Origin of the sequence: Salicola sp. Rm-C-2C1-2, assembly GCF_040196175.1 — a bacterium.
Classification (GTDB): Bacteria; Pseudomonadota; Gammaproteobacteria; order Pseudomonadales; family Oleiphilaceae; genus Halospina.
In genome coordinates, this window is record NZ_JBEFNF010000001.1 from 511,516 (window position 1) to 565,042 (window position 53,527).

The 53,527-nt window shown below is 59.3% G+C and carries 59 protein-coding genes, 3 tRNA genes and 3 pseudogenes (2 of these 65 running past the window's edge); 44 read left to right on the forward strand and 21 right to left on the reverse strand.

All coding sequences use genetic code 11. From position 1 onward, the window contains the following. A protein-coding gene (locus AAF659_RS02330) for a hypothetical protein (protein ID WP_349750084.1) crosses the window boundary here: on the reverse strand, positions 1-121 show its start. It extends 452 nt beyond the left edge of the window; 121 of the gene's 573 nt are visible here — the first part of the coding sequence; it begins with the start codon at positions 119-121; its stop codon lies off the left edge, out of view. A gap of 2 nt (positions 122-123) precedes the next feature. Then, a complete protein-coding gene (locus AAF659_RS02335; protein ID WP_349750085.1) occupies positions 124-762 on the reverse strand; it encodes a YiiX/YebB-like N1pC/P60 family cysteine hydrolase in 639 nt (212 codons plus the stop codon). 159 nt (positions 763-921) lie between these two features. On the opposite strand from AAF659_RS02335, the pseudogene AAF659_RS15040 reads away from it, so the two are divergent. After that, a pseudogene (locus AAF659_RS15040) lies at positions 922-978 on the forward strand (DUF3565 domain-containing protein); the annotation flags it as partial. A gap of 47 nt (positions 979-1,025) precedes the next feature. Here the strand turns inward: AAF659_RS15040 and AAF659_RS02340 are convergent. Next, positions 1,026-1,598, reverse strand: coding sequence for a hypothetical protein (locus AAF659_RS02340; protein ID WP_349750086.1), 573 nt, complete (start codon positions 1,596-1,598; stop codon positions 1,026-1,028). Between the two features lie 3 nt (positions 1,599-1,601). Beyond that, positions 1,602-2,231 carry a YiiX/YebB-like N1pC/P60 family cysteine hydrolase gene (locus tag AAF659_RS02345; protein ID WP_349750087.1) on the reverse strand — a complete coding sequence of 210 codons (630 nt, stop codon included), beginning with the start codon at positions 2,229-2,231 and terminating at the stop codon, positions 1,602-1,604. A gap of 129 nt (positions 2,232-2,360) precedes the next feature. Here AAF659_RS02345 and AAF659_RS02350 point away from each other — a divergent pair, with 129 nt between their 5' ends. Next, entirely contained in the window at positions 2,361-2,564 is a 204-nt protein-coding gene (locus AAF659_RS02350) for a DUF3565 domain-containing protein (protein ID WP_349750088.1), read from the forward strand. Between the two features lie 12 nt (positions 2,565-2,576). Here the strand turns inward: AAF659_RS02350 and AAF659_RS02355 are convergent, their stop codons facing one another. The 3 genes from AAF659_RS02355 to AAF659_RS02365 all read right to left on the reverse strand — a co-directional run bounded on the left by AAF659_RS02355 (position 2,577) and on the right by AAF659_RS02365 (position 3,790). Beyond that, the gene (locus AAF659_RS02355; RefSeq protein ID WP_349750089.1) at positions 2,577-2,927 is read right to left on the reverse strand and encodes a HigA family addiction module antitoxin; all 351 of its coding nucleotides are present in this window, start codon (positions 2,925-2,927) and stop codon (positions 2,577-2,579) included. A 9-nt stretch (positions 2,928-2,936) separates the two neighbouring features. Next, a complete protein-coding gene (locus tag AAF659_RS02360) occupies positions 2,937-3,218 on the reverse strand; it encodes a type II toxin-antitoxin system RelE/ParE family toxin (protein WP_349750090.1) in 282 nt (93 codons plus the stop codon). 77 nt (positions 3,219-3,295) lie between these two features. After that, positions 3,296-3,790, reverse strand: a complete 495-nt coding sequence (locus AAF659_RS02365) for an Lrp/AsnC family transcriptional regulator (protein ID WP_349750091.1) — start codon at positions 3,788-3,790, stop codon at positions 3,296-3,298. Between the two features lie 462 nt (positions 3,791-4,252). On the opposite strand from AAF659_RS02365, the gene AAF659_RS02370 reads away from it, so the two are divergent. Continuing rightward, entirely contained in the window at positions 4,253-5,929 is a 1,677-nt protein-coding gene (locus tag AAF659_RS02370) for a 2-isopropylmalate synthase (protein WP_349750092.1), read from the forward strand. A 38-nt stretch (positions 5,930-5,967) separates the two neighbouring features. Here the strand turns inward: AAF659_RS02370 and lipA are convergent, their stop codons facing one another. Next, positions 5,968-7,008, reverse strand: a complete 1,041-nt coding sequence (gene lipA, locus AAF659_RS02375) for a lipoyl synthase (protein ID WP_349750093.1) — start codon at positions 7,006-7,008, stop codon at positions 5,968-5,970. Positions 7,009-7,199: 191 nt separating this feature from the next. Here lipA and cysQ point away from each other — a divergent pair, with 191 nt between their 5' ends. The 4 genes from cysQ (at position 7,200) to AAF659_RS02395 (ending at position 10,257) form a co-directional block, all read left to right on the forward strand. Continuing rightward, on the forward strand, positions 7,200-7,967 hold the full coding sequence (cysQ, locus tag AAF659_RS02380; protein WP_349750094.1) for a 3'(2'),5'-bisphosphate nucleotidase CysQ: 768 nt from the start codon (positions 7,200-7,202) through the stop codon (positions 7,965-7,967). Between the two features lie 95 nt (positions 7,968-8,062). After that, positions 8,063-9,445: a sodium-dependent transporter gene (locus AAF659_RS02385; RefSeq protein ID WP_349750095.1), complete on the forward strand. Its 1,383-nt coding sequence runs from the start codon at positions 8,063-8,065 to the stop codon at positions 9,443-9,445. A 9-nt stretch (positions 9,446-9,454) separates the two neighbouring features. After that, positions 9,455-9,721: a Smr/MutS family protein gene (locus AAF659_RS02390; RefSeq protein WP_349750096.1), complete on the forward strand. Its 267-nt coding sequence runs from the start codon at positions 9,455-9,457 to the stop codon at positions 9,719-9,721. Further along, complete coding sequence (locus tag AAF659_RS02395; RefSeq protein ID WP_349750097.1) at positions 9,718-10,257, forward strand: DUF192 domain-containing protein; 540 nt, start codon at positions 9,718-9,720, stop codon at positions 10,255-10,257. Before AAF659_RS02390 ends, AAF659_RS02395 begins: the two co-directional genes overlap by 4 nt. On the opposite strand, the gene AAF659_RS02400 is transcribed toward AAF659_RS02395, so the two are convergent. Beyond that, positions 10,251-10,982: a DsbA family protein gene (locus AAF659_RS02400; protein ID WP_349750098.1), complete on the reverse strand. Its 732-nt coding sequence runs from the start codon at positions 10,980-10,982 to the stop codon at positions 10,251-10,253. The genes AAF659_RS02395 and AAF659_RS02400 overlap by 7 nt on opposite strands. Positions 10,983-11,079: 97 nt before the next feature. On the opposite strand from AAF659_RS02400, the gene AAF659_RS02405 reads away from it, so the two are divergent. Together AAF659_RS02405 and AAF659_RS02410 are read left to right on the forward strand one after the other, a co-directional pair. Beyond that, on the forward strand, positions 11,080-11,478 hold the full coding sequence (locus tag AAF659_RS02405; RefSeq protein ID WP_349750099.1) for a thiol-disulfide oxidoreductase DCC family protein: 399 nt from the start codon (positions 11,080-11,082) through the stop codon (positions 11,476-11,478). Further along, positions 11,475-11,744: a ClpX C4-type zinc finger protein gene (locus tag AAF659_RS02410; protein WP_349750100.1), complete on the forward strand. Its 270-nt coding sequence runs from the start codon at positions 11,475-11,477 to the stop codon at positions 11,742-11,744. Before AAF659_RS02405 ends, AAF659_RS02410 begins: the two co-directional genes overlap by 4 nt. Positions 11,745-11,798: 54 nt before the next feature. On the opposite strand, the gene AAF659_RS02415 is transcribed toward AAF659_RS02410, so the two are convergent. From AAF659_RS02415 to xseA, 3 genes are all read right to left on the reverse strand, one after another. Next, on the reverse strand, positions 11,799-13,883 hold the full coding sequence (locus AAF659_RS02415; RefSeq protein ID WP_349750101.1) for a DUF8754 domain-containing protein: 2,085 nt from the start codon (positions 13,881-13,883) through the stop codon (positions 11,799-11,801). Between the two features lie 291 nt (positions 13,884-14,174). Next, positions 14,175-14,384 carry a cold shock domain-containing protein gene (locus AAF659_RS02420; protein ID WP_349750102.1) on the reverse strand — a complete coding sequence of 70 codons (210 nt, stop codon included), beginning with the start codon at positions 14,382-14,384 and terminating at the stop codon, positions 14,175-14,177. A 190-nt stretch (positions 14,385-14,574) separates the two neighbouring features. Beyond that, complete coding sequence (xseA, locus tag AAF659_RS02425) at positions 14,575-15,954, reverse strand: exodeoxyribonuclease VII large subunit (RefSeq protein ID WP_349750103.1); 1,380 nt, start codon at positions 15,952-15,954, stop codon at positions 14,575-14,577. 150 nt (positions 15,955-16,104) lie between these two features. Between xseA and guaB the strand changes: the two genes are divergently transcribed. The 5 genes from guaB to AAF659_RS02450 are packed head-to-tail and all read left to right on the forward strand — an operon-like array spanning position 16,105 to position 22,041. Beyond that, positions 16,105-17,568, forward strand: a complete 1,464-nt coding sequence (gene guaB / locus AAF659_RS02430; protein WP_349750104.1) for an IMP dehydrogenase — start codon at positions 16,105-16,107, stop codon at positions 17,566-17,568. Positions 17,569-17,591: 23 nt separating this feature from the next. Continuing rightward, positions 17,592-19,169, forward strand: coding sequence for a glutamine-hydrolyzing GMP synthase (guaA, locus tag AAF659_RS02435; protein WP_349750105.1), 1,578 nt, complete (start codon positions 17,592-17,594; stop codon positions 19,167-19,169). A gap of 12 nt (positions 19,170-19,181) precedes the next feature. Further along, complete coding sequence (gene tadA, locus AAF659_RS02440) at positions 19,182-19,685, forward strand: tRNA adenosine(34) deaminase TadA (RefSeq protein WP_349750106.1); 504 nt, start codon at positions 19,182-19,184, stop codon at positions 19,683-19,685. Continuing rightward, positions 19,682-20,686, forward strand: a complete 1,005-nt coding sequence (galE, locus tag AAF659_RS02445) for a UDP-glucose 4-epimerase GalE (protein ID WP_349750107.1) — start codon at positions 19,682-19,684, stop codon at positions 20,684-20,686. The genes tadA and galE overlap by 4 nt, the downstream gene beginning before the upstream one ends. A gap of 11 nt (positions 20,687-20,697) precedes the next feature. Continuing rightward, entirely contained in the window at positions 20,698-22,041 is a 1,344-nt protein-coding gene (locus tag AAF659_RS02450; RefSeq protein ID WP_349750108.1) for a UDP-glucose dehydrogenase family protein, read from the forward strand. A gap of 41 nt (positions 22,042-22,082) precedes the next feature. Here AAF659_RS02450 and fabR read toward each other — a convergent pair whose 3' ends face one another. Next, positions 22,083-22,694: an HTH-type transcriptional repressor FabR gene (gene fabR / locus AAF659_RS02455; RefSeq protein ID WP_349750109.1), complete on the reverse strand. Its 612-nt coding sequence runs from the start codon at positions 22,692-22,694 to the stop codon at positions 22,083-22,085. Between the two features lie 201 nt (positions 22,695-22,895). Here fabR and aspS point away from each other — a divergent pair, with 201 nt between their 5' ends. The 15 genes from aspS (at position 22,896) to nadA (ending at position 34,433) form a co-directional block, all read left to right on the forward strand. Further along, a complete protein-coding gene (aspS, locus tag AAF659_RS02460; protein ID WP_349750110.1) occupies positions 22,896-24,680 on the forward strand; it encodes an aspartate--tRNA ligase in 1,785 nt (594 codons plus the stop codon). Positions 24,681-24,692: 12 nt separating this feature from the next. Then, on the forward strand, positions 24,693-25,445 hold the full coding sequence (locus AAF659_RS02465; RefSeq protein ID WP_349750111.1) for a YebC/PmpR family DNA-binding transcriptional regulator: 753 nt from the start codon (positions 24,693-24,695) through the stop codon (positions 25,443-25,445). Further along, positions 25,442-25,957 carry a crossover junction endodeoxyribonuclease RuvC gene (gene ruvC, locus AAF659_RS02470; protein WP_349750112.1) on the forward strand — a complete coding sequence of 172 codons (516 nt, stop codon included), beginning with the start codon at positions 25,442-25,444 and terminating at the stop codon, positions 25,955-25,957. Before AAF659_RS02465 ends, ruvC begins: the two co-directional genes overlap by 4 nt. A gap of 12 nt (positions 25,958-25,969) precedes the next feature. Beyond that, the gene (ruvA, locus tag AAF659_RS02475) at positions 25,970-26,593 is read left to right on the forward strand and encodes a Holliday junction branch migration protein RuvA (RefSeq protein WP_349750113.1); all 624 of its coding nucleotides are present in this window, start codon (positions 25,970-25,972) and stop codon (positions 26,591-26,593) included. Positions 26,594-26,703: 110 nt separating this feature from the next. Beyond that, the gene (ruvB, locus tag AAF659_RS02480; RefSeq protein ID WP_349750114.1) at positions 26,704-27,723 is read left to right on the forward strand and encodes a Holliday junction branch migration DNA helicase RuvB; all 1,020 of its coding nucleotides are present in this window, start codon (positions 26,704-26,706) and stop codon (positions 27,721-27,723) included. Continuing rightward, entirely contained in the window at positions 27,720-28,145 is a 426-nt protein-coding gene (ybgC, locus tag AAF659_RS02485) for a tol-pal system-associated acyl-CoA thioesterase (protein ID WP_349750115.1), read from the forward strand. The genes ruvB and ybgC overlap by 4 nt, the downstream gene beginning before the upstream one ends. 9 nt (positions 28,146-28,154) lie before the next feature. Continuing rightward, the gene (tolQ, locus tag AAF659_RS02490; RefSeq protein WP_349750116.1) at positions 28,155-28,841 is read left to right on the forward strand and encodes a protein TolQ; all 687 of its coding nucleotides are present in this window, start codon (positions 28,155-28,157) and stop codon (positions 28,839-28,841) included. 18 nt (positions 28,842-28,859) lie between these two features. Beyond that, a complete protein-coding gene (gene tolR / locus AAF659_RS02495; RefSeq protein ID WP_502949181.1) occupies positions 28,860-29,297 on the forward strand; it encodes a protein TolR in 438 nt (145 codons plus the stop codon). 34 nt (positions 29,298-29,331) lie between these two features. Then, entirely contained in the window at positions 29,332-30,228 is an 897-nt protein-coding gene (tolA, locus tag AAF659_RS02500) for a cell envelope integrity protein TolA (RefSeq protein WP_349750117.1), read from the forward strand. Between the two features lie 6 nt (positions 30,229-30,234). Then, positions 30,235-31,548 (forward strand): Tol-Pal system beta propeller repeat protein TolB, encoded by a 1,314-nt coding sequence (gene tolB, locus AAF659_RS02505; RefSeq protein ID WP_349750118.1) that lies wholly within the window; start codon positions 30,235-30,237, stop codon positions 31,546-31,548. 79 nt (positions 31,549-31,627) lie between these two features. Further along, on the forward strand, positions 31,628-32,218 hold the full coding sequence (pal, locus tag AAF659_RS02510; protein ID WP_349750119.1) for a peptidoglycan-associated lipoprotein Pal: 591 nt from the start codon (positions 31,628-31,630) through the stop codon (positions 32,216-32,218). 4 nt (positions 32,219-32,222) lie between these two features. Beyond that, entirely contained in the window at positions 32,223-33,014 is a 792-nt protein-coding gene (gene ybgF, locus AAF659_RS02515; protein ID WP_349750120.1) for a tol-pal system protein YbgF, read from the forward strand. 51 nt (positions 33,015-33,065) lie between these two features. Next, a tRNA-Lys gene (locus AAF659_RS02520) sits at positions 33,066-33,141 on the forward strand. Positions 33,142-33,166: 25 nt separating this feature from the next. Beyond that, a tRNA-Lys gene (locus tag AAF659_RS02525) sits at positions 33,167-33,242 on the forward strand. A gap of 129 nt (positions 33,243-33,371) precedes the next feature. After that, positions 33,372-34,433, forward strand: coding sequence for a quinolinate synthase NadA (gene nadA / locus AAF659_RS02530; protein WP_349750121.1), 1,062 nt, complete (start codon positions 33,372-33,374; stop codon positions 34,431-34,433). A 5-nt stretch (positions 34,434-34,438) separates the two neighbouring features. Here the strand turns inward: nadA and AAF659_RS02535 are convergent, their stop codons facing one another. Then, complete coding sequence (locus AAF659_RS02535; protein WP_349750122.1) at positions 34,439-35,878, reverse strand: M48 family metalloprotease; 1,440 nt, start codon at positions 35,876-35,878, stop codon at positions 34,439-34,441. A 108-nt stretch (positions 35,879-35,986) separates the two neighbouring features. Between AAF659_RS02535 and AAF659_RS02540 the strand changes: the two genes are divergently transcribed. The 4 genes from AAF659_RS02540 (at position 35,987) to AAF659_RS02555 (ending at position 39,314) form a co-directional block, all read left to right on the forward strand. Then, positions 35,987-36,244 (forward strand): sulfurtransferase TusA family protein, encoded by a 258-nt coding sequence (locus tag AAF659_RS02540; RefSeq protein WP_349750123.1) that lies wholly within the window; start codon positions 35,987-35,989, stop codon positions 36,242-36,244. Then, entirely contained in the window at positions 36,244-37,314 is a 1,071-nt protein-coding gene (locus AAF659_RS02545) for an AI-2E family transporter (RefSeq protein WP_349750124.1), read from the forward strand. Before AAF659_RS02540 ends, AAF659_RS02545 begins: the two co-directional genes overlap by 1 nt. 72 nt (positions 37,315-37,386) lie before the next feature. Then, positions 37,387-38,262, forward strand: coding sequence for a 4-hydroxy-tetrahydrodipicolinate synthase (gene dapA / locus AAF659_RS02550; protein ID WP_349750125.1), 876 nt, complete (start codon positions 37,387-37,389; stop codon positions 38,260-38,262). Next, positions 38,253-39,314, forward strand: coding sequence for an NlpB/DapX family lipoprotein (locus AAF659_RS02555; protein ID WP_349750126.1), 1,062 nt, complete (start codon positions 38,253-38,255; stop codon positions 39,312-39,314). Before dapA ends, AAF659_RS02555 begins: the two co-directional genes overlap by 10 nt. Before the next feature lie 16 nt (positions 39,315-39,330). On the opposite strand, the gene AAF659_RS02560 is transcribed toward AAF659_RS02555, so the two are convergent. Further along, on the reverse strand, positions 39,331-40,623 hold the full coding sequence (locus AAF659_RS02560) for an MgtC/SapB family protein (protein WP_349750127.1): 1,293 nt from the start codon (positions 40,621-40,623) through the stop codon (positions 39,331-39,333). 147 nt (positions 40,624-40,770) lie between these two features. On the opposite strand from AAF659_RS02560, the gene purC reads away from it, so the two are divergent. Genes purC through AAF659_RS02575 form a run of 3 tightly spaced genes read left to right on the forward strand, consistent with a single transcriptional unit; the run spans position 40,771 to position 43,312 of the window. Beyond that, positions 40,771-41,490: a phosphoribosylaminoimidazolesuccinocarboxamide synthase gene (purC, locus tag AAF659_RS02565; protein ID WP_349750128.1), complete on the forward strand. Its 720-nt coding sequence runs from the start codon at positions 40,771-40,773 to the stop codon at positions 41,488-41,490. 58 nt (positions 41,491-41,548) lie between these two features. Continuing rightward, on the forward strand, positions 41,549-42,289 hold the full coding sequence (locus AAF659_RS02570) for a TIGR04219 family outer membrane beta-barrel protein (protein WP_349750129.1): 741 nt from the start codon (positions 41,549-41,551) through the stop codon (positions 42,287-42,289). A 15-nt stretch (positions 42,290-42,304) separates the two neighbouring features. Next, the gene (locus AAF659_RS02575; RefSeq protein ID WP_349750130.1) at positions 42,305-43,312 is read left to right on the forward strand and encodes an NAD-dependent epimerase; all 1,008 of its coding nucleotides are present in this window, start codon (positions 42,305-42,307) and stop codon (positions 43,310-43,312) included. A gap of 87 nt (positions 43,313-43,399) precedes the next feature. Here the strand turns inward: AAF659_RS02575 and AAF659_RS02580 are convergent. Further along, positions 43,400-43,476: transfer RNA gene (locus AAF659_RS02580), tRNA-Val, on the reverse strand. A gap of 158 nt (positions 43,477-43,634) precedes the next feature. On the opposite strand from AAF659_RS02580, the gene AAF659_RS02585 reads away from it, so the two are divergent. The 6 genes and pseudogenes from AAF659_RS02585 (at position 43,635) to AAF659_RS02605 (ending at position 47,757) form a co-directional block, all read left to right on the forward strand. Beyond that, positions 43,635-44,528, forward strand: a complete 894-nt coding sequence (locus AAF659_RS02585) for an SLC13 family permease (RefSeq protein WP_349750131.1) — start codon at positions 43,635-43,637, stop codon at positions 44,526-44,528. Positions 44,529-44,657: 129 nt separating this feature from the next. Then, positions 44,658-44,753: pseudogene (locus AAF659_RS15045) on the forward strand (hypothetical protein); the annotation flags it as partial. 46 nt (positions 44,754-44,799) lie between these two features. Continuing rightward, positions 44,800-45,420, forward strand: a complete 621-nt coding sequence (locus tag AAF659_RS02590; protein ID WP_349750132.1) for a BCCT family transporter — start codon at positions 44,800-44,802, stop codon at positions 45,418-45,420. A gap of 249 nt (positions 45,421-45,669) precedes the next feature. After that, entirely contained in the window at positions 45,670-46,578 is a 909-nt protein-coding gene (locus tag AAF659_RS02595) for a DMT family transporter (RefSeq protein ID WP_349750133.1), read from the forward strand. Positions 46,579-46,876: 298 nt separating this feature from the next. After that, positions 46,877-46,990, forward strand: a pseudogene (locus AAF659_RS02600) (YkvA family protein); the annotation flags it as partial. A gap of 89 nt (positions 46,991-47,079) precedes the next feature. Further along, positions 47,080-47,757 carry an SOS response-associated peptidase gene (locus AAF659_RS02605; RefSeq protein WP_349750134.1) on the forward strand — a complete coding sequence of 226 codons (678 nt, stop codon included), beginning with the start codon at positions 47,080-47,082 and terminating at the stop codon, positions 47,755-47,757. Positions 47,758-48,247: 490 nt separating this feature from the next. On the opposite strand, the gene AAF659_RS02610 is transcribed toward AAF659_RS02605, so the two are convergent. The 3 genes from AAF659_RS02610 to ubiG are packed head-to-tail and all read right to left on the reverse strand — an operon-like array spanning position 48,248 to position 49,496. Further along, positions 48,248-48,397, reverse strand: a complete 150-nt coding sequence (locus tag AAF659_RS02610; protein ID WP_349750758.1) for a hypothetical protein — start codon at positions 48,395-48,397, stop codon at positions 48,248-48,250. Next, the gene (locus AAF659_RS02615; protein ID WP_349750135.1) at positions 48,394-48,795 is read right to left on the reverse strand and encodes a DUF4149 domain-containing protein; all 402 of its coding nucleotides are present in this window, start codon (positions 48,793-48,795) and stop codon (positions 48,394-48,396) included. The genes AAF659_RS02610 and AAF659_RS02615 overlap by 4 nt, the downstream gene beginning before the upstream one ends. Beyond that, positions 48,792-49,496, reverse strand: a complete 705-nt coding sequence (ubiG, locus tag AAF659_RS02620) for a bifunctional 2-polyprenyl-6-hydroxyphenol methylase/3-demethylubiquinol 3-O-methyltransferase UbiG (protein WP_349750136.1) — start codon at positions 49,494-49,496, stop codon at positions 48,792-48,794. The genes AAF659_RS02615 and ubiG overlap by 4 nt, the downstream gene beginning before the upstream one ends. Before the next feature lie 548 nt (positions 49,497-50,044). Between ubiG and AAF659_RS02625 the strand changes: the two genes are divergently transcribed. Then, positions 50,045-51,718: an aminotransferase class III-fold pyridoxal phosphate-dependent enzyme gene (locus AAF659_RS02625; protein WP_349750137.1), complete on the forward strand. Its 1,674-nt coding sequence runs from the start codon at positions 50,045-50,047 to the stop codon at positions 51,716-51,718. Positions 51,719-51,747: 29 nt separating this feature from the next. Here AAF659_RS02625 and AAF659_RS02630 read toward each other — a convergent pair whose 3' ends face one another. Both AAF659_RS02630 and asd read right to left on the reverse strand, forming a co-directional pair. Then, entirely contained in the window at positions 51,748-52,392 is a 645-nt protein-coding gene (locus tag AAF659_RS02630) for a hypothetical protein (protein WP_349750138.1), read from the reverse strand. Positions 52,393-52,466: 74 nt separating this feature from the next. Then, positions 52,467-53,345 (reverse strand): archaetidylserine decarboxylase, encoded by an 879-nt coding sequence (gene asd, locus AAF659_RS02635; protein WP_349750139.1) that lies wholly within the window; start codon positions 53,343-53,345, stop codon positions 52,467-52,469. Between the two features lie 139 nt (positions 53,346-53,484). Here asd and AAF659_RS02640 point away from each other — a divergent pair, with 139 nt between their 5' ends. Beyond that, on the forward strand, positions 53,485-53,527 hold the 5' end (the start) of the coding sequence (locus AAF659_RS02640; RefSeq protein WP_349750140.1) for a methyltransferase. It continues 494 nt past the right edge of the window; 43 of the gene's 537 nt are visible here — the first part of the coding sequence; the start codon lies at positions 53,485-53,487; its stop codon lies beyond the right edge, outside the window.

Sequence of the window (53,527 nt, forward strand, 5' to 3'; positions counted from 1 at the left end):
TCGTGATCTGCCAAGGCCCTTTCAGCTTCTGATACTGCGGGTAGTGATTACTGGTATCGCAGCCGCTCAAAAGAACCATCATGGTCACGCTCACAAGCTTGATTGTGTTATGCCACATCATTGTTATCGCCCCAGGTCCAGTTGCCACATCAGGACCAGTTCCGTTGTTTTCAGGAAACGATTGGGCCCCAGCCGTTTGGGTGGACCATCCAGAAGCGGGATACCCGCCACGCGGAATGCCCTGAAGATCAGTTCACTGCAGAAGAAAGTCGCGTTGTGGCCATCCTCGGAAATGGTGGCGGAAATCTCGTCTGCCCCTATGATTGAAACCCCCAGCGTGGACCACTTCATCCACCCGGTCCGAGCGTTTGGTTGAAGGGCTGACCGGGCGGCGCCGGTGAAATCGTAGTGTTTGCCCGACTGACTTCCCGCCCAGGAAGCAGCCTTGTCCAGTTGATCCTGAGAGGCGGTACGATGGCGGAAAACAATGGCTTGTTTCGAGTCATGCAGCTTTTGTCTCAGAGGGTTTTTCTCTGTTTCTTGAAACGGATTGGCATCTATCGCCACTCCATTTCCCAGATAGAGAATCGCATGGCTGAACCGCCCATTGGTGGCCCAGCGGATCCCTTGAGAGGTAACGGCGTTACTGCTGGTGGCAATGATGTCGCCCCTGGCGAGTGCCGGGATCGACACTGCCAGATTCTGGCGGATCTGTTGGTCGGGGGTGGTGGGTTGAGGCTGAAAGCTGTTAAAGCTGTTCATGTTCATTGTCCTTATGAGATTCGACCGTCCTTATGACCGGAAAAAGGCTAATGGAATCCGAAAACCGGGATCAACGGGTAGCTTATCCGGTGATTGAAACGAGTAGGGGGTTCAGACGGGTACAGCTCTGCAGCAATTGGAGGCTGCTGGGTTGCGTAACTGGCGTGCAGCCATAACCAGCATGTGCGCCACGATCCGCCGTTCATCAACTGCCCCTGGAATGGGCTCGCGTCATCCATGAGCAGTGTCATCCTTTCTTTCGTTTACCACATCCACGAGACCGCATCCCACCACCAGGGGCAGCGCCCGCCGCAGACGTGGCCATCCGGATGGCTCGTGACCTTCCAGATGATGGTGTTAACCGTGAACGGCCTGTTGCTGCTCAGTTTGAGGGTGTGGAAGTTTTGCACGTTTTCCGGGTATTCGGGATCTTTCCAGTGCTCGGGCTCGTTGTAGAAGCCTACTCCGACGGGGTTATGGGGAGGCCGCATGTTGGTGGCGGATGAAAGCTCAAATGCCTCTCCAGTATTGGCGACGACCGTGACCTCGGGAATGATGATGACTCCGTCTTCCCGTTTCAGGTCAGAATAATGTTCTGGAATATCTATGTTCTGGTAAGGCTCATAACGATTGGAATCAACTGTCAGATATAGCGTCTGGCTCCCCTCCGGCTTGAGTTCCAGTGGTTGATCCAACTTGATGGTGGCTTCCTCCTCCGTGATTCGCCAAGGTCCCTCCAGCTTCTGGTACTGAGGGAAATGATTACTTGTGTCACACCCTCCCAGAAGAACCACCACAGTAGCGAGTATCAGCCTGATTTTTAGGGTCCTCATCATAACTTATCGTCCCAGATCCAGTTGTCCCATCAGAACCAGTTCCGTCGTTTTCAGGAAACGATTGGGCCCCAGCCATGTGGGCGGATCATCCAGAAGCGGGATACCCGCCACGCGGAATGCCCTGAAGATCAGTTCACTGCAGAAGAAAGTCGCATTGTGGCCATCCCCGGAAACAGCGGCGGAGATCTCGTCTGCCCCTATGATTGAAACCCCCAGCGTGGTCCACTTCATCCACCCGGTCCGAGCGTTTGGTTGAAGGGCTGATCGGGCGGCTCCGGTGAAATCGTAGTCTTTGCCCGACTGACTTCCCGCCCAGGAGGCTGCCTTGTTGAGCTGCTCCTGGGACGCGGTACGATGGCGGAAAATAATGGCTTGTTTCGAGTCGCGGAGCTTATGCTTCAAAAGGTCTTTTTTTAGAGGCTTAAAGGGATTGGCGTCTATTGCCTGTCCATTTCCTAAGTAGAGAATCGCATGGCTGAACCGCCCATTGGTGGCCCAGCGGATCCCTTGAGAGGTAACGGCGTTACTGCTGGTGGCAATGATGTCGCCCCTGGCGAGTGCCGGGATCGACACTGCCAGATTCTGGCGGATCTGTTCGTTGGGGGCGGTGGGTTGGGGTCGAAAACTGTTCATTGTCATCATCCTGATGGGGTTGGGTTGTCCTTATAACGGCAGAAGTCTACTGGATTCTGAAAACCGGGATCAACGGGTAGCTTATCCGGTAAGTGAAACGAAAAAGGGGCTGAAAACGGGGATAGCTCAATGCAGCAACCGATCACTGGATACCACCGGGAGGAAGAGGGCAACTGGGTGGCGCAGCTTGCCTGCGGCCACAACCAGCATGTTCGCCATGAGCCGCCGTTCACTAACCGCCCCTGGGTGGTGACCCCGGAAGGGCGGCAGGCATGGCTCGGGACGGAGCTGGCCTGTAAGAAGTGTGATCTGGGTGCACCGCCCGACGGGTAACCCCGAATGAATTTACGCGACCCTTGGGGAGATCTCGCGCTCGATGGTCGATGCTACTGCCTGTCTCGCCCGGCGGAGCTCGTAATCCGCCTGCAGGTGCATCCAGAACTCCGGGGTCGTGCCGAAGTACCGTGCAAGGCGCAGTGCGGTGTCAGCGGTGAGGCTGCGCTGGCCGTTGATCAGGCTGGTGATCCGGTTGGTCGGGACATGCAGTTCCCGGGCAAGAGCGGCGGCGGAGAACCCGAGCGGCTGCATGAATTCCTCGCACAGCATCTCACCGGGCGTAATCGGCGCCACATACTCCGCCTGCTCAGTCACATCGGAAAAATCGGTATTCTGAAGCTCGCTGCGTTCGATGCTCATGACTGGCCCTCAGTGATAGTCACAGAACTCCACATCCCATGCATGACCCTGTTCAAACCGGAAACAGATGCGCCACTGGGCGTCGACCCGGATACTCCACTGGCCGCCCCGTTTACCGGAAAGCTTCTCCAGCCGATTACCGGGCGGAATTCTGAGCTCTTCCACGTGCTGAACCGCGTCAAGTTGCAGCAACTTTCGACGTGCTTTGAGCTGCAATGGTTTGGCTACCCGACGCACGTTCCGGTCATCGAACAGTGCCGCGGTCGTCCTGTCCGCGAATGATTTGATCATGATGGGATGATATTAGGTTTTACGTAATGCGTAAAGGTTGAGCTCAGAACGCTTTGCCCCGCTTACAGAGCACAGACTCAGAGGTACTTGAGAGGCAGTTCGGTGTTGTCGATTACCCGCCGCATCACGAAACTGGAGTGCACCCCGCTGACCCCGGTGATGCGGGTGATCTTGTTGAGCAGGAACTGCTGGTAGTGCTCCATGTCCGGCACCACCACCTTGAGGATGTAGTCCGCCTGCTGGCCGGTGATCAGGTAGAGTTCCTGGACCTCCGGGTAGGTGGCCACCTGTTCCTCGAATTCCTGGAAACGTTCCGGGGTGTGGCGGTCCATGCCGATCTGCAGGATGACGGTGAGGGAAAGGCCCAGTTTGCGCCGCTCCAGCAGGGTCTTGCGGCCCAGGATGATGCCGGCTTCCTCCAGTGCTTTTACGCGGCGCGAACAGGGGGAAGGGGAGAGACCGACGCGCTCGGCCAGTTGCTGGTTGGTCAGGCCGCCGTTTTTCTGCAGATGCTCCAGGATCTGGCGGTCGGTGCGGTCGATGTGGACCAGTTCGGAGTCGGCTTTCGCCATGGTATAACGCCTTTTTCAACGTGAAAGCAAGTTTCCATCAATATATAAATAAATAGTAGCATATAAGAGCGTTTAAGGCGGAAAAAAACACAAAATCGCAAACACATTGCCCTGTGTTTTCGTTACCTTGGACATGTCCCCGGGAGGTGGGCCAGCGTTATCGGGCCGGGTCTCCGCTCCCGGAAAGGCGGCCCGGACCTGGGCTGCCGGTGGCGGTCCGTGACGCCACCCTGGACCGGGTGCCACAAGTGCCCGAAAGCGGAGCAGCGGGTGTGATCCACCCTCCGCAGCACAGGCGCGGCGGCAGGGGGCAGGCCCTGAGGCTTGCCCCATGCTTGTGCCGCCGGTGAGTCGACCACAGTATTGATAACAGACAGAGGCATCCGGGAAGCCGTGCGGACGGGTTCCCGGATGCCTTGGCCTAATTCCAGTCACAGCAGGCATAGCAACAGGGAGCACACAATGGCGTTTGACCATCGCAAATACCGGCCCTTCAAGCCGCTCAACAAAACCGACCGGCGCTGGCCGAATAAGGTTATCGATAAGGCGCCGACCTATTCCGCTGTTGACCTTCGCGATGGTAACCAGGCGCTGGTCAAACCCATGAACATCGCCCAGAAGCAGCGGCTGTTCGACCTCCTGGTCAAGCTCGGCTACAAGCAGATCGAGATCGGCTTTCCGGCAGCGAGTCAGCCGGATTTTGACTTCTGCCGTAAGCTGATCAGTGAAAACCGGATCCCGGAAGATGTCACCATTCAGATCCTGACACCAGCGCGGCCGGAGCTGATCAAACGCTCCTATGAGGCTCTTGATGGCGTGCACAGGGCCATTGTTCACGTCTATAACTCGACCTCCACGGCCCAGCGTGAGCAGGTTTTTGAGATGGACATGGCGGGGGTGAAGCAGATCGCGGTGGACGGAGCGAAGGAAGTCCAGCGCCATGCCAAGAACTACCCGGATACCGAATGGATCTTCCAGTATTCACCAGAGAGTTTTTCTGCCACCGAGGTGGACTACGCGGTGGAAGTGGTGGACGCCGTCAATGACGTCTGGCGCCCGGACCAGGGCCAGCAGGTGATCATCAATCTGCCGTCGACGGTGGAGATGGGTACGCCCAACGTATTTGCAGACCAGATTGAGTGGTTCTGCGACCATGTTCGCTACCGTGACCACTTTACCCTGAGTGTTCATACCCATAACGACCGGGGCTGTGCCATTGCCGCAGCGGAACTGGCCGTCATGGCGGGCGCCGACCGGGTTGAGGGCACGCTGCTGGGCAATGGCGAGCGCACCGGCAACATGGATCTGGTAACGTTTGCCATGAATCTGTATTCCCAGGGCGTCGACCCGCAAGTAGATCTCTCCGGCATGGCTGAGGTTGTGGACGTGGTTGAAGCCTGTACTGAAATCGCCACCCACCCGCGTCACCCTTGGGCGGGTGAGCTGGTTTTCACAGCCTTTTCCGGCAGTCACCAGGACGCCATCCGCAAGTGCATGGCCAAGCGCAGCGAAGGCGATGTATGGGATGTGGCCTACTTGCCGATTGATCCCCAGGACATCGGTCGACGCTACGAGGAAGTGGTGCGCATCAACAGCCAGTCCGGCAAGGGTGGTGTCGCGATGGTGCTAGAACGCGACTATGGCATCAGCCTGCCGCGCTGGCTGCAGATTGAATTCGCGAGGGTAGTCCAGAAAGAAGCGGAGATTACCGGCGGCGAAGTCGATTCATCCACCATTCACAAGTTGTTCGAGCGGGACTACCTGCAGATCCCCAAGGGCTGGACGCTGCACACCTATGATCTACACCGTACCGATGATGGCGTTCAGGCTTCCGTTGTGATTGCCAATGGCGAGCGTATCGAACTGAGAGGCAGTGGCCAGGGCGCCGTTGAGGCCGTGGTTGATGCCCTGCAGCGGCGCCATAATGTGAAAGTAGCTGTTGAGGCCTATGACGAGTTTGCCCTGGGTGAGGGAACCAGCGCGAACGCGCTGGCGTCTATTCGCATTCAGGTGAATGGCGAGGTTTACAGCGCGGCAGCACTGGCCGAGGACACAACGTCCGCAACGCTCCAGGCGCTTCTTTCTGCCGTGGCGCGTTGCGTTCACGCCAGTGCCGTGGACACCGCAGCCGTAATGTGATCAGGTTGGATCGTCCGCGGGGCGGGCGGTCCGGTCAGTCAGCCCACCGTTTTGACCGGGATGATGTTGGGGTCGGGCTCGCCGCCTGGCACTTGCGGTGTCTCTGACAACCCCAGATTGTTCTGCTCGAAAACCCGGTCCGCGCGGTAGCTGGAACGCACCATGGGTCCTGAAGGTACTTCCAGAAAGCCTTTCTCCAGGCCCTTTTCCCGATACCACTCGAACTCTTCCGGGGTCACCCAGCGCTCTACAGGCAGGTGGTTGCGTGTGGGTTGGAGGTACTGGCCAAAGGTAACGATATCCACGCCGATGGCGCGCAGGTCGTCCATGGTTTCGAGGATTTCGTCTTCGGTTTCGCCCAGGCCCAGCATCAGGCTGGTCTTGGTGATGACCTTCGGGTTGTGTTCCTTAGCGTGCTCCAGCACATCCAGCGTCTTCTTGTAGCCGGCGCGAGGGTCACGCACCCGCTCGGTCAGCCGCTCCACCGTTTCGACATTCTGGGCAAAAACTTCCAGACCGGAATCGACCACGGTTTCAACGTGTTCGGTGATGTTGTCGAAGTCCGGGGTCAGGGCTTCGACCGCCACGTGTGGGGTACGGCGTTTGATGGCCCGCACGCACTCGGCGTAATGGCCGGCGCCGAAGTCGTTGAGGTCGTCCCGGTCCACGGAGGTGAGCACAATGTAGCGCAGCCCCATCATTTCCACGGAGTGGGCGGTGTTTTCGGGTTCGCTCTGGTCAAGCCAGCCCTTGGGGTTGCCGGTGTCCACAGCGCAGAAGCGGCACGCGCGGGTGCATACAGATCCCATGACCATGATGGTGGCGGTGCCGTTGTTCCAGCATTCGCCCATGTTGGGGCAGTGGCTTTCCTCGCACACGGTGCTCAGGCGGTGCTCATGGACGTTGCGCTTAACCTGCTCAAAGCGTTCGCCGCCGGGCATGCGGGCGCGCAGCCACGAGGGCTTGCGGGTGCGTTCGACTTCCTGCGCGCGGGAGGTTTTCTGGCCGTCCTTGATGGCGGCGATGCCTTGGTCGCTGCGGAACTTTTCGCCGCTGCGGGGTTTCTGACGATCACTCATAATCGTGCTCGAATCCTTGTTGGCTGGCTCTCGCTGTTTTGCGGCGACAAGGGCCACGGAGGGCCAGTATGGTTCGCGAAAATCCTTACCATTATAACTGATTTGCCACCAAAAATCGTGGGTGGCTGGACTCAGGTCCGCTCCGGCGCCACAATTCCGCCCATTAAAGTCACCTATTATGGATTGTCTGCATGGATTACGATGCGCTTATTCCCGAGGTTCTGGCCATTGCGGCGGATGCCGGTGAAAAGATCATGGCGTTTTACCGCCAGGATTATGAGGTGACGCAGAAGCAGGATGACAGCCCGCTCACTGAGGCGGACATGGCGTCCCATCACCGTATTGTTGATGGACTCAGGTCACTGACGCCAAAGCTGCCGATCCTGTCCGAGGAGGAAGAGGTGCCCTGGGAAGAGCGCCGGGACTGGGACGCGTTCTGGCTGGTGGATCCGATTGATGGGACCAAGGATTTCATCAAGCAGACAGGTGAGTTCACGGTGAATATTGCGTTAATCGAGAATGGCGTTCCGGTGATGGGCGTTGTCACGGTGCCCGCGCTGGGGATTGAATATTGGGGAACGCGCACCGGCGGGGCCTTCCGGCGCCAGCAGGGGGCTACGGTGCGTCTCCAGGTGGCTGATCCCCCGGTGGAAAAGCGGGTGGTGGCAAGTAAGAATCATATGAATGCGGAGACGGAGGCGTTCATTGACCGCCTTGGCCCGCACTGTCTGGTGCAGGCGGGGTCGTCGCTCAAGTTCTGCCGGATTGCCGAGGGTGAGGCGGACATCTACCCGCGGGTGGGACCGACCTGTGAGTGGGACACCGGTGCTGCCCAGGCAGTGCTTGAAGCGGCGGGAGGTCAGGTTCTGACTTTTGAAGGTGATGCCCTGCGTTATGGCAAGGAAAGCGTGTATAACCCGCATTTTGTGGCGGCCGGTTCCTGGTTTGTGCCAGCCTGATTCGCTTCAGTGTTGATCCGATTATCAATAGCCGCTAGTGTTTCGCCGCTACACACTGGTTTCAAGAACGACAGAAAAGCAGAAAGGGCTCAACCATGAATGAGAAGCGAAGCTCGGTCCACGGTGAATGGTCCAGTGGTCTTATCTTCATCCTTGCCGCGACCGGCTCCGCCGTTGGTCTAGGCAACCTGTGGCGTTTCCCCTACCTGGTGGGCGAGAACGGCGGTTCGGCCTTCGTGCTGCTGTATCTTGCCTGTATTCTTCTTGTAGGCATGCCAATCATGATCGCTGAGGTCACTTTGGGTCGGAAGGGCCGTCGCAGTCCCATCAACAGTCTGCGTTTGATCGCGCGGGATGAAGGGGTTTCCCAGCAGTGGGCGCTGGTTGGCTGGATGGGCGTCGTTGCCGGCGTTCTGATCCTGTCGTTTTACAGCGTCGTGGGTGGTTGGTCGCTGTTCTACGGCTTTGAAGCGCTGAAGGGAAGTTTTGTGGGGATTTCCTCTGATGAGGCAACAGGCCTTTTCGAGGGGCTGGTTGCAGATGGCCCAACGGTACTGCTCTGGCACACCCTGTTCATGGTCATTCTTTTCTCAATAGTGGCGGCGGGTGTGAAAAAGGGGCTTCAGCGCGCGGTTACCCTGCTGATGCCGCTGCTTTTCTTTCTGCTGCTCGGGCTGGTGGTCTATGGCATGACCACGGAAGGGTTTGGTGAAGCTATTACCTTTCTGGCAACACCGGATCTCAGTGTTATTGATGGCGGTGTTTTCCTGGCCGCCCTTGGGCAGGCGTTCTTCACGCTGAGTCTCGGTATGGGGGCCATCATGGTTTACGGCGCCTATCTGCCCCAGCAGAACTCAATTCCGGTAAGCAGTGGCTGGATTGTGGGCATGGACACACTCACAGCGTTGCTTGCCGGTCTCGCTATTTTTCCTATCGTGTTCAGTGTTGGTTTGGAACCAGGCGAGGGACCGGGCCTGGTGTTCGTGACTCTGCCAATCGTGTTTGGTGAGATTCCGTTGGGCACTCTGCTGGGCATTGTTTTCTTCATACTGCTATCCGTGGCCGCCATCACCTCCGGAATGTCGCTTCTGGAGCCGGCGGTGGCCTATCTCACGGAGAGTTTCGGCGGCAGCCGCGTCAAGTCGGCGGCCACGATGGCGGTGCTGATCTGGTTGGTTGGTGCAGCCTGTGGTCTGTCGCTCAATGCCTGGTCGGACATCACGCTCTGGCCCGGCAAGAACATCTTTGATTCCCTGGATCATGTGGCAAGTAATATTCTGCTGCCGCTGGGCGGTCTATTCGTGGCCTTCTTCGTGGGCTGGAAAATCCGCACCAACACGGTTGCGGCCGAGCTGGATACCCACAACCATCACTACCTTTTCCTTCTGTGGCTGTGGGCCACGCGCGTGATCGCGCCCGCGGCGGTGATCTTCATCTTCCTTAATGCGACCGGGTTGTTGGCGCTCATCAGCGGGTGATCCGAAGGAATGGCCAAGCTGACCCTGGACCTGCACCCCATATTCAATCGTGGGGCGCAGATCGAGCAAGAGCTGGAGCGGGTGATCGACGAGGCGGAACGCAAGCGCGTTGCGACCGTGGAAATCATCCCCGGTAAAGGCTCAGGTCAGCTCAAAAAGCGCGTTCTGCGCTTTCTGGATCGCAATGAGATCAAGCAGCGTTACCATCGCCTGGACAAGGATCGTGACAATCATGGGCGCGTGTTCGTGTATTTCCGCTTCAAGGGTAAGCAATGAAACGGGTTGCACCCGGTCTGATTGTTGTCCTGTCGTTCCTCGGCGCGGGCTGTGGCAGTTTCTCAGGAGAGGATGCTCCAGACGCGGTCACGCTCTGTCTCCCCGCGGGTGAACGGGCGGTGCCGCTTAAGGCTGAGCTTGCCACCTCGCCCGAGCAGCGCCAAAAGGGACTGAGTGAGCGGTCCCAGCTGCCACGGCGTTCCGGTATGCTGTTCATCTACCCCAATGAACAGGGAGTGGAGAACAGTTTCTGGATGCATCAGACGCATGTACCGCTGACAATCCTGTTTCTGGACGAGCAGGGCGTAGTGCGCTCAATTCAGGATATGACGCCATGTCTGGATGGTGATGGGTCACAATGTGCCAGCTACGAGGCGGGCGTCAGTCACTGGATGGCACTGGAAGTGAATCAGGGCTTACCCCAGGCGCTGGGCGTTTCAGAGGGCGATATCATCAGGCGGTCGCAGGGCGGTGCAAAGGCTGCCTGCGAAACCCTGCAAAAGCTTACGCCCCGAACCTTGCCGAGAGCCTACTGAGCTTCGTCCAGTTCACGTTCGAGCACAGCCTGGAGTTGCGCCCAGCTGTTGCGTGTGAGGGGGATATTGTCCACCAACACGGTTGGTGTGCTGGTTACCCTCAGGTCCCGCGCCAGATTTCGGCTCTCCGTGAGTTTTTTCTCGATCCTGTTCAGTCCCATGCAGCGCTGGAACTTTCGCTTATCAAGACCAAGGGCGCCGGCGTATTCAGTAAAGATCGATTCTGGATCGGAGGCATCGCTCCAGTCGTCCTGTTCTGCGAAAAGGCGGTCGTGCATTGGCCTCCAGGCGTCCTGATCCTCGGCACAGCGGGCTGCTTTGGCCGCGGGCTCAGCATTCCTGTGTTTGCGCAGCGGCATATCGAAGAATACAAACCGGACTTTGCCAGTCTCCACATACTCGTTCATAAGCCGATCATGATGCCTGGCAAAATCCGCGCAGGCAGGGCACTGGAAGTCGGCAAACTCGCGCACCACGACCGGCGCATCAGCGTTACCGATGCTTACCCCGACACGGTCCCGCTCTTCCGGGAAGGGCGAAAGATCCTCACCCGTGGGCAGGGAGGGTGGCCCGGAGAGGGCTGGGTTGCTGAGCCAGTAGACGCTGCCGATTATGCCGATCAGAACCACCCCGAATAGGCTGGCGCTGATGAAGCGGTGGCGCCGGCGTCTGCGGCTGAGGGCGCTGGGTTTGCCGGTCTTCTGACGATTTTTCGCTTCTCCCATGATGGGCGTTCCCGTTCCTTGTCCGTTATGATGGTCGACAGTTCCTAGAGACTATCTGTGTCCCCAAGGCCTGACAACACCCCGGCAGGAGGTTCCAATGAGCAGGGGAGAGCACAAGCTTGTGGTTTATTACGACGGTTCCTGCCCCGCCTGCATGCGTGACCGCAGGCTCTATGAACGGCTGGCGGGCAGCGGCGGCCGGGATGTCGTCTGGTTTGACATCACTGGTGAGGAAACCGCATTGCGCGAGAGAGGAATCGACCCGGATCTGGCGCTACAGGAACTTCATGTAGAGGATTCAGGCGGGGGTATTCATAGCGAGATGGCCGCCTATATCCTGCTGATGGGGCGGGTGCCTTTTCTCAAGCCACTGGCCTGGCTACTGTCTCTGGAGCCCATCAAAGGCCTTTTCTCCGCCCTCTATCACCGGTGGGTTCAGCGCCGACTGGCGCGAGAGGGCCGTTTACCATCATCTAATCAGGACCCTTCACAATGAGTGACGACGATCAGGATCAGGACCAGGACCAGGACCAGGACCTGGATCGCGAGATCGAATCTCTCGCCAGCCAGCTCAGCGACGAACAGATGGACTCCATAGCGCGCCGGCTCGGGGTGCGTGGCGATGAGCGAGTACACCGGACACAAGCGGAAGGGCAGTGTTCGTTTTGTGGGCGGCCTCAGGAGGAGGTGGGCTCCATGGTCAGCAATGGTGCTGGCGCCCGGATCTGTGGGGAGTGTCTGGCAAGTTTCCGGTCCTCATGAGCCGGACATAAAAAACCGCGGCCGTGGCCGCGGTTTTGTCCTGCAAGAGGCTTTTCAGGAGGCGTTTGCCGCCTTTTTACTTTTACCGCCACGGTTGTCGTCGGCCGACTTGATGCCGCGTTTCTCCATTGCCAGGTTGCGTACGCGGTCGAAGTCCTCGTCCGTATACACGCCGTTGACACCGGAGATGGAAGCCAGCTTCATGCCGTGCTTGAGGCCAAGCTGGTAGATCTCGCGGACCTTCTCCCACTCAATTTCACGCCCAACCGTGTAGGTGTCGTAGCGACCCTCCAGGGCTAGCACGATGGTCTCCGCCAGACAGGCGTAGGCCACCTTGGGGGGAAGGCCGATATTCTTCATGCGGACATCGCCCGGCAGTTCGATTTCACCTGATTCGATGACCAGTACGTCAGGCCGTTTCGCAACGTCCTCCGGCGGAATGTCCAGCGGCCGTGCCACGTCCGTGATTACGCAGCCCGGTTTAACCTCCATGATATCGAGAATGCGCTTACCGGCACCTGAAGTGGAGGTCACGACCATGTCCATTTCCCGCAGGTACTTGTTGGGATTGGATGTGACATGGATCTGCGCTTCTGGTGTCTCCTTCATGATGGATTCTTTGAGCGCCAGAAGCCGAGCGGATTCGCGCGCGACGATATAGACCTCGTCGACGGCCTTGGCCAAAAGGCGCGCGCAGACTGCACCGATGGAGCCGGTGGCGCCCACGACCATGGCTTTAGCCTTGGCCTTGTTGTTTTTTCCGACCTCCACCAGGCTCAGTTTCTTGAGAGCCTCATGGGCGGCCCACAGGGCACCGGAGGCACTGTAGCTGTTGCCGGTGGTGATCGGCAGGGGGGCACGTTTGGAGACTGTCAGGCCGGCGTCGCCCACCACCTTGGTAAATGCCCCGAGGCCCATGATCTGCGCACCCAGGCGCTTGGCCAATCGTGCTGCCGCGAGCAGTCGCCGGTAGGTGAATTCGGGGCTGTGCGCCATGATCTCCTTGGGTGTACCGCCCACGGTGATCAGCCAACCCTCGGCCTCTGCGCCTGTGGGTGACTTGATGCCGGTCACCCGGGAATACACAAAGGGAGGTGAATAGGCCATGACCTTCTCGACCGTGTTCATGAAGGTCTTGGGTGCGTAGCTGGCGACCATGTCCAGCGGTTTCGAGTTCCGGAAATACTGCTGGGACAACGGGTGGATGACGAAGGCGAAGCGGCTGATCCGCTTATACCCGGAGGGATAGAGAATGCGCGGCTCAATGCCCTCGCTGGTGATGATCTCCAGATAGTCGTCATGGGTAATCTCGGCCGGCGAGCGTTCTAGGGCGGCCAGGATCATGGCCTCGACAACATTCACGCCGATCGTCTCGTTGAAGATCTGGGGGGTATAGTCGATGACGACGTTCACGCCACGATCGCCCAGTTCCTTGAGCCGTTCGTCAGAGATGGATGAGGTCAGAACCGTCTTGCCGCCGAGCTCCTCCAGGCCCATTTCTTCCAGCTCGTTGTAGCGCGCTGCAATCACATCCGCAGTCTGGGCACCCTTGCGCAGCACATAGTCGGTCACATTCTTTGCCACTGGTAACCGGCCCACAGTGTCACCGATGTTCCAGGACTGGATCGGGCCGGTGCCGGCGGCGTAGTTCTCAAGCTGATTCAGCGAGGTGAGCATCTTGGGAGCGCCGAGCTGGGTGACCGGGTCGGCAAAAAACAGGTTCTCGGTGTATTCGTTGAACACGCGGGCGGGCCGGTAATTCGCCTGGCCGTTCAGGAACAGGACCTTGGCGTTGTTGAAACACTCCTCCAGCTCCAGCTGGGTATGGCGAACGGCCCAGTCCTGAAGGATGCTGCGCAGGGTGGCGCCGGTTGTTACGGGTACTGACTGCACGGCTTGTTGAAGGCGTTGGGTCTCTTCGTGGGTAATGGTGTGGGTACCGACCTGATAGTGGTCCTGCACCATCCCCAGACCGATGACATCGGCCTTGGCTTCCCACTCACGGATGGCGGCTTCGGCGCGATCCACGCTGCCATCCGTGCCGATCCGGATGACGCGTATGCTCTGACCAAGAAACTCGGATTCGAGGTCGTAATCGAGCCTGGCGGGCCCCAGGCTGATACTGACAACCGTCTTCATGGACTTCTCCCATTGGTGTTCCCGTTTAACAGCATGGTTCAGAATCCCGCTCCCTTCAAAAAAAGTTGGCATTCAGAACCCGTTCTGGTTGCCGGCAGGCTTTGTCATTGGTGTGTTCTGCCGGTGAACACGGGATTGTGATTATTGATGCAATCGTCGCAGGCTGGGTGGTCGATTGTCAGGCAGAGTATAACAGGGGGAGTAACAGGGTCGGTACAGGCGGAAATATGATTTGTATAACAAAAAAAAAGCCCGGCTCATTGAGCCGGGCTTTTTCGACCTGCGGTCGCTTTACACGGGCGTGACGTTTTCCGCCTGCGGACCTTTCGGGCCTTGTGTAATAGCGAACTGGACTTCCTGCCCCTCGGTCAGCGTCCGGAAACCGGTTCCGTTGATCGCACTGTAGTGTACGAATACGTCAGAGCCGTTTTCGCGAGCAATAAAACCAAAGCCTTTTGCTTCGTTGAACCACTTGACGCGACCAGTATTGAGATCAGACATGATGCACTTTCCTTAAAAAACACGATTTTCTGTCACATCCTCCATTGAGGATGCTTTGAGCTGGGACGCTTGGAGGCCTTTCGGTGAGGAACGAACGAGGAGTCCTGATGCAGGTCGTCGTAATGCTTTCACTTATAAGAGCCGCTTTACGTATGCAGCGGATGCAGTATCGGTTCTGTGCTCAGGCGCGTCAAGCGTTTTCATTGTTTGATTCCGCTGATTCTCTCACCGCCTCTACGCGACAGGACAGGTGCCCCTGTGCAAGGCGTACGGTCACGGAGTCCCCCGGGGCTCTCTGGTCTGCGTGTCGGAGAATGGCGCCGGTTTCATCCTGGGCGATGGCGTAGCCACGGTTGAGGGTGGCCAGTGGGCTGACCAGATCCAGCTGAGCGCCCTGGTTGCATAGGCGCTGCTGTTCGCGTTCGAGGCGTGCGCGCATGGCTCGCTCAAGCCGCTGGTGATTCTCCTGGGTGCGCTCACGGGCCTGGTGCAGGCGCGGCTCGGGGCGCACCGCTGTCAGTCGCCGCCAATACTGATGCATCCGTTGGCGGTGTTGCGCCAATTGGCGCCGGGTCTGTTGGTGCAGCCGGGCTTCCAGTTCGTCCACTCGCTGAGCCTGCTCCTGAAGCTGTTGGCGCGGGTGGCGCAGGCGTTGACTCAGTTCGGCCACTCGCTCGCTGTGCTGGCGCAACAGTTGGCGTGTTTTGAGGATCAGGCGCTCCTCAAGTCCGCTCAGCCGGTCGAAAAATTCCTGGCGGTTGGGTGAAATGGCTTCGGCAGCGGCGGAAGGCGTGGGCGCGCGTTGATCCGCCACCAGATCGGCGATGGTGACATCCACTTCATGGCCAACCGCGCTGATGATCGGGATCCGGCTGTTGAAAATGGCGCGCGCCACGGCCTCCTCGTTAAAGCACCAGAGGTCTTCCAGAGAGCCTCCGCCGCGCCCGACGATGAGCGCATCACAGCGGCCGTGGCGGTGGGCGCGCTCGATGGCGGCGCGGATCCCGGCAGTGCCATCAGCGCCCTGGACTGGTGTTGGGTAAAGCGTTACCGCCAGACCTGGGAAGCGCCGGTTGAGCACTGTCAGAATATCCCGTATCGCAGCTCCGGTTGCAGAGGTTACGAGACCCAGGTGCTGTGGCGGAACCGGAGCCGGCTGTTTGTGTTCCATGGCGAAAAGACCTTCGCGCTCCAGTCGGGCCTTCAGTTCCTCAAAGGCCCGCTGAAGGGCGCCGCGGCCTGCGGGCTCGATGGATTCGACGATCAGCTGGAAATCACCGCGTGCCTCATAGAGGCTGACTTTGGCGCGCAGCAGCACCTGTTCACCATCCGCGGGGGCGCTGTTCAGCAGGCGGTTGCGGTTACGGAACATGGCGCAACGGATCTGGGCACGCTCATCCTTGAGGCTGAAATACCAGTGACCGGAAGCAGGGCGGCTCAGACCCGAGATCTCGCCCTCAACATGCACTTCCATGAAGCTGGTTTCGAGCAGGCTCTTCGCCTGCCGTGTGAGCTGGCTGACCGAAAGAGCGCCGGAGGTGCTCGCGCCGGGGCTGTCGTCTTTACGCATTCAGTTGTCGCAACGTATAATAGTCGTTTACTGAAACCGGCGCCAAGGGCGCCCTGATGGGGTTTTCAGAGGCTGTGTTCCGAGATGAGAGCGTATTAATCGAGTGAACCAGAGAACAACCCCGGAAGGCAAGTTGATAAGGCGGACCCAATGCTGCGAATCGCGGAAGAAGCGCTTACCTTCGACGACGTACTTCTTATCCCAGGCTATTCTGATGTCATGCCCAACGAGGTGGACCTACGGACGCCGTTGACGCGGGGTATCCAGCTCAACAGCCCACTGGTTTCGGCAGCCATGGATACCGTGACTGAAGCGTCTCTGGCAATTGCCATGGCCCAGGTGGGCGGCATCGGCATGATCCACAAGAACATGACGATTGAGCAGCAGGCCGCCGCCGTCCGCAAGGTAAAGAAATACGAAAGCGGCGTGGTTAAGGATCCTGTAACGGTTTCGCCTAACACTACCGTCCGGGAACTGGTTCAGATCACTACCGCCAATCGGATATCCGGATTGCCGGTGGTCGATGGCCGGGATCTAGTGGGTATCGTTACCGGTCGTGATATCCGCTTTGAGAGCGGTATGGATACGCCGGTTTCGGACATCATGACTCCACGGGCGAAGCTGGTAACCGTGCGGGAGGGTGAGGATGTCCAGAACATCAAAGACCTGCTGCACCGTCATCGCATAGAAAAGGTTCTGGTGGTCAATGATGACTTTGAATTGAGCGGTCTGATCACGGTCAAAGACATCCAGAAATCCGAGGACTATCCCGATGCCTGCAAGGATGCCCAGGGGCACCTGCGCGTAGGGGCGGCTGTCAGTACTGGCGGCGATACCGAAGCGCGCCTGGATGCGCTGGTCGAAGCTGGCGTCGACGTGGTCGTCGTGGATACTGCCCATGGTCATTCCCAGGGCGTAATCAACCGAGTGCGCTGGGTTAAGGAGCATTATCCTGGTCTGCAGGTAATCGGCGGCAATATCGCTACCGGCGATGCAGCGCTCGCGCTGGCGGATGCTGGTGTGGACGGGGTCAAGGTCGGTATCGGTCCGGGTTCCATCTGTACCACCCGTATCGTGGCCGGTATTGGTGTACCTCAGATCAGCGCCGTTTCCAATGTTGCAGAGGCGTTGCGTAATCGGGACGTTCCGGTCATCGCCGACGGCGGCATCCGTTTTTCCGGTGACATTGCTAAGGCCATTGCTGCCGGCGCTCATACCGTTATGGCGGGCAGCCTGCTGGCAGGCACCGATGAAGCGCCGGGGGAGGTTGAGCTCTATCAGGGGCGTACCTATAAAGCCTACCGTGGCATGGGGTCTCTGGGTGCTATGGGGCAGGGATCCAGTGACCGCTATTTCCAGGATGCGGCTGAAGGCATCGATAAGCTGGTCCCCGAGGGAATTGAAGGGCGCGTGGACTGCAAGGGCCCGATGAAGTCGATTGTGCATCAGCTCATGGGTGGCCTGAAGGCGGCAATGGGCTATACCGGCTGCGCCAACATGCAGGAGATGCGCACCCAGCCCCAGTTCTCGCGCATCACCAACGCGGGTGTTAAGGAGAGTCATGTGCATGACGTGACCATCACCAAGGAAGCACCCAATTACCGCATAAGCTGAGTCCGCCACAACCAGAGGCCCGCATGACCCGGAACATCCACGATCACCGCATACTGATCCTTGATTTTGGTTCCCAGTACACTCAGCTGATTGCGCGCCGGGTCCGGGAGATCGGCGTCTACTGCGAGATCCGGCCCTTTGATGCTACATCGCAAGAGGTCGCGGAGTACGCGCCCAGTGGCATCATTCTGGCAGGCGGCCCGGAGTCGGTGACTGATCTTGGCAGTCCGCGCGCGCCAGCGAAAATTTTCGAACTGGGCGTGCCGGTACTGGGCATCTGTTACGGCATGCAGACCATGGCCGAAGAACTCGGTGGCCGGGTGGCCGGCTCGGAGAAGCGTGAGTTCGGCTATGCCCGGGTTCGTGTCACTGCGCAAAGCGAACTGTTCCGGGCTATTGCCGACCACGTAACGGACGCGGGCGAGCGGTTGCTGGATGTCTGGATGAGTCATGGGGATCAGGTTGTTGAGACGCCGGAAGGCTTTGAGGTTCTGGCGTCCACAGACAGTGCTCCTGTCGCTGCCATTCAGGACCCGACGCGTCATCTTTATGGCGTCCAGTTCCATCCGGAGGTTACCCATACGCTTCAGGGGCAGCGACTCCTATCCCATTTTGTGCTGGATATCTGCGGTTGTGAGGCCCTCTGGACACCTGCTGAGATCGTCGATGATGCTATCCAGCAGATCCGGGAAGAAGTCGGTAACGACCGCGTTCTTCTCGGACTGTCCGGCGGCGTTGACTCCTCGGTAACCGCCGCGCTGCTGCACCGGGCGATTGGCGACCAGCTGACCTGTGTGTTCGTGGATAACGGCCTGCTGCGGCTGAATGAAGGTAAGCAGGTCATGGACATGTTTGCCCGTAACATGGGCGTCAACGTCATCCATCACAATGCTGAACATCGCTTCCTGTCACAGCTTGAGGGTGTGCAGGATCCGGAAGAAAAGCGTCGCATCATCGGTAACACGTTCATCGAAGTCTTTGACGAGGAAGCAGCGACGATTACGGATGTGGACTGGCTGGCCCAGGGCACTATCTATCCGGACGTGGTGGAATCCGCGCAGTCGCGTAGCGGTAAGGCGACGATCATCAAGTCCCATCATAATGTGGGCGGTCTGCCGGAAACGATGAAACTGAAACTGGTGGAGCCTCTGCGTGAGCTGTTCAAGGACGAGGTCCGCAGGATCGGGCTTGAGCTGGGCCTGCCCTACGATATGGTCTATCGTCATCCTTTCCCGGGACCGGGCCTGGGTGTGCGGATTCTGGGCGAAGTAAAGAAAGATTATGCGGACATGCTGCGCCAGGCGGATGCCATCTTTCTCGAGGAGCTGCACAATTACGACTGGTATCACCACACCAGTCAGGCCTTTGCTGTCTTCCTGCCGGTGAAATCGGTAGGTGTGGTCGGGGATGCGCGTCGCTATGAGTACGTGATCGCTCTGCGTGCCGTGGAGACGCTGGATTTCATGACGGCACGCTGGGCTCATCTGCCGTACGAGCTTCTTGAGACGGTCTCAAGCCGGATCATCAACGAGATACCGGGTATCTCCAGGGTTACCTATGATGTGTCATCCAAGCCCCCGGCGACCATTGAGTGGGAGTGACCGAATCCGCCCATGAGCGCAGGGGCTGAGGACGAAGCCTGGATGGATCGGGCGCTGGCGCTTGCAGCGCAGGCGGAGGCGCTGGATGAGGTCCCTGTGGGGGCCGTGGTTGTGCTGGAAGGAAAAATTGTTGGCGAAGGCTTTAATCAGCCCATATCCGGCCACGATCCGACCGCGCACGCGGAGGTCCGGGCGCTCAGGGATGCGGCGCAGCGGGTCGGCAATTACCGGCTGACCGATGCCGTTCTCTATGTGACTCTTGAACCCTGCACCATGTGCGCCGGTGCCCTTGTGCATGCTCGCATCGGGACCCTGGTGTTCGGCGCACGTGAACCCAAGGCTGGGGCCATCCGTTCCCGGGCAAGAATGCTGGAGGCTGAGCATCTGAACTGGCAGATCGGCGTTCGCGAAGGCGTGCGCGAATCAGAGTGCCGCGACCAGCTAACGGCATTCTTTGCGCGCCGGCGGGCAGAGAATAAAAACAGGCGTAAGGATTCAGAAGGAGTGGATGAGTGACAGACAGGGTGTTGGTAACTGGTGGGGCCGGCTATATCGGTAGCCATGTGGTGCGCCAGCTTGGGGAAGCCGGCTATGACGTGGTCGTGTTCGACAATCTTTCAACGGGCCATGAATGGGCCGTAACGCACGGTGAACTCGTGGTAGGTGATCTGGCGGATCCGGAGGCCCTGGATGCTCTCTTCGCTGCCAACGATTTCGCTGCAGTTCTTCATTTCGCCGCACACATCATTGTGCCGGAATCCGTGGCGGACCCCCTCAAGTATTACCGCAATAATACCCGCAACACCCTGAATCTGCTGGGTGCCATGAGTCGCCACGGGGTCAGCCGGATCGTTTTCTCCTCCACCGCTGCCGTTTACGGTATGCCGGATCAGCAGGTGCTGACCGAGGATTTGCCGCTGGCGCCCATCAACCCCTATGGCGCGTCCAAGATGATGAGCGAGCGTATGATCATGGACCTGGCTCAAGCCAGTGACCTGGATTACGTGATCCTGCGCTATTTCAATGTCGCCGGCGCCGACCCGCAGACACGGCTGGGCCAGGCCACGCCCGAAGCGACGCATCTGATTAAGGTGGCCTGTCAGTGTGCCACCGGCGCCCGTGACGGCATGCAGATCTTCGGCACCGATTACGGTACACGCGACGGTACCTGCATCCGTGATTATATCCACGTGGAGGATCTGGCAAGTGCTCACGTGCGTGCGCTTGAGCACATGCAGCAGGGCAACGGCTCCGAAGTGCTCAATTGCGGCTATGGCCGCGGCTTCACTGTGCGTGAGGTCATCGAGGTAGTGAAACGTCTGTCTAGCGTTGACTTCACCGTGACGGAGACCGATCGCCGTGCCGGTGACCCGGAAGCCCTGATGGCGGATAACCAGACGATCCGCGAGCGGCTTGACTGGTCACCGGTCTATGATGAACTGACAACCATTGTACAGACCGCGCTTGACTGGGAGCGCCACTGGCAGGCGCGCCAGAAGAATCAATCGAATCAGTAAGGAACAGCGGCATGCGCATCACTATTTTCGGAACCGGCTATGTGGGTCTTGTTACAGGCGCCTGTCTCGCCGAGGTTGGCCACCACGTCATGTGCATGGACGTGGACCAGGAAAAGATCGACCGTCTGCGGGATGGCATTATCCCTATCTATGAACCAGGGCTGGAACCCATTGTGGCCCATAATACGGGCGCCGGCCGGCTCCAATTTACCACGGATGTCACCGAGGCGGTGGATTACGGGGAACTGCAGTTCATCGCCGTAGGTACGCCCTCGGACGAAGATGGTTCCGCCGATCTGAAATACGTTCTTGCTGTGGCCGGCAGCATCGGCGAGCACATGAACGACTATAAGGTCGTTATCGATAAGTCCACCGTGCCGGTGGGTACCGCGGACAAGGTGCGTGCAGCCGTGCGTGAAAAGCTGAGGGATCGAGACGCCAACATTGATTTTGATGTGGTCTCCAACCCGGAATTTCTTAAAGAGGGTGCGGCGGTCGATGACTTCATGAAGCCGGATCGCGTCATCGTGGGTGCCGACCGTGATCACCCTCAGGAGCTGCTACGCGAGCTCTACTACCCGTTCAACCGTAACCATGAACGTGTCATCTTCATGGATGTGCGTTCGGCGGAACTAACCAAGTACGCCGCTAACGCCATGCTCGCCACCAAGATCAGCTTTATGAACGAGGTGGCCAATCTGGCGGAGCGCCTGGGTGCTGACATTGAACATGTACGCCGCGGCATGGGATCGGATCCGCGCATTGGTTATCACTTCATCTATCCGGGCTGTGGTTACGGCGGTTCCTGTTTCCCCAAAGACGTGAAGGCGCTGGCCTGGACGGCCCGGGAATATGACTACGAGGCACGCCTTCTGGATGCCGTGGAGGCAGTGAACAATGACCAGAAACACGTGCTCTTCGACAAGGTCAGCTACTACTACAGCGGTGACCTGGCTGGCAAGACCGTGGCTCTGTGGGGGCTGGCGTTCAAGCCCAAAACCGATGACATGCGCGAGGCGCCCAGCCGGGTGCTGATGGAAAAACTCTGGGCGGCGGGGGCTGTTGTGCAGGCCTTTGATCCGGAAGCTATGGAGGAAACCCAGCGGATCTACCCCGACCAGCCGGGATTGCAGCTCTGCGGCACTAAGGAACAGGCGCTCAAAGGCGCCGACTGCTTGGTGATCTGTACAGAGTGGAAAGAGTTCCGGTCGCCCGATTTCGCCCAGATCGCCGCCACCATCCGATCACCCGTGGTTTTTGACGGCCGCAACCTGTATGACGAGAAGATGCTGGGGCGTCATGGACTGAGCTACTACGCCATTGGGCGTGGGTTGAACCAGTTTGGCACACGCTGAGGCGGCGTCCCGCAAAAGCGTCTGCCCTGCTCAGGTGCTTTTCAGTTTTCGGCCATGGTCTGCGCGCCTACCAGTACCATCCGCAGTTGGATCTTGAGTTTTTCTTTGAGGTTGGCGCGCTGCTTGGCCGGCGCGTCCAGCGCTTCCGCGCCCAGGTGAAAGACCAGCACCACCATGGACTCGGCAACCAGGTGCGGATCCGAAAGCCGGTGCTGTTTATCCACGGCAAACTTTTCCAGATCTTCCGCCAGTTCCGTGACGAAATGGTCGATTTCCGCCTGAACGGCCGTGCGAAAGATCCGGGATACGCCAGTGCGCTCGCGAAGCAGTAGCCGGAACAGGTTGGCGTTATCCGTCAGGTACTCCATGAAAGTTTCCACAGAGGTGTTGATCGCGCCCCCTTCGCGTTCGATGCGCTTGCGGGCCTGGCGCATGAGCTGGCGCAGAGCCACGCCAGCTTCGTCCACCAGCGCCAGTCCCAGCTCATTCAGGTCCGTGAAATGGCGATAAAAGGAAGTGGGCGCGATGCCGGCCTCGCGGGCAATTTCACGCAGGCTGAGGCTCCCGAAACCGCGGTCGGCGCTGAGCTGGCGCAGTGATGCGTCCATCAGGGCGCGGCGGGTCTTGAGCTTCTGTTCGGCGCGGACGGACACGTTCTGGTCTCTCCTTCAATGCTGGACCGGTGGCCGCTAATGGTAGCCGCTGCGGGGGCTGGCGTCACGAATCCGCAGACGCTGTCCGTGTCCGTGCAACCAATCACGCCGTCATGGTCTGACTTCGCGGCCTGATGCCGTTATAATAGCCTACCTCAAATCACATCGGCGGAAGCGCCAGGCAAACAGGAACCAACGGGTATGCGCAGTCACTATTGCGGCGGAATCAACGAATCCCACATTGACGAGACAGTGACCCTCTGCGGCTGGGTTCACCGTCGCCGGGACCATGGCGGCGTGATCTTCCTCGATCTCCGGGATCGGGACGGCATCGCCCAGGTGGTGTTCGACCCGGACACCCCTGAGAGCTTCGCTCAGGCTGACCGGGTGCGTAACGAATACGTCATCCAGATTACCGGCCGCGTGCGCCGGCGTCCTGAGGGCACCGAGAATGAGCACATGGCCACGGGGCTCGTCGAGGTGCTTGGCAAAGAGCTTGAGATTCTCAATGAAGCGGCGACGCCGCCTTTCCCGCTGGACGAGTATGCGGATGTAGGTGAGGACGTACGCCTGCGCCACCGCTACGTGGACCTGCGCCGCCCGGAAATGGCCCAGCGTCTGCGCTTCCGTTCGCGTGTCACCAGCTATCTGCGCAACTTCCTTGATAGCGAAGGGTTCATGGACGTTGAAACACCCGTTCTGACCCGCGCCACCCCGGAAGGTGCCCGCGACTACCTGGTGCCCAGCCGTACCCATGCCGGCAGTTTCTTTGCATTGCCGCAGTCACCGCAGCTGTTCAAACAGCTGCTGATGGTGTCTGGCATTGATCGCTACTACCAGATCGCCAAGTGCTTCCGGGACGAAGACCTGCGAGCTGACCGCCAGCCCGAGTTCACCCAGGTGGATGTGGAAGCTTCCTTCGTCACGGAAGAACAGATCATGGGCACCATGGAACGCATGGTGCGCAATCTCTTCAGCGATCTGCTGGGCGTCGAGCTGCCCGAATTTCCGCGCCTGCCTTACGCCGAAGCGATTCGCCGTTTCGGCAGTGACAAGCCGGACCTGCGGATCCCGCTGGAACTGGCGGACGTCGATGATCTGGTCCAGAACGTGGACTTTAAGGTCTTCTCCGGCCCGGCAGAAGATCCGAAAGGGCGGGTGGCAGCGCTACGTGTGCCCGGCGGTAGCGAGCTGACGCGTAAACAGATCGACGACTACACCGAGTTCGTTGGCATCTATGGCGCCAAGGGGCTGGCCTACATCAAGGTCAATGACCGCGCCGCCGGCATCGAAGGCCTGCAGTCACCGATCGTCAAATTCCTTGGCGAGGAGGCGACCCTGGCCATCATGGATCGGGTTGAGGCGGTCGACGGCGATCTGGTCTTCTTTGGTGCCGACAAGGCGGGCGTGGTGGATGAGGCTCTGGGCGCGCTGCGCGTCCGCCTGGGTCATGATCTGGGCATGGTGCAGGGAGACTGGGAGCCGTGCTGGGTCGTGGACTTCCCCATGTTCGAGGAAGACGATGACGGCAAACTGCACGCACTGCACCATCCGTTCACCGCCCCGGTCTCGGCCGAGGAATTGCAGAACAACCCCGCGGGCGCGCTGTCGCGGGCTTACGATATGGTTCTCAATGGCACCGAGTTGGGTGGGGGCTCCATCCGTATCCACGACGAAGCCACACAGAACGTGGTCTTCAACAGCCTGGGCATAGGTGAAGAGGAAGCACGTGAGAAGTTCGGTTTCCTGCTGGATGCCCTGCGCTTCGGTGCGCCGCCCCACGGCGGTCTGGCCTTCGGTCTGGACCGGCTGGTGATGCTGATGACCGGTGCTGGTTCGATCCGTGACGTGATTCCATTCCCTAAAACCCAGAACGCAACCTGCCTGATGACGGACGCGCCGGGCGAGGTGGACGATAAGCAGCTGCGTGAGCTGCACATCCGTCTGCGGCGCAGCGCCAAGAGTGATCAGGACGACAGCAACTGAGCGAGGCGGGCCATGGCCGGACACAGCAAGTGGCACAACATCCGACACCGCAAGGCCGCGCAGGATGCGAAAAAGGGTAAGATCTTTACTAAGCTCATCAAGGAGCTTTATGTAGCCGCCAAGGAGGGCGGCCCCGAACCCGATGATAATCCACGGCTGCGCAGCGCCGTCGATAAAGCACTGAGTAACAACGTCAAGAAAGACAGTATCGATCGCGCCATTGAACGGGGTGCCGGTAATACCGATGGCGAGAATTACGAGCAGCTGACCTACGAAGGCTATGGCCCGGGGGGTGTCGCCATCTATGTGGAGGCCATGACGGACAACAAGAACCGTACGGTTTCTGACGTCCGTCACGCTTTCAGCAAGTTTGGTGGCAATCTGGGCACGGATGGTTCCGTTGGCTTTCTGTTCACGCGCCAGGGCACTCTCAGTTTCAGCCTGGAGTACGATGAGGACACCATCATGGAAGCGGCACTGGAAGCTGGTGCCGAGGACGTGCGGGTGAGCGAGGACGGCTCGAAAGACGTCATCACTACGCCTGAGCAGTATATGGACGTAAAGGACGCCATGAAACAGGCGGGGTTGGAGCCGGACCATGCGGAAGTCAGTATGGTCCCCATGACCACTGTGGCCCTGGACGAGGACGGCGCGGAGACCAACCTCAAGCTGATCGATTGGCTTGAGGACCTGGACGACGTTCAGAACGTCTACACCAACGCCGACTTTCCCGAGGCGGCGCTGGAGCGCTTCGGCTACGCATGACCATCCTTCTGGGCGTGGATCCCGGTTCGCGGATCACCGGGTACGGTGTAATCCGCAGCAATGGGCGCAACCTGGAATACCTGGATAGCGGCTGCATCACCATGGGCGACAAGGCCATGCCGGAACGGCTGCAAACGATCCACGCAGGGCTTGCCGAGATCATCGAGACCTATCGGCCGGAGGAGATGGCTATCGAGAAGGTCTTCCTCTCCCGCAATGTCGACTCCGCCCTTAAGCTAGGGCAGGCGCGCGGCGTGGCCATTGTGTGTGGCGCTAACGCAGGCCTTCCTGTTGCTGAGTATTCCGCCCGTCAGGTCAAACAGGCGGCGGTGGGCAAGGGCAGCGCGGACAAACACCAGATCCAGCACATGGTTCAGGCGATTTTCAAACTCACCCGTCAACCCCGCGAGGATGCTGCCGACGCATTGGCGATTGCTCTCTGCCATGCGCATCTACGCCAGGGGCTCGCCAGCACCGGCGCATCCAGCAGCCGCAACGGTCGCGCACGCTGAAGGAGATTGCCCATGATCGGTCGCATTCGCGGCATCCTGATTGAGAAGCAGCCCGGTGACGCCCTGATCGAGGCCAGCGGCGTGGGTTACGAAGTCGACATTCCCTATACGACCTTTTTCCGCCTGCCGGACACTGGCCAGGAGGCTATCCTCTATACCCATCTGGCCGTACGCGAAGACGCACAGCAGCTCTATGGTTTCGCCAACAAGGGCGAGCGGGAGCTGTTCCGGCTTCTGATCCGTACCAGTGGCGTGGGCCCGAAGCTGGCGCTCGCCATTCTCTCCGGCCTGGAGGCGGATGCCTTCATCCGCGTGGTGGAGGACAACGATGTGGCGGCCCTGGTCAAGATCCCCGGCGTTGGCAAGAAAACCGCTGAACGCCTTCTTATTGAAGTGCGCGACCGCATCCGCCAGCTTGAGAACAGTCCAGCGGGCAGCGGGCGGGAAGAAGCCGTCAGCGAACTGCCCGGTATTGAACCGGTGTCCGCCAGCCCCATGGAAGAAGCCGAGGCGGCATTGATCGCGCTGGGCTATCGGCCTCAACAAGCCGGGCGGGCCCTGCAGGCTGTTGCCCAGGATGGTATGAACAGCCAGGAGCTGATCCGTCTGGCGCTGAAGAACATGATGCACCGTTAAGCCACGGTAATCCTGGCTCCATAGCTGACATTCACGTAACGTGACGGTCCGATCAAAGTTTGTAAAATGCAGGCGTTGACCACAGCGGCCTGGATGGGCTGAAAGGCGTTATGATTGAATCCGATCGACTGATTTCCGGCGATGCAGGGCCGGGAGAGGACAACCAGGACCGGGCAATCCGCCCAGCGACGCTGCGTGATTATGTGGGACAGCCCACCGTCAGTGAGCAGATGGAGATCTTTGTCGGGGCGGCGCGTGGCCGGCGTGAGGCTCTGGACCATGTCCTTATCTTTGGGCCGCCCGGACTCGGCAAGACGACTCTGGCGAACATCATTGCCAACGAGATGGGCAGCACCATCAAGGCGTCCTCCGGGCCGGTTCTTGAGAAAGCCGGTGATCTCGCCGCGCTGCTGACCAATCTGGAATCGGGTGATGTGCTTTTCATCGACGAGATCCACCGGTTGAGCGCCGCCGTCGAGGAGGTGCTCTACCCGGCGATGGAAGACTACCAGCTCGATATTGTGATTGGCGAAGGGCCGGCGGCACGATCCATCAAGCTGGATCTGCCGCCCTTCACACTGGTGGGCGCCACCACAAGAGCCGGTCTTCTAACCTCGCCGCTGAGGGATCGTTTTGGGATCGTCCAGCGCCTGGAGTTCTACAGCACCGAAGATCTGACGAGCATTATCGCACGCTCCGCTGAACTCCAGTCCATTGGGCTCGAAAACGGCGGCGCGCGGGAAATCGCCCGCCGTTCCCGGGGGACGCCACGTATCGCCAACCGCCTGCTGCGCCGTGTCCGCGATTTTGCGGAAGTGCGCTCGGATGGTCGGGTTACCGAATCCATTGCGGATCAGGCGCTGAACATGTTGAAAGTGGATTATCAGGGCTTTGACCATATGGACCGGCGTCTGCTGCTGGCGCTGATCGAGAAGTTCGGGGGCGGGCCTGTGGGGGTGGAGAGTCTTGCTGCCGCCATCAGCGAAGAGCGGGGCACCATTGAGGATGTGCTTGAACCCTTCCTGATCCAGCAGGGATTCATGATGCGAACGCCACGCGGGCGCATGGCCACACAACATGCCTATTTGCATTTCGGCTTTGATGCGCCGGAGGGGGAGGCTGACCGATGAGCGGTTTCCGATGGCCGGTCCGGATCTACGTCGAGGACACGGATGCCGGCGGCATCGTTTTTTACGCGAATTATCTGAAATATTTCGAGCGGGCGCGGACTGAGTGGGTGCGCTCCGAGGGCGTGGCGCTGCGGGGGCGACTGGAGAGCGAAGGCGTGGCTTTTGTGGTGCACGGCCTCAATTTGCAGTACCACTGCCCGGCCTATCTGGACGACGAACTCGTCGTTTCGGCGGATCTGATCGCTGGCACCCGTACAGCCATGACGTTCCGTCAGCAGGCTTATCGCAAGGCTGATGAGATTCTGCTGGTTGACGCCGAGGTCAAGGTGGCCTGCGTCCAGCTGCCCTCCGGGCGGCCGCGGCGCATGCCCGAGGATATCCAAGACCTGGTGAACAGAACCCTTAAACCCAACAACGCATAGGAGCATTCCGTGGAAGGAGAGCTTTCGGTCTGGTCCCTGGTTGCCAATGCCGGGATCATTGTGCAGCTGGTTATGCTGCTTCTTCTGCTGGCGTCCATCGCTTCCTGGGGGCTGATTTTTCAGCGCATCCGGGTGTATCGCCGCTCACGGCAGGCGCAGGCAGCCTTTGAGGATCGGTTCTGGTCCGGTATGGACCTGGGGCAGCTTTACAAGGAAGTGACCGGCAGCCCCACGCCCAATGGTGGTATTGAGAACGTCTTCCGGGCCGGGTTCAAGGAGTTCAGCCGGCTGCGCCAGCAGAGCCATGACGCCGAGGCGGTGATGGACGGCACCCAGCGGGCGATGAAAGTAGCCCTGGCACGTGAACTGGAACGCTTGGAGGCTCATTTGCCGTTCCTGGCGACGGTAGGCTCTACCAGCCCTTATGTAGGCCTTTTCGGGACGGTGTGGGGCATTATGAACAGTTTTATTGGACTGGCCCAGGTGCAGCAGCCCACGCTGCAGACGGTGGCACCTGGCATTGCCGAGGCGCTTATCGCCACGGCCATGGGTCTGTTCGCGGCGATTCCGGCAGTGGTGGCCTATAATCGCTTCACCTCTCAGACGGACGCCCTGATCAAGAACTATGAGACCTTTGCGGAGGAATTTGCCAGCATCCTCCACCGGAGAGTGCACAGCCACGGAGCCACCGGTTGACCGCGCGGAGATGATGCCATGGATATGAGCCCACGCCGTTCCCGCCAGGCGCCAATGTCTGAGATGAACGTAGTGCCCTACATCGACGTCATGCTGGTGCTTCTGGTGATCTTCATGATTACCGCGCCCATGCTGACCCAGGGGGTGGATGTTGATCTCCCCAGCACCGACGCAAAACCGCTGCCAGTGGATGCCGAGAATGAGCCACTGATTATTTCAGTGGACGCCAATGGCGGCTATTTTCTCGAGGTGGGGGAAGACCGGAGTAATCCTAAGTCACTTCAGAAGATTGTGAGTGAGGTAAGCTCGATCCTGGCTGAACGCCCTGAAGCCAACGTCTATGTCCGCGGTGATGAGCACGTCCGGTATGGCACAGTGATCCGCCTGATGTCGTCACTCCAGCGGGCCGGCGCGAGTGAGGTGGGGCTGATTACTGATCCGCCGGAGGAGGAATGATGTACGGAATCGGGCAGGGCGGTGCGTCAGCACGATGAAAGGAGACTGGCAGCGCATCATCCAGGCCGCGGGCGCCCTTGGAGACCGGGCGGTTCCGCTGTGGAGCCGGCTTCTGGGCATGGACGAGGCCGGGGTGCGGGAGTGGAAGTGGCCTGTCCTGGGGTCCGTCGGTCTGCACCTTCTGATCGTGATCCTGGCGGTGGCCAGTTGGAGCTGGCGGACCCAGGAGCCGCAATTCCAGCAGCCTCAGGCCGTTCAGGCCCGGGTTGTGGTGGCTCAGACGCAGGAGCCTGAGCCCGACCCCAAGCCTGAGCCTGAGCCCGAGCCTGAGCCCGAGCCTGAGCCCGAGCCTGAGCCCGAGCCTGAGCCCGAGCCTGAGCCCGAGCCTGAGCCCGAGCCTGAGCCCGAGCCTGAGCCCGAGCCCGAGCCCGAGCCTGAGCCTGAGCCTGAGCCTGAGCCTGAGCCTGAGCCCAAGCCTGAGCCCGAGCCCGAGCCAGAGTCAGAGCCAGACACGGACGAACAGCGCACCGAACGTGAGAAGCGGCTGGAGCAGTTGGCGCAGCAGGCCCAGACTCAGGCCAAGGAGGACCAGCAAGAAGAGGGGGTCGATGTCGAAGCCTCAAGCATGGATGGCATTAACATCGCCGATGAGCGACGACGCTTTAACACCCTGATCCAGCAGGAAGTGCAGAACAACTGGTACATACCACCGGGTAATGAAGACCGGGTGGTCAGGCTGCGGCTTGAGCTTCTGCCCACGGGTGAGCTGCGTTCAGTGGAGCTGGTGGAAGGCAGTGGCAGTCAGCAACTGGATGAATCAGCTCTGAGTGCGGTCAGGCGCGTTGACTCGTTTCCGACCCCGGACGACTCAGCATTGTTCAATGAGTTGTTCCGTGGCGGTATCACCGTTGAATTCAGCCCTCAGGAGTAGGCGAGCATGATCCTGATTCGAAACAGAGCCGGCCAGGTGCTGCTGCTCATCTGTTTGCTGCTGGCAACTTCTGTTGGGCATGCTGAAATGGTCGTGCGTGTCACCGAGGGAGCGGACCGGCGTATGCCCATGGCAGTGGTTCCCTTTGGAAGCAGTCATTCCCGCGACGCACCAGAGGATCTGGACGGAATCATCCGGGATGATCTGACCATGAGTGGCGATCTTAAAATGCTTGAGCCCTCCGAGATGCTCAGTCTTCCCGCGTCCGGGGATGACATTCATTTCCGTGACTGGCGGGTTCTGGGTCAGCAGTTTGTTCTGGTCGGGGATGTGGATTTTGATGCCGAGCGCAACCGCTACATCCTCAGCTATGAGCTGTTCGATGTCAGCCAGCAGGAGCGGCTTCTGGGATCGCGAGCTTCGGCGGCCCCGTCAGAGCTGCGCACGCTGGCACATCACGTGAGTAACCGGATCTATGAACGGGTCACGGGGGTTCCCGGTATCTTCAACACCCGGCTGGCTTTTGTGACCCGCACGGGCTCTGGCAATGATGTTGAATACCGGCTCAAAGTCAGTGATGTGGATGGGCGCAGGGATCAGGTGCTGCTGCGTTCCAGTGAGCCGATTCTGTCACCGGATTGGTCGCCGGACCGCAAGGAGCTGGTCTACGTGTCTTTCGAAGGCGGTCGGCCAGCAGTCTATCGGCAGGTGGTGAGTAGTGGTGAGCGGCGCCGCATTGCCGGGTTCAAAGGGCTCAATTCCGCACCGGACTGGTCACCGGATGGGGAGTCACTGCTTCTCACTCTCTCAAAGGATGGCAGTGCGGATATATACCGAATGGCGCTGGATACCCTGGAACCACGCCGGTTGACCCGCCATTACGCCATCAATACGGAACCGAGCTGGTCACCGAATGGCGAGCGCTTCGCTTTCACTTCGGACCGTTCCGGCAATCCACAAATCTACATTCAGTCCGTGAGTGGCGGTGATCCCGAGCGCCTGACCTTTGAGGGTAAATACAGTGCGCATCCGATCTTTGGACCGGATGGCGAGGAAATCTTCTACATTCACCGGGCCGACGGGCGTTTCCTGCTCGGTGCGGTGGATCTGGAGACCGGCGAGGAACGTGTGCTGGCCGGCTCCGAAATCGACGAGGCACCGGCGATGGCGCCCAATGGGCGTCTGGTGCTTTACGTCACGAATGCGGGTGGCCGCAAGGGGGCTCTGGAGGTGACCACGGTTGACGGGAGTGCGCGCTTTACGCTTCCCGTCCGCCATGATGGCATCCGGGATCCGGCGTGGTCGCCGCTGTCGGAATGAGTTCTGAAGTTTGCAGTATATTCAGGAACATCATACATTAAGCGTAATTCAAAACTGGAAAACCAAAAAAGGAAGGCCAATGACTGATCTTCTCAAGAACCGCGTACTGATTCTGGGCTTCGCCCTTCTCTTCGTGGCGGGTTGCAGCTCCACAGCGACCGAACCGGAGGGCTCCGGATCCGACGGTATGAGCGATGCCGACACGGAACAGCAAAGTGACTCCGATTCTGGCTCCAGCGATGCCTATGGTGCGGGTGATGACAGTGGCGTCTCGGAAGAGGCGATGACTGAGGCCGAGCGGGCACAGAAGTCCATGCAGCAGGCCAAGGAAAAGGCCATGAAGGCTGCGTCCACCATTTATTTCGACTTTGACAGCGCCGAGATTCAACGCGCTTCCCGTTCCATTCTGGAAGCCCACGCTGCTTACCTGGCTGAAGACGGGAATGCCAGTGTCGTACTCGAGGGCCATACTGACGAGCGTGGCAGCCGCGAATACAACATGGCCCTGGGTGAGCGCCGAGCGGAATCCGTGGCACGCTTCCTGCGCGTGAATGATGTTTCCGCGGATCAGATCGAGACGGTCAGCTATGGTGAGGAGCAGCCCGCTGTTGATGAGAGCAACGAGGAAGCCTGGGCTGAGAATCGTCGGGTTGAAATCAACTACGAATAAAGCCATGCGGAATCTGCTTGCAGCAGGCCTGATCCTGACGATGGCCGGAACCATTCCGGCCATCGCTCAGGATGAAGGCGATGCACCACTGGTTTCAGGGAATGATGCGGGGCCGCCAGGTGGCAGTTCCGGGGGTGAACTGTTCTTTATGGTCGAAGATCTGCGTGCAGAAGTTGAGCACCTGCGCGGCCAGATTGAAGAGACATCCCACCAGCTGCAGCGCCTTCGAAAGCAGGCTCGAGAGCGCTATATCGATCTTGATGAACGGCTGGTTGATCTCGATTCCCGTTTGTCCGAGCTTGAGGAATCCTCCGAGGGATCTTCAAGCAGTGACAAGATCAGCGACAGTGGTAACAGTAGCGACAGTGATGAAAAAAAGGATGGTAGCGGGGAACCCGCGTCCTATCGCCAGCCTGATAAAGTCGAGCGTGAAGCCTACGCTTCCATACAGTACCTGATCCAGGAGGAACAGGACTATGAAGCCGCGATTGACGAGATCTACAGCTTCCTTGAGGAATACCCGGAAGGGGATCTGAGCGTCAATGCCTATTACTGGCTGGGGGAGCTTTACCTGAGCCAGGGAAAGTATGAACAGGCGCAGCAGGCGTTCACTATCGTCACCTCACGACACGCGTCTCACCGCAAGGCGCCGGACGCGTTGTTTAAGCGTGCTGTTGCCCATGATCGTGCCGATAACACCGAACAGGCCCGCAAGGTTCTGGATCAGCTCGAAGAGCGTTACCCGGAATCCAAGGCGTCAGCACTGGGGCGTGAATACCGGAATGAAATGGGTTGATCCGCGAGGGTTGCGAAAGCCAAAAATTTAAGTACCATATGCGCCTCGTTTGGGTCGTTAGCTCAGTTGGTAGAGCAGTTGGCTTTTAACCAATTGGTCGCAGGTTCGAATCCTGCACGACCCACCATTATTTCTACCTCCCGGTTTGTCAGGGGTCGTTAGCTCAGTTGGTAGAGCAGTTGGCTTTTAACCAATTGGTCGCAGGTTCGAATCCTGCACGACCCACCATTTCCTCCCCCGCTTAACGCTCTCAAATCCCGGCCATTTGTATCCGACCATTGAAAAACGCGGGTATCAGAGGCATAAAAAGGGATGGGGATAATCTCAGATGGCATATTGAAAGGGTGGTCAGAGTCCATGACGTACAGACAGGACCGTATTCTGGTTCAAGAACATCTGGCGCACGAACAGGAGGCGCCAACGCTGAGCGACGCCGAAGCGCAGCAGCTGTGTGAATCAATCCGGCGTGAGCTTGAAGCGCAGGATGCGGTTCTTGTAGCCCATTACTACACGGATCCGCTGATTCAGTCACTGGCGGAAGAAACCGGCGGTTGTGTGGCGGATTCGCTGGAAATGGCCCGTTTTGGTAACGAGCACCCGGCCACGACACTGCTGGTTGCCGGTGTGCGCTTCATGGGGGAAACGGCCAAAATCCTGAATCCGGAAAAGCGGGTTCTTATGCCCACCCTGGAGGCGACCTGTTCGCTGGATATTGGTTGCCCCGCCGATGAGTTCGCGGCTTTCTGCGATGCGCATCCGGAGAGAACCGTCGTTGTCTATGCCAATACCTCTGCGGCCGTCAAAGCCCGCGCGCACTGGGTTGTTACCTCCAGCTGTGCTGAGGATATCGTGGACTACCTGGACTCGCGTGGTGAGACCATCCTCTGGGCCCCGGACAAACACCTGGGGGCCTATATCCAGCGCTCGACCCAGGCGGATATGCTGCTCTGGGATGGTTCATGCATTGTTCATGAAGAGTTCAAAGGCCAGGGTGTCGAGAACCTGCGGGCGACCATGCCGGAAGCGGTGGTGCTTGCTCACCCGGAATCACCTGCCTCTGTGGTTGAACAGGCGGATGTGGTTGGCTCCACTTCCCGGCTGGTTGAAGCTGTAAGGACCATGGATGCACAGGACTTCATCGTGGCAACGGACAGCGGCATCTTCCACAAGATGCACCAGATGGCACCGGAGAAGAACCTGATCGAGGCGCCCACGGCTGGTGAGGGCGCAACCTGCCGTAGCTGCGCCCATTGCCCCTGGATGGCCATGAACGGGCTGGATAACGTGCTGCGGGTGCTGCAGAAGCAGGATCAGGAGATTCATGTGGATGAGCAGACACGCCAAGCGGCGCTCGTGCCGTTGCGGCGTATGCTCGATTTCACAGCTTCACGCAAGATCAGTGTTGCGGGTAACGCCTGAACCCGTTACCGCTGGCGGTTGGTGCTCGCTCGCTCATTGGCAGCCTCCAGCCGGTCCCTGAGCAACGCTTTGCGTGTGTGGTTAGCCGGGGCGCGCTCCAGCGCCTGCCGGAACTGGCGAGCAGCTGCTTCCGCGTCTCCGAGCAGCAGTAACCTCTCGCCGCGGGCATGATGCACTTCAACGAGGTGGCCTGCGCGTCCAGCGGCCTCAGACAGGTCGTTCCACAGCGTTGCATCCCCGGGATAATCGCGAGTCAACTTCTCGTAAAGCCTTGCTGCCGCGTCCGGCTGGTTCAGTTCCATGCGGATATCGGCCAGTGTCCGGCTCAGGGTCAGGTTGCGGGGATGGCGATCCAGATGGCGCTCCAGAAGTGCCGCGGCGTCCCCGGCCTCATCATTACCCCTCAGAGCTCTTGCCAGCTCCGCTACCAGAAAAATATCACCCTCGTAGCGCTCCAGAAGCGTTCTGAGATGGGGGATGGCTTCCTCTGCCCGGTCCGTTGCGATCAGGGCCGCTGCCAGGCCATGTTGGGCTGCATCCGCTGCGAGCCCGCTGCGTTTGTCTCGCTCGTCCCGAAAGCGTGAAATAAACGCCTCTGGCTTCTCGCCGTGGTGAAGCCGTACCCGATTGCGAACCAGATGGTAGGCAAGCCGCTGGTCGTAAGACTCCTGGGTGCGGAAGTCGGAAACCCTGGCCCGGGTGTCAGCGACCCGGGATTCGGTTAGTGGGTGTGTTGAAAGGTACTCTGGTGGACGGTTCCCCTGGAGCCGCGCCTGGCTGAGCATGCGTTCGAACATCGCCGGCATGCCGGCGGGGTCGTAGCCCGCCCTGGCCATGATCTCAATGCCCAACCGATCAGCTTCCTGCTCATGCGCCCGGCTATGGCGCAGCATCTGGTCAATTGCCATTGCCTGGGTGCCGGCTATGGCGGCAATGCCGGCTTCCGAGCCTGTGGCAGCGGTCAGAATGAGCCCCGCCAGAATGCCGGCGATGGTCAGTGGTGTGCTGCGTTCCTGCTGTTCCAGACGCCGGGCGTAATGGCGCTGGCTGAGGTGGGCGATCTCGTGCGCCACTACCCCCGCGAACTCATGTTCCGTTTCGGCGGTGCGGAGCAATCCCGTATGAATGCCAATGATATTGCCGGGCACCGCGAAGGCATTGAGTGACGGTTCGTTAATGATCAGCGGTGTGATCTCTCGATCCTGAAGTGGTGCGTGTGGAATCATCCGGTGGAGGGTGTCCTCAAAATACTCTCTGAGCATGGGATCGGAGACCAGTGGCGCATTGCGGCGCAGCTGGGTTAGTACCTGCTGCCCTATGGCCCGCTCCTGCTGGCCGGCGATGAGGCCGCCACTGCCGATGGCCGGCAGTCTGTTCTCCGAGGCCGGTATAGCCGGCAGCGTGATTAGACAGAGAATCAGAAAGAGGGCAATGGCGCGTCGCATGGTTTAACAATGCCAGATCCAATGGGGTGGGTACAGGCGGCCATCTTCCGATGCCTCAGCCCATCCATGCTAGGATAATGCGTAATTTTAGACGCGACGGATCACTTCATGAGCGACAGCGTGGACCAGCATCTGGATGCCAGCGGTCTGCAGTGCCCAATGCCCCTGCTTAAGACCAAGCTATGCCTTAACGGCATGAGCCCTGGTCAGTGCCTGCAAGTGATTGCGACGGACCCGGGGTCAGCACGGGATATCCCGGCTTTTCTGGCGCTGTCGAGCCATGAGCTTGAGCATCAGCATGAGACGGAAAGCCACTGGGTCTTCCATATCCGCTGTGGTGAAACAGGCACGGGAGGGCAGGGCTGATGGTCCAGATGCTGCGCGAGTTCACCGCGCGCTACTTCTCCAATGAAGAAGCCGTCATTATTGTTCTGCTTCTGGCTGCTTCTTTTCTGGTGATTGCGCTTCTGGGGCGGGTTCTGGCCCCGTTCATAGCGGGTATCATTATCGCCTATATTCTGCAGGGGCTGGTTGCTAAGCTCTGCCGCCTGGGGGTGCCACACGTGGTGTCTGTTACCCTGGTGTTCGCGTTTTTTATAGGGCTTTTCATCGCCTTCATTCTGGGGCTCCTGCCGCTGATCTGGGGCCAGGTGTCAGGACTGGCGTCCGAATTGCCGAGGATGATGCGAGCGGCACAGCAATACATCGAGACGCTGCCCCAGGAATACCCGCAACTGGTCTCCATGGAAGAAGTGAATACCCTGTTCCGCCAGGTGACTGCGGAAGTGGGTCAGATCACGCAGTGGCTGGTATCACTCTCGCTCGGGAGCATTCCCGGGTTGATTACGCTGCTTGTCTACTTGGTTCTGGTCCCTATTCTGGTGTTTTTCTTCCTCAAAGACAGGCGCCTGATCCTGGAGCGTCTTGGCAGTTTCCTGCCTCGGGATCGGCCGATGATGGATCGGATCTGGCGCGAGGTGAACATGCAGTTCGCCAACTTCGTCCGGGGTAAGGCCATCGAAATATTGATTGTGGGGAGCGTTACCTATTGCGCGCTCAAGGTGATCGGCCTGGAGTACGCCGCGCTTCTCAGTCTTCTGGTGGGTTTCTCAGTCGTGATTCCCTATGTCGGGGCGGCCGTGGTGACCATTCCCATTGCCATGGTGGGACTGTTCCAGTTTGGATGGAGTGAAGAGTTTTTCTGGCTCATGGTGACCTATCTGGTCATCCAGACCATCGACGGCAATATGCTGGTGCCGCTGTTGTTCTCTGAGGTGGTGGATCTGCATCCGGTCACCATCATGCTGGCTGTTCTGGTGTTCGGCGGAATCTGGGGTATGTGGGGCGTCTTCTTCGCTATACCGCTGGCGATTGTGCTCAATGCCATCATGAAGTCCTGGCCTGTGCGGGAACTTCCTGAAACAGCCGAGACCTGACGCGCTGGCGCCGCTCTTGTCTCGCCCTGGTGGCGCGATTACCATTACCCTTTTAACCGGTTCGGAGCGGATATGATCACTGGGAGTCTGGTTGCACTGGTAACCCCGATGGACGCCGATGGGCGGATCGATTGGGAATGCCTGGATAAACTGGTGGACTATCACGTTGAGGCGGGTACGAGTGCCATAGTGGCTGTGGGTACAACCGGTGAGTCCTCAACGCTCGATCCGGATGAACACATCAGTGTAATCCGCCGGGTGGTGAATCATGCCAGTGGCCGGATCCCGGTGATTGCTGGCACCGGCGGAAACTCCACCCACGAGGCGGTTAAGCTGACCCGGGAAGCTGCCGAGATTGGAGTGGATGCCTGCCTTCTGGTGGTGCCGTATTACAACAAGCCCACTCAGGAAGGCCTGTATCAGCATTTCCGCACCGTTGCTGAAGCGGTGGACGTCAACCAGATTCTTTACAACGTACCCGGCCGCACTTCCTGCGACATGCTGAATGAGACAACGGACCGCCTGGCGGATATTCCCAATATCGTGGGCATCAAGGATGCCACCGGTAATGTCAGCCGTGGGGAAGAGCTGGTGCGCATGGTGGGTGATCGTATCGCGGTCTACTCCGGCGACGATGGTACGTCGCTGGAACTGATGCTGCGTGGTGGCAGTGGCAATGTGTCGGTAACGGCCAATGTGGCCCCGAAGCTGATGGCACAGACCTGTGCCGCTGCTGTAAGCGGTGACGAAGCGCAAGCGCGCCGGCTGGATGAGATCCTGACGCCGCTCAACCGTAAACTGTTTCTCGAAGCCAACCCGATTCCCGTTAAGTGGGCCATGTGCGAAATAGGATTGATGGGGGCCGGCATTCGCCTGCCGCTGACATCGCTGAGTGCGGAATACCACGATGATGTGCGGGAAGCACTCAGGGCTTCAGGATGCCTTTGAATCAAACCAATCGCCTACTCTATCTGACAGCCGCCATCGCCGTTCTGCCTCTTGCAGGTGGTTGCGGTCTGTTTCCGGACCGCTCTCTGCAATATCGTGAGGAACCGCTGGGCGAGCCATTAAAGGTTCCGGAAGACCTCTCAAGACAGTCTTTTGAGAGTGAGTATGTCATTCCGGAGATTCGTGGTGATGCCACCGTTAAGCAGGACGGGGCGTTTGAGATCCCGCGTCCGCCGGACCTGACCGGCCAGATCATGGAAAAGAACTACCAGGTGTCGCGCTCCGGTGATCTGAGCTGGTTGATCGTCAATGACGTTCCCGGTCGTGTCTGGCCAGCCATTTCGGACTTTCTGCGTGATCGTGGCGCAGAGGTCGCCCATGATGACCCGCGCGCTGGCATTCAGCAGACCGCGGTGCTCAACCTTTCCGCCCGAGCGCGTGACTGGATTGGTATTGATGGGGTCGAGCAGGAGCGTCCGCTGGTTCTGCAGGTAAAAGTGGCGCACGGGGTGCAGAGCCGGAGCGCAGAAGTGCAAGCACGGCTTCTGGCTGTAGAAGGCAACAGCAGCGAGCGGCTGGAATGGCGGGAAAACGTTGACTACCCCGAGCGTGAACAGAGCGTACTGAAGGACCTGGCAGACTACCTGGAGGCCAACGCGGATACCAAGACCTACTCACGAGTGGCCCTGGACCTTCCCCGTGATGATCGGGTAAGCCGTGATCGCGAAAGTGGTGAAACCCGGGCGCTGGTGCTGGACCTGGCGTTTGATCGCAGCTGGGCCGAGGTGAACCGAGCGCTGGGCGGCAGGGAGCTGGCTGTGGTGGACCGCAACCGCAGCGAAGGCGTCTGGTATCTGGATCTGCGCACCCAAGAGCAGCGTAGCCGTGGCTGGTGGCTCTGGAGCTATCAGGCGGAAGCCGAAATCAATGCCGAGCTGCGCCTGCAGCAAGGCGCAGAAGGCTACCGCTTGAGCATCCATCCTGATGAGGCACTGGCACAGTCGGACCGCCCCTTAGCGATCCTCAATAGCCTTTACGAAAGTCTCCGCTGAAATCCCTGCCCTGTCATCATGACAGGGCCGCATGGAAGCCGGCGACAGCAAGCCCGGCCACCAGTGAAAGTCCCATGGGTACCGCCACGCGGGTGCCCAGTGCCTTGGGGCCGATCACGCCGGCCATGCCCGACTTGACTGTATTGTTCACTGAGGATGCCAGAACGATGCCGATGACGGCCGTCTCCGTCGTGATGGAAGACTGAGACATCCGTGTCAATGACAGCGTGATGGCATCCACGTCCGCAATACCGGAAACAGCCGAAAGCGCGAAGATGCCTGCATCACCCAGCCATTCCTTGAGCCAGTGCCCAACCAGCAGGACCAGCGTCAGCAGGAGGCCGAAAAGCAGTGCCGGCTGCAGATCCAGCGGGTTACGGTTCAGGCTGGGCTGGCCCACAGTCAGCGTGGCCCGGTTGCGGTACCAGATGAGGCCCGCAGGGACATAGAGTAACAGAGCCATGGCCAGTACTGGCTGTACCAGGGTCGGCAGGAGAGTCGGGTTGATGACGGCGCAGTAAACCAGGACTCGGGGAAACATAGTGCCGCACGCAATCAGTATGCCGGCCGCCAGCTGCGGCGAGAGTGCCTCGGTATCGCGGGCCTGGCGGGCGAAATGCAGTGTCAGTGCGGTTGATGAGCTCAAGCCCGCGAACAGGCTGGTGAACAGGATGCCCTTCCCAGTGCCGCCTACCCGGATGGCAAAATACCCGACAAAGGAAATACTGGCGATCATTACGACCAGCCACCAGATCTGGTAGGGGTTGAGAACACCCCCAGGACCAAACCCTTTGTTGGGTAACAAGGGCAACATCACGACTGAAATCACCAGTAGCTTGAGTGCTGCGTCCAGCTCGTGCGCCTGGAGTTTGCCCAAAAGACCGTGGATTTCCGTCTTATGATCCAGGAGGAGAGTGGTAACCACTGCCGCCGCCGCTGCCAGGGTGACGTCGAGGCTGACGGCCATGACCCCGAAGGTGAATGTCAGCATCAGACCGATGGCGCCGGTGATGCTGTAGTCACCGCTGAGTGGCGCCTTGACTCGGTAGGCCAGGAGGTTGAGGACGGTCAGCGCCAGCAACGATGCTGGCAGAAGCCAGGGCGTGATCTCCTCGGCGAGCAATGCCGTGATGCCGCCGAAAAGGCCGGTCAGGGCATAGGTCCGGATGCCTGCAATGCGTTCTCCGGGATCCCTGTCGCGCGCCTGCCAGCCCCGCTGAAGGCCCACCAGCATGCCAAGTAGCGTAGCAACGCCCAGATGCAGGGCATCACGGTTGGCCGTGATAAACTCATTGAAAAGTGATTCCATGCGTTCCTCCTTGCACACTTGGTCAGTATAGGAGCGATAAGGGGGCAAGCGCATTGAGCAATCATGGCGTCGGCTGGCCACGATCGGCTATCATTCGCGCGTTCATAGCCGTATGACGGCTGCGCAACCGCAATCTGGGAGAGCGTGATGGAAAAAGGCAGCGAGCTCTACGCCGGCAAGGCCAAGTCCGTGTATCGTACCGGTGATCCGGAGCGCTTCGTTCTGGCGTTCCGGGATGATACGTCCGCCTTTGATGGCGAAAAGGTGACCCAGCTGGAGCGTAAAGGGCGGGTCAACAACCTGTTCAATGCCTTCATCATGCAGAAACTGGAAGACGCGGGGATCCCGACCCATTTCGAGCGTGTGCTGGCGTCCAATGAATCCCTGGTTCGTAACCTTGAGATGCTGCCGGTGGAGTGCGTTGTCCGCAATTTTGCTGCCGGTGGTCTGTGCCGGCGCCTGGGCGTGACGGAAGGGCAGGAACTGAAACCGTCAACCTTTGAGCTCTTTCTCAAAGACGATGCCCTTCATGATCCCATGATCAATGAGTCGCTAGCGGAAACCTTTGGCTGGGCCGGGGCGGACGAACTCAAAGCGATGAAAGAACGCACCTATGAGGTGAACGCCGTTCTAAGGCAGCTTTTCCTGGATGCGGGCATGCTTCTGGTGGATTACAAACTCGAGTTTGGCAGGGCCGATGGTCGATTGGTGCTGGGTGATGAGTTCAGCCCCGACGGCTGCCGCATCTGGGACGCCGAGACCCGCCGCAAGATGGACAAGGACCGCTTCCGTCAGGATCTGGGCGATGTCATAGAGACTTACGAGGAAGTGGGACGGCGCCTGGGCATCGACTTTGAAAGTGTCTGACTTCCGGTTGATACTGGATGTGACTTTCTTCAAACGCCGACATAAAGAGGATTCAGCAATGAGGACAACAACAAAAGCCGCTCTGGGCGCGCTGTTGATGAGCAGCACCGGCGCCGCCAATGCCGTGGTGCCGCTGGTGGATGTTGACGTGACCACCGGTTACTGGAACGCGGACCCGTCAGGAACTATTCAATCCGGGGGGGATCCGATCGGGGTCGACAATGACCTGGGTTACGACAGCGAGGGCCACAACAATTTCGCCATCCGCTTTGCCCATCCGGTTCCGGTGATCCCGAATCTGCGGCTGCGGTATAACGATATTGAGCACGATGGAACTGGGAATGTCAGCAAGAAGTTTGAGGGCAACAGCTACGGCACTGATGTAAAAAGCCGGACTGACCTGACGCATTATGATTACACTGCCTTCTATACCGCGCCGATCCCTGTTGTGACGCTGGATCTGGGTCTGAACGTGAAGCACTTCGATGGCGAAGTAACCCTGAAAGAACAGGGCGGTAATACCGACACCGTCGAGGTTGATGAATTCCTCCCCATGGGCCACGTCCGCGCTGATGTGGATCTGCCGCTGACCGGCCTCGGGGCGGGCGCGGAGCTCAATTACATCTCGTTTGATGGGGACTCGGCCACCGACGTGGAAGGCTACATCAGTTTCAACGCCGACCCGGTGTACATCCAGGGCGGTTACCGCCAGTTTGATGTGGATGTGGACGCCTCCGGTGACCTCAATGTGGACACCGAGCTGAGCGGGCCGTTTGTGCGCCTTGGCGTCGGCTTTTAATCAGGGAGAACGGACTTGCGGATACTGGTAACGGGGACGGCCGGGTTCATCGGCTCACACGTGGCTCATCGCCTGCTGGATCGCGGCGATGAAGTGATCGGTGTGGACAACGTTAACGACTATTACGATGTTTCCCTCAAGGAAGCCCGGCTGGCCCGGCTGACACCGCGTGAGGGCTTCACCGAGGTGCGGCTGGACATCGCGGACCGTGAGGGCATGGCACGGGCGTTCAGCGAGTACCGCCCCGAGCGGGTGGTGCATCTGGCGGCCCAGGCTGGTGTCCGCTATTCCATCGAGAACCCCAACGCCTATGTGGATGCCAACCTGGTGGGGCACATGAACATTCTGGAAGGCTGCCGCCACCATGACGTGGTGCACCTGGTGTACGCCTCCAGCAGCTCGGTCTACGGAGCCAACGAAACCATGCCGTTCTCGGTCCACGACAATGTGGACCACCCGCTGAGCCTCTACGCGGCCTCCAAGAAAGCCAACGAGCTGATGTCGCACACCTATAGTCATCTGTACCGGCTGCCCACCACCGGCCTTCGGTTCTTCACCGTCTATGGGCCCTGGGGCCGGCCGGATATGGCGCTGTTCATCTTTACCCGGCGCATCCTCAACGGCGAGCCCATCGATGTATTCAATCACGGCCATCACCGGCGTGACTTCACCTACATCGATGACATTGTGGAAGGGGTTATCCGGACGCTTGATCATGTGGCCACACCGAATCTGGACTGGAGTGGTGCGGAGCCGGATTCAGGCACCAGTAACGCGCCATACCGGCTCTACAACATCGGCAGTAACAACCCGGTGGAACTGGGCAGGTTCATTGAGGTTCTGGAGGAGTGCCTGGGCCAAAAAGCCGAGAAAAACTACCTGCCTATGCAGCCTGGTGATGTGCCCGCGACCTATGCGGACGTTCAGGATCTGATTGATGATGTGGGGTACCGGCCGGAAACCCCGGTTGAGACCGGTATACGCAACTTCGTGGACTGGTACCGGGAGTTCTATCAGGTCTGATCAATGGCGGCGCCAAAAATCCTTTAGGCACCTTCAAAGGAACAGGAAAGCGTTTAAGAGACGGGATAACAATCGAGGAAAATCAAATGGTAGGACCGGGCGGACTCGAACCGCCGACCTCTGCCATGTCAAGGCAGCGCTCTAACCAACTGAGCTACGGTCCTGCTCTGCGGCAGGTGCGTAATATAGCGATCCGCCCCGGGTCGGTCAACCATACCTCGGCTTTCTATGGCGTCTGATTGTCTCATGGGTTTCAATACCCCCCATGAAACGCTGGTTCTCTCATTTGTCTGTGTCCCTCACCGCCGCCGGACCCACGCTTTTGGCCAAGCTCAGCCGCTGGCGGGTCCAGCTGGGGTTCACCCTGGGTCCCCTGGTATTGGCCGCACTGCTGGTTGCCGGTCCGCCTGAGACCATGACGCCAGACAGCTGGCGCATACTGGCGCTGACCCTGCTTATGGCAGTCTGGTGGGTTACTGAGGCGTTGCCCATTGCGGTTACGGCATTGCTGCCGGTCGCATTGATCCCGCTGATGAACGTGGCCCCGATTGATGGAGTCGCCGCCCCTTACGCCAACCCCTTGGTCTTTTTGTTCCTGGGCGGCTTTCTGTTGGCCGAAGGTATCCAGCGCTGGAACCTGCACCGGCGTCTGGCTTTGCGGGTGCTCGGCTTTTCCGGTACCCGCCCGGATTGGGTGGTGGGCGGTTTCATGGCTGCTACAGCCCTGCTCAGTATGTGGGTCAGCAATACCGCCACGGCGGCGTTGATGCTGCCGATTGGGCTTTCCGTGCTCTCTCTGGTGGAGGAGAGTGATCGCGAGCACAATCACCAGAACCTGAATGTGGCACTACTGCTTGGTATTGCCATGGCCGCCAACATTGGCGGTATGGCGACGCTGATCGGCACACCGCCCAATGCGTTGCTGGCCGGCTACCTCCGGGACAGCCATGGGCTTGAGATTACCTTTCTCTCCTGGATGGCAGTGGCGCTACCGCTGGCACTCGTGCTCCTGGGAATGGCCTGGTCGCTGCTGACCCGCCGGCTCTTTGATCCCGGCCATACACCGATTGAAGGGCTTGAAACCCTGCTTGGACGCGAACGTGCCGATCTCGGCCCACTGAGCGCGCCACAGGTCATGGTGGGCCTGGTCTTTCTGCTGGTCGCAGTGGCCTGGCTTACACGGCCATTGATTGAGGGGGTATTCCAGTCGCTGTAGCATACGGATGCCGGCATCGCTATCACCGGCGCCCTGCTACTGTTTGTCATTCCCTCGGACTGGCGCCGTCCCAGTTTTCTCCTGAGCTGGGAGCAGGCCCGCAACCTGCCCTGGGGCGTCCTGATCCTGGTGGGTGGCGGTCTTGCTCTGGGATCTGCTATTGAGTCCAGCGGTCTGGCCGCTGCGGCGGCGGAACTGCTTTCGGGGATGGCAGACTGGCCCCCTCTGTTACTGATGCTGGCCGTGGCCGCCCTGATCATGACGCTGAGCCATGTCACCAGCAATCCTCTTCGGCCTCGCCACCTCGCTTGGATTCGGCGCCATGCAGCTCAATACCGGGCTCAATGTGCTTGTGGACATGCCCGTCTCCAAGTGGTCCCAGGTGGGGATCATTGGCGCCATCACCTGCGTCGCGGTCCTGTCGGTGATTTCCGGCCTGGACCGTGGCCTCAAGTGGCTGAGCGTGTTCAACCTCGGGCTTGCGCTCCTCATGCTGGTGTTCGTGCTGGTGCTGGATCCCACGCTTTTCATCATCCGCTTCCTGCTCGACGCGACCGGCGGTTATCTGACGCAGCTCATCGAACTCAGCCTGTCCACCGATCCCATGGGCGGGCACGAATGGCAGAAGAGCTGGACGATCTTCTATTGGATGTGGTGGATTGCCAGGTCCCCCTTCGTAGGCATCTTTATTGCCAGGATCTCCCATGGTTGGACCATCCGTGAGTTCAGAGCAGCTTCCCCTAGCCGCGAGCACCTTGCTCCTGGTGGGCGGCGCGGGTGCGCTCGAAAGCCTGTAGACGGCTTCCGTTGCGGTAGGGCTGCCAGTGTCGGTGATTCTGGTGTTTGCCTGTATCAACCTGCACCGGGCACTGAAGCGCGAATACCGTGTTGAGGGTGTTGAGCCACCCTGGGGATGAGATTGTCTCCACTGTTACCATTCGATGCTTCAGCATGCCCCCGCCCGGCTTGCCCTCGCGTCGCTGCAGCCCTTGCGGGCGAGGATCACCTGGTCGCCGTGCTCGGTCAAGCGCTCCTATGTGCCTTCTGTAAGTATAAAAGGCATGATCAACGCACTCATCAAGTTGTGTGGTGGTTTGGAGTTCATTTAATGTTATGCGGTTCCAATCCAAGGTGAGCAAATATGAAGGAAGCCCGGCTGGGAGGCATCATCGTGGCGCTGGTGGGGTGTCTCTGGGGCATGTACTGGTTCCCCCTGCGCCAGATCAATGACATCGTGCCGCTTGGGTCCTGGGCCACAGTCAGTGCGCTATTCGCTGCCTGTGTGCTGCTCAGTCCCTGGGTGATCCGCTCGCGCCGGCGCATCCGGTCCGCAGGCCTGGGCACGCTCATGGCTACTGGGGCCGGGGGCGGTTCCTTGGTCCTGTATTCAAACGGGCTTCTTTACGGTCAGGTCGCTGTGGTCATCCTTCTCTTTTATCTGACGCCGATCTGGAGCACCCTGATTGGCAGGGTCTGTTTCGGGTGGCCGATCACCCCATGGCGCCTGAGGGCCATTGCATTGGGTCTGCTCGGGATCGCGCTGGTCATGGGCCCGTCCAACGGCGGCATTCCCGTGCCCAGGGGCATCGGTGACTGGATGGCGTTATTGTCCGGCATTGTATGGGCGATCTCGTCAACGGGCATCCGGACCCAGCCGGGGCTGAACCCTGTGGAATCCAATTTCGTGTTTTGCGCTGGTGGGCTTGTCACCGCGGTGCTTCTGGCATTGGTCCTCGATGGCACGGCGCTGCCTGATGTCAGTCCTGGAGATCTCGCCAGAGTGGCAGCTGGCTCCCTGGTCCTTGGTGGGGTCTGGTGGGCTGTGGCGCTGACCGCCTTCCTCTGGAGTGCCCAGCGCATGGAGCCGGCACGCGTGGGAATCCTGCTCATGGGAGAAGTGGTGGTGGGTATGGTTTCTGCGGTTGTCCTCGCCGGGGAGCACCTGGGCACCTGGATGGCGGTGGGCGCCGTGATGGTGCTGGCAGCGGCGGTTATCGAGACCTGGCCCCGCGAAGCAACGGCTCACACGGCTACGGAGACGCCGCCTTGATCCGGTCCTGGGGCACGCATGCAAGTTACTCCCGACGGTTTGGTAGGGTAGCCTCAGCATCCATCCCTGAGGGAGAACAGTGAACATGTCAGACCGCAGGATTTCAGAGGACAAGGCACGGGCAGAGCTTGAGAAGCGATCCCGGACAGTCGGCTCGGGCGACGTTGAAAAGGTCCTCGCCGAGAAGGAAGAGATCGAAAGCAAGTCCCGGCAAGGGCCGCTGAGCCGGTTCCTGGACGAGATCAAGCTGATGGTTGCCATGATCCAAGATTACTGGAACGGTGATTACCGGGAAGTGCCCTGGATGACGATCGCGGCGGTGGTTGCCGCCCTCATCTACGTCATCACGCCCATTGACCTGATCCCGGACTTCATCCCCGGCATTGGCCTTGTTGATGACGCGGCGGTGGTGGCCGCCTGTCTTAACCTCATCCAGTCGGACTTTGAGGCCTACAAGCGCTGGAAAAGCGGCAACTGAGCGATACGTTTTGAGGAGCCAGCATGTGCGGCCGCTTTGATCGCCACACGCCCATACCCTGGGTGGCCGGGGCCTATTTCGGAATCACTGAACCGGTGGAATCGGGCTCAGCGCGCTACAACATAGCCCCGGGTACCTCAATCAGCACGGTGCGCCAGGAGGATGAAGACGTTGAGTTCCCCCTGATGCAGTGGGGCTTCCGGCCAAGCTGGGCCGGCGATGAGGCGCCCAGGCCGATCAATGCCCGGGCGGAACGAGTGGCCACGAGCCGCTTTTTCAGCCACGCCTTCCAGCACAAACGTTGTCTCATCCCCGCCGACGGCTGGTTCGAGTGGCTGACCACCGCCCACGGCAAGCAACCCTACTACATCACGGACCCTTCCCAGAGGGACCAGGACGTCCTGTTCTTCGCCGGGATCTACTCAGGTAACGCCGTGGCGGGCTTGTCAGTAGCCATCCTCACCGAACCCGCTGCGCCCAATCTGCGCCCTATCCATAATCGCCAGCCGGTGGTTCTGGACCCCGCGTCCCGGTACGACTGGCTGGACCCAGGGATTGTGGAACGGACAGAGATCAAGCGGGTGACCCGGCGCCTGGACCCCGAACGGCTCGACAGCTGGCCCGTAACCCCGCGGATGAACCGGCCAGATTATGAGGATCCAGCGATCATTGAGCCAGTAGATGGTAAGTTGGACGCCTGAGCGTTATACCGCAGTAGACGCACTCGCCATGCCTTTCCACGATGCACATTTTGGCGGGTTTTTTCGTATTGCATCCACTGCATCACGCCACGGAGCCCGAATGAACACGGAAAACCACTCCGAGATTGCCTCCTTCATCTGGTCCACCTCAGTGATCAACCAGAAGCGCGATTCGGTTGCTTTGCCAAGCGCAGTCTTAGGGGGCATTCCGTGAGCATGGGTGACCATTGGGGAACTGTCGTTTTCGCATTGTAATCAGGTTCGGCATTGGGTGGGGTCCACCAGCTTTGGCGGCCAAGTGACATGTTTCCCTTTTCCACTTGGTTGGCGTTATTGGTAGCCGCATTGCTGTCTTGGGTATGATGCGGTTTGGGTCTCTTCATGCCTCCAGCAGGAACGCACTCTGCGTGACAAAGGTCACGAGCCGGTGTTACAGGTGATCTGCCATTCTCTCTAGCGCCCCTGAGCAACCAAGGCCGGAGGCCCGGCTTCACCGGACGATGGAGGCCTTGCTGGAGCGGGGCGCCGCCATGGCCCAGCCAACGACTCGGCGGCTGAATACATTCAGAATGATGGTCAGGTACAGAAACCCAGCCCCAGTCCGGATGTAGGTGATATCGCCCAGAATGGGCAAGCTCATGTCCCGCCCGTGAACCGGATCAGGACCCAGCCGGCGAGCGCAATATGTGCCAATGTGATCATTACCGACAGGCCGTGCAGCCACTTGAATCGCGCCTGGGCGCCACTGTCGGTAGCGCGGTTGATGGCGGGCATGAGGACCTGGCGTGTAGGCAGCGTGGTCAGGGTCACAGTCGCCAGAACGCCGGCGCCCAAAGGATCGGACGGCCAGAGCAGGGCGGCTGCCAGCGCCGCGCAGCCCATCACGAAGAGATAGAAATGCGGGAAGGCGCGGCGAATCGTGGCGCCAGCCGTCTCAGCAGGCAGAGCGGTGAACAGGAAGGCGGCGAAGCCGAAGGAATACAGCACCATGCCCCCAAAAAGGAGGGCTGTCACGAGCAGGGCTGCAGCGGATATCATATGGCCTCCGGTTTGCGGGCGATGCCCATGTAGAGGATGGTCTTGAAGGGAAGGCGCCCGAAGGTCGGATCGCCCCTCCGAGTGATGCCGCGCGGACCGAGGCCGGTCATGGGCCCTGGCACCAGGCCGGCGCGCATCATGGCGCCGCGCAGCTCGGCGGGTTTGATGTAGAGGGCTGGATCGTGAGTGCCCCGCGGCAGCAGGCGCAGGGTGTCCTCGGCCATGGTGATGGTGGCCAGCCGCGCCAAGGGGTTGCGGTTAATTGTGTCGAAGAGAAGCAGGCCCCCGGGGCGCAGCACTCGGGCCACTTCGGTCAGCACTTTTTCAAGGTCGCCGACATGCTCCAGAACGTCCACACAGACCACTGCGTCAAAACTCTCATCGGCGTGGGGCAGCGCCTCGCCCACGCCTACATCGTAGGCGATGTCATGCCCTGACGCGCGGGCATGGGCACGGGCGGCGGCGATGGCCTGCGCGGCGGGATCGATGCCGGTCACCCTTGCGCCGCGGTTGGCCAGCGCCTCGGCCATAAAACCGCCGGCACAGCCGAGATCCAGCACCTGCTTGTCCGCCCAGTCGATGTGGCGGTCGAACCAGGACAGCCGCCCAGGCACAAGGTTTTTGAGCGTGCGCACCCAGCGGATGTCGTCGGACCACCAATGGTCGGCGACGTCGTCGTAGATGGTCAGGTCATTGCGCATCGCGGCCCCCGGTATTCAGATCGTATCCCCCGATCCATCGGCGGAGAAACGCCGATGGTCATCCAGGATCTGGAACCCGACTTTTCCAGCTTCCACTGGTAGACCATCGTGATGAACGTTAGGAGGCATTAAGGGCCCTTTCAACCCAAATGAGATGTATCGATAGGCAAAAAATAGATCAGTAGCCCCACGTTCTTTGGCGTATCAGAAACGGAAACGCTTCATACTTTCGGAAGCGGCCAATGGCTTCGCGCTCTGGAAGACGCTCCTTTGAGTCCTTGCTTACCGCATAAGCAATCCATTCGCAGTAGCTGTCCCGGAATTCGACGGTTGAATAGCCATGGAGCCTGGAGTTGAAGAACCGTATGTGAGGGTTGGTAACGCGTACCCTCTTGACCTGCGAGGCGCTCGGCACTTGCGCCGGTTGAGGTCCGTCATCGCTGTTGCCTCCGTTTGATTAGGGTGTCGTGAACGGCGGCTGTCACATCCTCCTAACAAACAACCGGCAAACTGAATGCTGTCATTTCCATTGAAAAGTGGTGCATATTATGGCGAGCATTTACACGCTGGCAGTACTTACGATCCTGTTGGGATTTTTTCTGCTCTATCGCGCCTACTGGCGGCTTGAACTGTCCAGAGCCAAGCACCCTTCGCTTCAGGGGCACTCAAAAATAGCCAGAAGGGTTGCCCGGTTGGTGCCATTCTACGAGCTCAGTGGTGAGGCGTTTTTTGACTGTGACGGCGCGCCGGAGCCCATTGCGGCGCGTCGGCGCCAAGCGTTTTATGCGCTCAGTGCCAGGCTTGATTCCAGGGCATCCCAGTCCGGGCAATTGACGTCGTCGCTCGAAAAGCACTTATCCGACACTCATTTCATCAACAGCTATCGCGTCCCATTCCAGTTTCGGACAGCCGTTCGCAAGCATCTTACGCCGGGAATGGTTGCGGATACTTCTTCTGGTACTCAGATAAGGGACCTGGATGGGGACTGGCACTACGATCTATCCGGCTCCTACGGGGTTAATCTGTTCGGCTATGATTTCTATAAGAGCTGCATGGACGAGGGTATTGAGCGTGTCCGGGATCTCGGGCCCGTGCTCGGCGTTTATCACCCGCTGGTGCTGGATAACGTGACACGGATCAAGGCGATTTCCGGTCTGGGCGAGGTGTCATTCCATATGTCCGGAACCGAGGCTGTCATGCAGGCGACCCGACTGGCTCGCTATCACACCCGGCGCTCGCATCTTGTGCGTTTCTGCGGCGCCTATCACGGCTGGTGGGATGGCGTTCAACCCGGAATCGGGACTCAGCGGGCGGTCAACGATGTCTACACCCTGAAAGACATGGACCAGCAATCCCTGCGCGTACTCAGAACCCGCAATGACATTGCCTGTGTGCTTGTCAGTCCGTTGCAGGCCCTTCACCCCAACAGCGGCGCTCCTGGTGATGCGACCCTGGTCACTAGCAGTCGCCACTGTGCCTTCGACGCGGATCGCTATGGAGACTGGCTGCGGCGTCTGAGGGAGGTCTGTACCCAACGCGGAATTGTGCTCATTTTTGATGAGGTATTCTCCGGATTCCGGATCGCCTACGGGGGCGCCCAGGAGTACTTTGGCGTTCAGGCGGACATGGTTACCTACGGCAAGACGCTCGGCGGCGGACTGCCGGTTGGCGTGCTCTGCGGGCGGCACGATCTGATGAAACGCTTCCGGGATGATAAGCCGACTGATGTCTGCTTCGCCCGTGGCACCTTTAATGCCCATCCTTATGTAATGGCGGCCATGAATGTCTTCCTGGAGCGGATTCAGGATCCGTCCATCCGTTACGGTTACAACGATATGCGGACTAAATGGGACCGGCGTGCGCGCCAGCTGAATGAGGCCCTGGAATCAGGACAGTTACCGGTTCGAATCGTGAACCTGGCCTCAATATGGAGCGTCATTTACACGCGGCCGAGCCGTTACAACTGGATGTTCCAGTTCTACCTGCGTGCTGAGGGGCTTCACCTATCCTGGACCGGTACCGGTCGCCTTATCTTCAGCCACAACTACACGGACGAGGACTTCGACGCCGTCCAGCGCCGCTTTCTGGCAGCGGCGAAGGCCATGGAGGCGGATGGTTGGTGGTGGCATGATGGCACCCTGACCAACAGGCGGATCAGGAAACAGATTCTGCGGGAAATGCTTTGCTGTTGGCTGCCAGGCAGGGGGCGAGCGATAGCCTAACCCCCTGCCGGCGAGGGATTGATGCCGGATCAGTAATGGGCGTTTTCCGCCTCAGTACGCTCGGATTGAGGCGGATCAAGATCGTCCATGGGATCGATCAGCTGGCCACGCATAAGGTAGAACGGCGAACGGTAGTACATCCGGATGTCGTTGAGCGGATCGGTGATGATCTTCAGAAGCCAGATCAGCCCCGTGGTCACATCGCGGATGAAGAAGAGCTGAAACGTACGGAAAAGCAGTGCCGCCATGCCCAGGGCAATCCAGATCAGGGACAAGTTGTAGAGATAGCCGTTCCAACTGGTCTGGGCTTGCACGAGCCCGAAGAAACCGGGGGTCATCCATAGGATTACAGGTGAAAGACCCCAGATCGAAAGCAGCACGACCTTGCGCTTGAGGTTGTAACCGACTTTGATCTGCTCCTTGTACGAGTGCGACACCCGATTGACGTTGTCATAGTCATGGGGCTCGAAAAAGAAATGGCCGATCTGGCGTGTCACCATGGCGACGCCCCATCCCATGAACGCCGAGATCATCGGGTTCACGGCCAGGTAGAAATAGGCAGTCAGGAAACTGAGGGCGCTGACCAGGTGCAGTGACTGGTTGATGCGGCTCTGGTGGTAGTAGCGGTGGTCGTCCCACCGTTGTTCTTCAAGTTCCTTCAGTATATTGATCATGGTCACTCCCGGTAGTTGTGGGTATTGCGCCCCGATTGTCCACCAGGAGTCGTGATAGTTTGTTGACAGCTGCTTTACCGAATCAGTAGCGGCTCGCCCATACGAATCGTTTGCCCTTGCTCCAGTGCGGGATTGAGTTCCAGTTCCGGGCCGGTGATGACGATGATGGTAGAGCCCTGTTCGAAGTAACCCATTTCCTCGCCACGATGATAGTGGGTATCGCAGGTAATCCGGTTGGTGCCCTTATAAAGCAGGTTGAGAGGTTGCTCCAGCGCATGCAGGCGGATGCTGGCGACCAGGATGGCGGCGACGGGCACCAGTAGAATGTGCGTTGCTCTGACGTCTGGTTCTTCAGGAGGCAGGTCAAGCTCAAGAATGGCTCTTTCATTGCGGCAGAACAGCTTCTCCACTCGCTTGAGCGCAACTGGATTGACGTTCCAGGTATCTCCAGAAATGTAGCGCACCTGCTGCAGGTGGCACTTATCCGGCGCATGGAAGCGATGGTACATGCTGGCTGTGATCCGCAGCGTCACAAATGAGCCGTCCCGATAGCGCTCGGCGAGGGTCGTATCGCCCAGTAGCTCACCAAGGTCGTAAGGGTAACCCTTGGCCTGAAAGATCTCGGTTTGATTGATTCGTCCCATCGCGCCGAGGACCCCATCACAGGGGCTGATCAGGGTTGCCGCGTCGTTATGCACTGGACGAGCGCCGGGACGAAGGGCCCGGATAAAGCAGTCATGCATACTCTGGAAATCGGTTTTCTGCGCTTGCTCCAGATGCAGGTCGCCCGCGAAGAGTTGCCAGATGCCAATGGAGGCCCGCCGGATCCATGGTTGTTGGATACGGCTGAAGCGACCCATCAACAGGGTTGCCCAGCGTCTGGGAATGCGGTTGGTCAGCAGGAAATTAAGACGTTCCCAGTGGCTGAGTCGGTGCAGAGCCGTTTTTAGCATTACGGGCGTTCCTCCTTGGTTGGCAGCGCTGCGATAAGGATGAGACAGCCGTGTGAAGCCTTTGTTAAGGGTGCGGTCAAAAAAACGTAACGTCCTTGAGGGAGTATTAGGCAGGTCGTTCATAACCGGAGCCCGATACATGCTCGTCACCCTCCTGCTGGTCAGTGCGGTTCTGCTCAGTT

What these genes read in the sequence shown, in the direction of transcription:
- AAF659_RS02335 (WP_349750085.1), bottom strand. Translation starts at nt 762, where the DNA reads ATGAACAGCTTTAACAGCTTTCAGCCTCAACCCACCACCCCCGACCAA.
- AAF659_RS02340 (WP_349750086.1), bottom strand. Translation starts at nt 1,598, where the DNA reads ATGATGAGGACCCTAAAAATCAGGCTGATACTCGCTACTGTGGTGGTT.
- AAF659_RS02345 (WP_349750087.1), bottom strand. Translation starts at nt 2,231, where the DNA reads ATGAACAGTTTTCGACCCCAACCCACCGCCCCCAACGAACAGATCCGC.
- AAF659_RS02350 (WP_349750088.1), top strand. Translation starts at nt 2,361, where the DNA reads ATGCAGCAACCGATCACTGGATACCACCGGGAGGAAGAGGGCAACTGG.
- AAF659_RS02355 (WP_349750089.1), bottom strand. Translation starts at nt 2,927, where the DNA reads ATGAGCATCGAACGCAGCGAGCTTCAGAATACCGATTTTTCCGATGTG.
- AAF659_RS02360 (WP_349750090.1), bottom strand. Translation starts at nt 3,218, where the DNA reads ATGATCAAATCATTCGCGGACAGGACGACCGCGGCACTGTTCGATGAC.
- AAF659_RS02365 (WP_349750091.1), bottom strand. Translation starts at nt 3,790, where the DNA reads ATGGCGAAAGCCGACTCCGAACTGGTCCACATCGACCGCACCGACCGC.
- AAF659_RS02370 (WP_349750092.1), top strand. Translation starts at nt 4,253, where the DNA reads ATGGCGTTTGACCATCGCAAATACCGGCCCTTCAAGCCGCTCAACAAA.
- lipA (WP_349750093.1), bottom strand. Translation starts at nt 7,008, where the DNA reads ATGAGTGATCGTCAGAAACCCCGCAGCGGCGAAAAGTTCCGCAGCGAC.
- cysQ (WP_349750094.1), top strand. Translation starts at nt 7,200, where the DNA reads ATGGATTACGATGCGCTTATTCCCGAGGTTCTGGCCATTGCGGCGGAT.
- AAF659_RS02385 (WP_349750095.1), top strand. Translation starts at nt 8,063, where the DNA reads ATGAATGAGAAGCGAAGCTCGGTCCACGGTGAATGGTCCAGTGGTCTT.
- AAF659_RS02390 (WP_349750096.1), top strand. Translation starts at nt 9,455, where the DNA reads ATGGCCAAGCTGACCCTGGACCTGCACCCCATATTCAATCGTGGGGCG.
- AAF659_RS02395 (WP_349750097.1), top strand. Translation starts at nt 9,718, where the DNA reads ATGAAACGGGTTGCACCCGGTCTGATTGTTGTCCTGTCGTTCCTCGGC.
- AAF659_RS02400 (WP_349750098.1), bottom strand. Translation starts at nt 10,982, where the DNA reads ATGGGAGAAGCGAAAAATCGTCAGAAGACCGGCAAACCCAGCGCCCTC.
- AAF659_RS02405 (WP_349750099.1), top strand. Translation starts at nt 11,080, where the DNA reads ATGAGCAGGGGAGAGCACAAGCTTGTGGTTTATTACGACGGTTCCTGC.
- AAF659_RS02410 (WP_349750100.1), top strand. Translation starts at nt 11,475, where the DNA reads ATGAGTGACGACGATCAGGATCAGGACCAGGACCAGGACCAGGACCTG.
- AAF659_RS02415 (WP_349750101.1), bottom strand. Translation starts at nt 13,883, where the DNA reads ATGAAGACGGTTGTCAGTATCAGCCTGGGGCCCGCCAGGCTCGATTAC.
- AAF659_RS02420 (WP_349750102.1), bottom strand. Translation starts at nt 14,384, where the DNA reads ATGTCTGATCTCAATACTGGTCGCGTCAAGTGGTTCAACGAAGCAAAA.
- xseA (WP_349750103.1), bottom strand. Translation starts at nt 15,954, where the DNA reads ATGCGTAAAGACGACAGCCCCGGCGCGAGCACCTCCGGCGCTCTTTCG.
- guaB (WP_349750104.1), top strand. Translation starts at nt 16,105, where the DNA reads ATGCTGCGAATCGCGGAAGAAGCGCTTACCTTCGACGACGTACTTCTT.
- guaA (WP_349750105.1), top strand. Translation starts at nt 17,592, where the DNA reads ATGACCCGGAACATCCACGATCACCGCATACTGATCCTTGATTTTGGT.
- tadA (WP_349750106.1), top strand. Translation starts at nt 19,182, where the DNA reads ATGAGCGCAGGGGCTGAGGACGAAGCCTGGATGGATCGGGCGCTGGCG.
- AAF659_RS02450 (WP_349750108.1), top strand. Translation starts at nt 20,698, where the DNA reads ATGCGCATCACTATTTTCGGAACCGGCTATGTGGGTCTTGTTACAGGC.
- aspS (WP_349750110.1), top strand. Translation starts at nt 22,896, where the DNA reads ATGCGCAGTCACTATTGCGGCGGAATCAACGAATCCCACATTGACGAG.
- AAF659_RS02465 (WP_349750111.1), top strand. Translation starts at nt 24,693, where the DNA reads ATGGCCGGACACAGCAAGTGGCACAACATCCGACACCGCAAGGCCGCG.
- ruvC (WP_349750112.1), top strand. Translation starts at nt 25,442, where the DNA reads ATGACCATCCTTCTGGGCGTGGATCCCGGTTCGCGGATCACCGGGTAC.
- ruvA (WP_349750113.1), top strand. Translation starts at nt 25,970, where the DNA reads ATGATCGGTCGCATTCGCGGCATCCTGATTGAGAAGCAGCCCGGTGAC.
- ruvB (WP_349750114.1), top strand. Translation starts at nt 26,704, where the DNA reads ATGATTGAATCCGATCGACTGATTTCCGGCGATGCAGGGCCGGGAGAG.
- ybgC (WP_349750115.1), top strand. Translation starts at nt 27,720, where the DNA reads ATGAGCGGTTTCCGATGGCCGGTCCGGATCTACGTCGAGGACACGGAT.
- tolR (WP_502949181.1), top strand. Translation starts at nt 28,860, where the DNA reads ATGGATATGAGCCCACGCCGTTCCCGCCAGGCGCCAATGTCTGAGATG.
- tolA (WP_349750117.1), top strand. Translation starts at nt 29,332, where the DNA reads ATGAAAGGAGACTGGCAGCGCATCATCCAGGCCGCGGGCGCCCTTGGA.
- tolB (WP_349750118.1), top strand. Translation starts at nt 30,235, where the DNA reads ATGATCCTGATTCGAAACAGAGCCGGCCAGGTGCTGCTGCTCATCTGT.
- pal (WP_349750119.1), top strand. Translation starts at nt 31,628, where the DNA reads ATGACTGATCTTCTCAAGAACCGCGTACTGATTCTGGGCTTCGCCCTT.
- ybgF (WP_349750120.1), top strand. Translation starts at nt 32,223, where the DNA reads ATGCGGAATCTGCTTGCAGCAGGCCTGATCCTGACGATGGCCGGAACC.
- nadA (WP_349750121.1), top strand. Translation starts at nt 33,372, where the DNA reads ATGACGTACAGACAGGACCGTATTCTGGTTCAAGAACATCTGGCGCAC.
- AAF659_RS02535 (WP_349750122.1), bottom strand. Translation starts at nt 35,878, where the DNA reads ATGCGACGCGCCATTGCCCTCTTTCTGATTCTCTGTCTAATCACGCTG.
- AAF659_RS02540 (WP_349750123.1), top strand. Translation starts at nt 35,987, where the DNA reads ATGAGCGACAGCGTGGACCAGCATCTGGATGCCAGCGGTCTGCAGTGC.
- AAF659_RS02545 (WP_349750124.1), top strand. Translation starts at nt 36,244, where the DNA reads ATGGTCCAGATGCTGCGCGAGTTCACCGCGCGCTACTTCTCCAATGAA.
- dapA (WP_349750125.1), top strand. Translation starts at nt 37,387, where the DNA reads ATGATCACTGGGAGTCTGGTTGCACTGGTAACCCCGATGGACGCCGAT.
- AAF659_RS02555 (WP_349750126.1), top strand. Translation starts at nt 38,253, where the DNA reads ATGCCTTTGAATCAAACCAATCGCCTACTCTATCTGACAGCCGCCATC.
- AAF659_RS02560 (WP_349750127.1), bottom strand. Translation starts at nt 40,623, where the DNA reads ATGGAATCACTTTTCAATGAGTTTATCACGGCCAACCGTGATGCCCTG.
- purC (WP_349750128.1), top strand. Translation starts at nt 40,771, where the DNA reads ATGGAAAAAGGCAGCGAGCTCTACGCCGGCAAGGCCAAGTCCGTGTAT.
- AAF659_RS02570 (WP_349750129.1), top strand. Translation starts at nt 41,549, where the DNA reads ATGAGGACAACAACAAAAGCCGCTCTGGGCGCGCTGTTGATGAGCAGC.
- AAF659_RS02590 (WP_349750132.1), top strand. Translation starts at nt 44,800, where the DNA reads ATGTCACCAGCAATCCTCTTCGGCCTCGCCACCTCGCTTGGATTCGGC.
- AAF659_RS02595 (WP_349750133.1), top strand. Translation starts at nt 45,670, where the DNA reads ATGAAGGAAGCCCGGCTGGGAGGCATCATCGTGGCGCTGGTGGGGTGT.
- AAF659_RS02605 (WP_349750134.1), top strand. Translation starts at nt 47,080, where the DNA reads ATGTGCGGCCGCTTTGATCGCCACACGCCCATACCCTGGGTGGCCGGG.
- AAF659_RS02610 (WP_349750758.1), bottom strand. Translation starts at nt 48,397, where the DNA reads ATGAGCTTGCCCATTCTGGGCGATATCACCTACATCCGGACTGGGGCT.
- AAF659_RS02615 (WP_349750135.1), bottom strand. Translation starts at nt 48,795, where the DNA reads ATGATATCCGCTGCAGCCCTGCTCGTGACAGCCCTCCTTTTTGGGGGC.
- ubiG (WP_349750136.1), bottom strand. Translation starts at nt 49,496, where the DNA reads ATGCGCAATGACCTGACCATCTACGACGACGTCGCCGACCATTGGTGG.
- AAF659_RS02625 (WP_349750137.1), top strand. Translation starts at nt 50,045, where the DNA reads ATGGCGAGCATTTACACGCTGGCAGTACTTACGATCCTGTTGGGATTT.
- AAF659_RS02630 (WP_349750138.1), bottom strand. Translation starts at nt 52,392, where the DNA reads ATGATCAATATACTGAAGGAACTTGAAGAACAACGGTGGGACGACCAC.
- asd (WP_349750139.1), bottom strand. Translation starts at nt 53,345, where the DNA reads ATGCTAAAAACGGCTCTGCACCGACTCAGCCACTGGGAACGTCTTAAT.